This window comes from Paraclostridium bifermentans, assembly GCF_964259345.1.
GTDB lineage: Bacteria > Bacillota > Clostridia > Peptostreptococcales > Peptostreptococcaceae > Paraclostridium > Paraclostridium bifermentans_B.
In genome coordinates, this window is record NZ_CAXVJR010000003.1 from 288358 (window position 1) to 346028 (window position 57671).

The 57671-nt window shown below is 27.9% G+C and carries 50 protein-coding genes and 1 pseudogene (2 of these 51 only partly in view); 46 read left to right on the forward strand and 5 right to left on the reverse strand.

The window, feature by feature from the left end:
* From ACEXNK_RS07730 to ACEXNK_RS07795, 14 genes and pseudogenes are all read left to right on the forward strand, one after another.
* On the forward strand, positions 1-450 hold the 3' portion of the coding sequence (locus ACEXNK_RS07730) for a CpsD/CapB family tyrosine-protein kinase (protein ID WP_373598225.1). 297 nt of this gene lie to the left of the window's left edge; 450 of the gene's 747 nt are visible here — the last part of the coding sequence; its start codon lies off the left edge, out of view; it ends in the stop codon at positions 448-450.
* A 208-nt stretch (positions 451-658) separates the two neighbouring features.
* Complete coding sequence (locus ACEXNK_RS07735; RefSeq protein ID WP_373598224.1) at positions 659-2563, forward strand: polysaccharide biosynthesis protein; 1905 nt, start codon at positions 659-661, stop codon at positions 2561-2563.
* 25 nt (positions 2564-2588) lie between these two features.
* On the forward strand, positions 2589-3191 hold the full coding sequence (locus ACEXNK_RS07740) for a sugar transferase (protein ID WP_373598223.1): 603 nt from the start codon (positions 2589-2591) through the stop codon (positions 3189-3191).
* Positions 3192-3202: 11 nt separating this feature from the next.
* The gene (locus ACEXNK_RS07745; protein ID WP_373598222.1) at positions 3203-3829 is read left to right on the forward strand and encodes an acetyltransferase; all 627 of its coding nucleotides are present in this window, start codon (positions 3203-3205) and stop codon (positions 3827-3829) included.
* A gap of 11 nt (positions 3830-3840) precedes the next feature.
* Entirely contained in the window at positions 3841-4995 is a 1155-nt protein-coding gene (locus ACEXNK_RS07750; RefSeq protein ID WP_373598221.1) for an aminotransferase class I/II-fold pyridoxal phosphate-dependent enzyme, read from the forward strand.
* Between the two features lie 273 nt (positions 4996-5268).
* The gene (locus ACEXNK_RS07755; RefSeq protein ID WP_373598220.1) at positions 5269-6567 is read left to right on the forward strand and encodes a glycosyltransferase family 4 protein; all 1299 of its coding nucleotides are present in this window, start codon (positions 5269-5271) and stop codon (positions 6565-6567) included.
* Complete coding sequence (locus tag ACEXNK_RS07760; RefSeq protein ID WP_373598219.1) at positions 6560-8419, forward strand: heparinase II/III domain-containing protein; 1860 nt, start codon at positions 6560-6562, stop codon at positions 8417-8419. The genes ACEXNK_RS07755 and ACEXNK_RS07760 overlap by 8 nt, the downstream gene beginning before the upstream one ends.
* A 17-nt stretch (positions 8420-8436) precedes the next feature.
* On the forward strand, positions 8437-9657 hold the full coding sequence (locus ACEXNK_RS07765; RefSeq protein ID WP_373598218.1) for a nucleotide sugar dehydrogenase: 1221 nt from the start codon (positions 8437-8439) through the stop codon (positions 9655-9657).
* A 110-nt stretch (positions 9658-9767) separates the two neighbouring features.
* Positions 9768-10145, forward strand: a complete 378-nt coding sequence (locus ACEXNK_RS07770) for a hypothetical protein (protein ID WP_373598217.1) — start codon at positions 9768-9770, stop codon at positions 10143-10145.
* Positions 10146-10160: 15 nt separating this feature from the next.
* The gene (locus ACEXNK_RS07775; RefSeq protein ID WP_373598216.1) at positions 10161-11264 is read left to right on the forward strand and encodes a glycosyltransferase; all 1104 of its coding nucleotides are present in this window, start codon (positions 10161-10163) and stop codon (positions 11262-11264) included.
* Between the two features lie 113 nt (positions 11265-11377).
* A complete protein-coding gene (locus ACEXNK_RS07780; RefSeq protein ID WP_373598215.1) occupies positions 11378-12553 on the forward strand; it encodes an O-antigen ligase family protein in 1176 nt (391 codons plus the stop codon).
* Between the two features lie 71 nt (positions 12554-12624).
* Positions 12625-13626: pseudogene (wecB, locus tag ACEXNK_RS07785) on the forward strand (non-hydrolyzing UDP-N-acetylglucosamine 2-epimerase).
* Between the two features lie 85 nt (positions 13627-13711).
* Positions 13712-15253, forward strand: a complete 1542-nt coding sequence (gene murJ / locus ACEXNK_RS07790; RefSeq protein WP_373598214.1) for a murein biosynthesis integral membrane protein MurJ — start codon at positions 13712-13714, stop codon at positions 15251-15253.
* A 111-nt stretch (positions 15254-15364) separates the two neighbouring features.
* Positions 15365-16393, forward strand: coding sequence for a restriction endonuclease (locus ACEXNK_RS07795; RefSeq protein WP_373598213.1), 1029 nt, complete (start codon positions 15365-15367; stop codon positions 16391-16393).
* Between the two features lie 40 nt (positions 16394-16433).
* Here ACEXNK_RS07795 and ACEXNK_RS07800 read toward each other — a convergent pair whose 3' ends face one another.
* Entirely contained in the window at positions 16434-16973 is a 540-nt protein-coding gene (locus ACEXNK_RS07800; RefSeq protein ID WP_373598212.1) for a VanZ family protein, read from the reverse strand.
* 217 nt (positions 16974-17190) lie between these two features.
* Between ACEXNK_RS07800 and galU the strand changes: the two genes are divergently transcribed.
* The 9 genes from galU to ACEXNK_RS07845 all read left to right on the forward strand — a co-directional run bounded on the left by galU (position 17191) and on the right by ACEXNK_RS07845 (position 26202).
* Positions 17191-18117, forward strand: coding sequence for a UTP--glucose-1-phosphate uridylyltransferase GalU (gene galU, locus ACEXNK_RS07805; RefSeq protein ID WP_373598211.1), 927 nt, complete (start codon positions 17191-17193; stop codon positions 18115-18117).
* A gap of 126 nt (positions 18118-18243) precedes the next feature.
* Positions 18244-18705, forward strand: a complete 462-nt coding sequence (locus tag ACEXNK_RS07810; RefSeq protein ID WP_373598210.1) for a VanZ family protein — start codon at positions 18244-18246, stop codon at positions 18703-18705.
* Positions 18706-18896: 191 nt separating this feature from the next.
* On the forward strand, positions 18897-19505 hold the full coding sequence (locus ACEXNK_RS07815) for a hypothetical protein (protein WP_373598209.1): 609 nt from the start codon (positions 18897-18899) through the stop codon (positions 19503-19505).
* A gap of 312 nt (positions 19506-19817) precedes the next feature.
* Positions 19818-20051, forward strand: coding sequence for a hypothetical protein (locus ACEXNK_RS07820; protein WP_373598208.1), 234 nt, complete (start codon positions 19818-19820; stop codon positions 20049-20051).
* 13 nt (positions 20052-20064) lie between these two features.
* Positions 20065-20343, forward strand: coding sequence for a hypothetical protein (locus ACEXNK_RS07825; RefSeq protein ID WP_373598207.1), 279 nt, complete (start codon positions 20065-20067; stop codon positions 20341-20343).
* Between the two features lie 3 nt (positions 20344-20346).
* Complete coding sequence (locus tag ACEXNK_RS07830; protein ID WP_373598206.1) at positions 20347-20880, forward strand: DUF2815 family protein; 534 nt, start codon at positions 20347-20349, stop codon at positions 20878-20880.
* Complete coding sequence (locus tag ACEXNK_RS07835) at positions 20877-22787, forward strand: DNA polymerase (protein ID WP_373598205.1); 1911 nt, start codon at positions 20877-20879, stop codon at positions 22785-22787. Before ACEXNK_RS07830 ends, ACEXNK_RS07835 begins: the two co-directional genes overlap by 4 nt.
* A 12-nt stretch (positions 22788-22799) precedes the next feature.
* Complete coding sequence (locus ACEXNK_RS07840; protein WP_373598204.1) at positions 22800-25232, forward strand: VapE domain-containing protein; 2433 nt, start codon at positions 22800-22802, stop codon at positions 25230-25232.
* Between the two features lie 703 nt (positions 25233-25935).
* On the forward strand, positions 25936-26202 hold the full coding sequence (locus tag ACEXNK_RS07845) for a Mor transcription activator family protein (protein WP_373598203.1): 267 nt from the start codon (positions 25936-25938) through the stop codon (positions 26200-26202).
* On the opposite strand, the gene ACEXNK_RS07850 is transcribed toward ACEXNK_RS07845, so the two are convergent.
* A complete protein-coding gene (locus ACEXNK_RS07850; protein WP_373598202.1) occupies positions 26194-26790 on the reverse strand; it encodes a hypothetical protein in 597 nt (198 codons plus the stop codon). The two genes, ACEXNK_RS07845 and ACEXNK_RS07850, sit on opposite strands and share 9 nt — an antisense overlap.
* A 178-nt stretch (positions 26791-26968) precedes the next feature.
* On the opposite strand from ACEXNK_RS07850, the gene ACEXNK_RS07855 reads away from it, so the two are divergent.
* From ACEXNK_RS07855 to ACEXNK_RS07875, 5 genes are all read left to right on the forward strand, one after another.
* Positions 26969-27826 (forward strand): DUF4396 domain-containing protein, encoded by an 858-nt coding sequence (locus ACEXNK_RS07855; RefSeq protein WP_373598201.1) that lies wholly within the window; start codon positions 26969-26971, stop codon positions 27824-27826.
* A 246-nt stretch (positions 27827-28072) separates the two neighbouring features.
* Positions 28073-30349: a bifunctional diguanylate cyclase/phosphodiesterase gene (locus ACEXNK_RS07860; RefSeq protein ID WP_373598200.1), complete on the forward strand. Its 2277-nt coding sequence runs from the start codon at positions 28073-28075 to the stop codon at positions 30347-30349.
* A 101-nt stretch (positions 30350-30450) separates the two neighbouring features.
* Positions 30451-30780: a hypothetical protein gene (locus ACEXNK_RS07865; protein WP_373598199.1), complete on the forward strand. Its 330-nt coding sequence runs from the start codon at positions 30451-30453 to the stop codon at positions 30778-30780.
* Between the two features lie 204 nt (positions 30781-30984).
* Positions 30985-31482 (forward strand): HdeD family acid-resistance protein, encoded by a 498-nt coding sequence (locus ACEXNK_RS07870; RefSeq protein WP_373598198.1) that lies wholly within the window; start codon positions 30985-30987, stop codon positions 31480-31482.
* A gap of 668 nt (positions 31483-32150) precedes the next feature.
* Complete coding sequence (locus tag ACEXNK_RS07875; protein ID WP_373598197.1) at positions 32151-33548, forward strand: MFS transporter; 1398 nt, start codon at positions 32151-32153, stop codon at positions 33546-33548.
* Positions 33549-33800: 252 nt separating this feature from the next.
* On the opposite strand, the gene ACEXNK_RS07880 is transcribed toward ACEXNK_RS07875, so the two are convergent.
* Positions 33801-34028: a DUF2922 domain-containing protein gene (locus tag ACEXNK_RS07880; RefSeq protein ID WP_373598196.1), complete on the reverse strand. Its 228-nt coding sequence runs from the start codon at positions 34026-34028 to the stop codon at positions 33801-33803.
* Positions 34029-34055: 27 nt separating this feature from the next.
* A complete protein-coding gene (locus ACEXNK_RS07885) occupies positions 34056-34274 on the reverse strand; it encodes a DUF1659 domain-containing protein (protein ID WP_373598195.1) in 219 nt (72 codons plus the stop codon).
* A 223-nt stretch (positions 34275-34497) separates the two neighbouring features.
* Here ACEXNK_RS07885 and ACEXNK_RS07890 point away from each other — a divergent pair, with 223 nt between their 5' ends.
* The 4 genes from ACEXNK_RS07890 (at position 34498) to ACEXNK_RS07905 (ending at position 38683) form a co-directional block, all read left to right on the forward strand.
* The gene (locus ACEXNK_RS07890; RefSeq protein WP_373598194.1) at positions 34498-36513 is read left to right on the forward strand and encodes a BglG family transcription antiterminator; all 2016 of its coding nucleotides are present in this window, start codon (positions 34498-34500) and stop codon (positions 36511-36513) included.
* A 21-nt stretch (positions 36514-36534) separates the two neighbouring features.
* Positions 36535-36936, forward strand: coding sequence for a PTS sugar transporter subunit IIA (locus ACEXNK_RS07895; RefSeq protein ID WP_373598193.1), 402 nt, complete (start codon positions 36535-36537; stop codon positions 36934-36936).
* A 1-nt stretch (position 36937) separates the two neighbouring features.
* Positions 36938-37210: a PTS sugar transporter subunit IIB gene (locus ACEXNK_RS07900; protein ID WP_373598192.1), complete on the forward strand. Its 273-nt coding sequence runs from the start codon at positions 36938-36940 to the stop codon at positions 37208-37210.
* A 105-nt stretch (positions 37211-37315) separates the two neighbouring features.
* Positions 37316-38683 carry a PTS ascorbate transporter subunit IIC gene (locus tag ACEXNK_RS07905; protein ID WP_373598191.1) on the forward strand — a complete coding sequence of 456 codons (1368 nt, stop codon included), beginning with the start codon at positions 37316-37318 and terminating at the stop codon, positions 38681-38683.
* A gap of 180 nt (positions 38684-38863) precedes the next feature.
* Here the strand turns inward: ACEXNK_RS07905 and ACEXNK_RS07910 are convergent, their stop codons facing one another.
* Positions 38864-39886: a DmpA family aminopeptidase gene (locus tag ACEXNK_RS07910; RefSeq protein ID WP_373598190.1), complete on the reverse strand. Its 1023-nt coding sequence runs from the start codon at positions 39884-39886 to the stop codon at positions 38864-38866.
* A 212-nt stretch (positions 39887-40098) separates the two neighbouring features.
* Here ACEXNK_RS07910 and ACEXNK_RS07915 point away from each other — a divergent pair, with 212 nt between their 5' ends.
* The 14 genes from ACEXNK_RS07915 to ACEXNK_RS07980 all read left to right on the forward strand — a co-directional run.
* On the forward strand, positions 40099-41931 hold the full coding sequence (locus ACEXNK_RS07915) for a winged helix-turn-helix transcriptional regulator (RefSeq protein ID WP_373598189.1): 1833 nt from the start codon (positions 40099-40101) through the stop codon (positions 41929-41931).
* Between the two features lie 20 nt (positions 41932-41951).
* Entirely contained in the window at positions 41952-42878 is a 927-nt protein-coding gene (locus tag ACEXNK_RS07920; RefSeq protein ID WP_373598188.1) for a DMT family transporter, read from the forward strand.
* Between the two features lie 21 nt (positions 42879-42899).
* Positions 42900-43589 (forward strand): sugar phosphate nucleotidyltransferase, encoded by a 690-nt coding sequence (locus tag ACEXNK_RS07925; protein WP_373598187.1) that lies wholly within the window; start codon positions 42900-42902, stop codon positions 43587-43589.
* A gap of 343 nt (positions 43590-43932) precedes the next feature.
* The gene (locus tag ACEXNK_RS07930; RefSeq protein ID WP_373598186.1) at positions 43933-46104 is read left to right on the forward strand and encodes a bifunctional diguanylate cyclase/phosphodiesterase; all 2172 of its coding nucleotides are present in this window, start codon (positions 43933-43935) and stop codon (positions 46102-46104) included.
* A gap of 285 nt (positions 46105-46389) precedes the next feature.
* On the forward strand, positions 46390-48558 hold the full coding sequence (locus ACEXNK_RS07935; protein WP_373598185.1) for a bifunctional diguanylate cyclase/phosphodiesterase: 2169 nt from the start codon (positions 46390-46392) through the stop codon (positions 48556-48558).
* A 551-nt stretch (positions 48559-49109) separates the two neighbouring features.
* Positions 49110-50936 (forward strand): glutamine--fructose-6-phosphate transaminase (isomerizing), encoded by a 1827-nt coding sequence (gene glmS, locus ACEXNK_RS07940; RefSeq protein WP_373598184.1) that lies wholly within the window; start codon positions 49110-49112, stop codon positions 50934-50936.
* Between the two features lie 211 nt (positions 50937-51147).
* Positions 51148-51969: an SDR family oxidoreductase gene (locus ACEXNK_RS07945; protein ID WP_373598183.1), complete on the forward strand. Its 822-nt coding sequence runs from the start codon at positions 51148-51150 to the stop codon at positions 51967-51969.
* 30 nt (positions 51970-51999) lie between these two features.
* On the forward strand, positions 52000-53928 hold the full coding sequence (locus ACEXNK_RS07950) for a BglG family transcription antiterminator (protein ID WP_373598182.1): 1929 nt from the start codon (positions 52000-52002) through the stop codon (positions 53926-53928).
* Positions 53929-53942: 14 nt separating this feature from the next.
* A complete protein-coding gene (locus ACEXNK_RS07955) occupies positions 53943-54389 on the forward strand; it encodes a transcriptional regulator GutM (protein WP_373598181.1) in 447 nt (148 codons plus the stop codon).
* 24 nt (positions 54390-54413) lie between these two features.
* Positions 54414-54965, forward strand: coding sequence for a PTS glucitol/sorbitol transporter subunit IIC (gene srlA / locus ACEXNK_RS07960; RefSeq protein ID WP_373598180.1), 552 nt, complete (start codon positions 54414-54416; stop codon positions 54963-54965).
* Positions 54966-54977: 12 nt separating this feature from the next.
* Entirely contained in the window at positions 54978-56000 is a 1023-nt protein-coding gene (srlE, locus tag ACEXNK_RS07965) for a PTS glucitol/sorbitol transporter subunit IIB (RefSeq protein ID WP_373598179.1), read from the forward strand.
* 28 nt (positions 56001-56028) lie between these two features.
* Positions 56029-56391 carry a PTS glucitol/sorbitol transporter subunit IIA gene (locus tag ACEXNK_RS07970; RefSeq protein WP_373598178.1) on the forward strand — a complete coding sequence of 121 codons (363 nt, stop codon included), beginning with the start codon at positions 56029-56031 and terminating at the stop codon, positions 56389-56391.
* 60 nt (positions 56392-56451) lie between these two features.
* Positions 56452-57129, forward strand: coding sequence for a transaldolase family protein (locus ACEXNK_RS07975; protein WP_373598177.1), 678 nt, complete (start codon positions 56452-56454; stop codon positions 57127-57129).
* Positions 57130-57514: 385 nt separating this feature from the next.
* Positions 57515-57671: the start of a TraB/GumN family protein gene (locus ACEXNK_RS07980; protein WP_373598176.1), read on the forward strand. Its footprint extends 761 nt past the window's final position; the window shows 157 of its 918 coding nt (coding positions 1-157); its start codon is at positions 57515-57517; its stop codon lies beyond the right edge, outside the window.

Genomic DNA, 57671 nt, shown 5'->3' on the forward strand with positions numbered 1-57671 from the left:
GAACTAAAAGCTTGTGTACAAATGACAGAAATATCAAACTTACAGATACTAACAACTGGTAAGATGCCGCCAAATCCTGCCGAGATGTTAGCATCTAAAAAAATGAGAGAGTTTATAGACATATTAAAAGACTACTACGACTATATATTTATAGACGCGCCGCCAATAGGAGTCATAACAGATGCAGGAATATTAGCAAATTACTGCGATGGAACAATAATGGTTATTGGAGCAGGGGAAACAGAAATAGAAGCTACTAAAATAACTAAAGAAAGATTAGAAAAAGTAAAGGCAAATATAATGGGAGTGGTACTTAACAAGTATGTATCTGAAGGAAATTATTATGGATACTATAGTTATTACTATGAACAGGCCGATGGAAGCAGAAGTGCTAAACATAAAAAGAAAAAAAGAAAAAAATCTAAAAACAAAGAGAAAGCTTATGCATAAAAACCGCCAAGCTCTTAGCATAAGCCTTCTATAAAATGTGAGAATAAAGTTTTATATATACAAAGAACCGCCAAGCACTTTGTATATAAACTCTATTGAGGTATATGGTAATACCCTTGTGTTTATTATACGGATATTACCACTAAAACTCTATAGAAAAACTTTAAAAATTTTTAAAAATATTAAATTTTTTAAGGGGGAGTTTTGAGTGGATGCTAAAATACAAGCACCTCAAAAATCAAATGTGTTAGATACATTCCTAGGTAGATATAGAATAAGGCAACTTATATTAATAGGAACAGATATATCTTGTATATTTCTCTCGTTTATAGCATCAGTATGGATATTATACCCGAATAGGTTAGATAACAATAAAATAATAGGTATTGCAATAATATACATAAGTATAAATATAATACTTTTAACAGTTTGCAGATGCTACAACAGCTTATGGAGATATGCAGGAGAAGAAGAACTTATATCAATTGTACTTGCATGCACAATCACAATAATACCAACATATTTAATACATATATTTATTAATGTTGATTTTTCTTTAATATTTTATATTATGAGCTTGATATTAACAATAACTCTGACAGGAGGAACAAGACTTTTATACAGAATAGGAAGAAGAATATCTATACGATTCAACTTAAAAGACAAAGCATCTAATGTACTTATAGTAGGAGCAGGAAGTGCAGGAGATATGGTAATACAAGAACTAAAAAATAATCCTCAAATATTAAAAAAACCTGTAGTAATAGTAGATGATGACATAAACAAAAAAGGAAGAAGAATACACAATATACCTATAGAAGGAAGTACTAAAGATATAAATAACCTAGTAGAGAAGTATAAAGTAGATGAAATTATAATAGCCATTGCTAACATAAGTAAATATGAGAAGAAAAACATAATGGATATATGTAAAGAAACTAAATGTAAATTAAAAACTATACCAGGAGTATTTGAAATAATTGATGGTAAAGTTGATATAAAAAATATAAGAGATGTTCAAATTGAAGACTTATTAGGAAGAGAACCTATAAAAACTAATTTAGCTGAGATGAGTGAATATATAGAAAGTAAAGTAGTATTGGTAACTGGTGGAGGAGGAAGTATAGGAAGCGAGTTATGTAGACAGGTAGCAAACTTTAATCCAAAACAACTTGTAATAGTGGATAATTATGAAAATAATGCATATGCAATTCAACAAGAACTAATAAGAAAGTATAAAGATAAACTTAATTTAAGTACTGTTATTGCTTCTGTTAGAGAAGAAAAGCGTATGGATGAGATTTTTAATAAATATAAGCCAGAAGTTGTGTTTCATGCAGCAGCACATAAACATGTTCCACTTATGGAGAAAAGTCCTAGTGAGGCTATAAAAAACAATATTTTTGGAACAAGAAATGTTGCACAAATGGCAGATAAGTATAAAGCAAAGAGATTTGTACTTATATCTACTGATAAAGCAGTTAATCCAACTAATATAATGGGAGCTACTAAAAGAGCTGCCGAGATGATTATTCAAACTATGAATGAAAGCAGTGATACGGAGTTTGTTGCTGTTAGGTTTGGAAATGTGCTTGGAAGTAATGGTAGTGTTATTCCGTTATTTAAGAAGCAAATTGAAGAAGGTGGACCAGTAACGATTACCCATCCGGATATTATTAGGTATTTTATGACTATACCGGAAGCTGTGCAGCTTGTTATTCAGGCAGGAGCTATGGCAAAGGGTGGAGAGATTTTTGTGCTTGATATGGGAGATCCGGTTAAGATTGTTGATCTTGCTAATAATTTGATTAGGCTTAGTGGGTTTGAGCCAAATATTGATATACAGATTAAGTTTACTGGATTAAGACCTGGAGAGAAGCTTTATGAGGAGTTACTTATGAGCGAGGAAGGATTAAGTAATACGATTCATGAGAAAATTTTTATTGGTAAGCCAATTGATTTTGATGCTGATAGATGTAAGAAACATTTAGAGGTATTACATACTATTGTTGAAAATGAAGCTGTAGATCTAATTGACATTGCGATGAGAAAGTTGGTTGATACTTACATTAAACCGGAAGAGGCTAATAAGAGTAAGGTTTTTGCTAAGTAAAGTTTGTTATTTGGGGGGATAGAAAATGCAAAAGTTTATAAAGAGAAGTATTGATGTATTAGCATCATCGGTTGGACTTTTAGTACTTTCTCCTGTTTTATTGATTGTAGCAGTTTTAATAAGGGTTAAGTTAGGATCGCCTATTTTCTTTACTCAAGATAGAGTTGGGAAAGATGGGGAGATTTTTAAAATGATAAAGTTTAGAACTATGCTTGATGCTACTGATAAGTGGGGAGAGCAACTTCCTGATGAGGAGAGATTAACTTCTTTTGGAAGATTACTTAGAAGTACTAGTTTGGATGAACTTCCAGAACTGATAAATGTTTTAAAGGGTGATATGAGTTTAGTTGGACCAAGACCGCTTTTAGTTGAGTATAAGGAACTATACTCAAAAGAACAGTTTAGAAGACATGAAGTTAGACCAGGTGTAACTGGGTGGGCACAAGTTAATGGAAGAAATACATTGGCTTGGGATGAAAGGTTTAAGATGGATATTGATTATGTTGATAATTTCAATATAGTTATGGATATTAAAATATTATTTATGACTGTAATTAAGGTATTGAAAAGGGATGGTATAAGCCAAGACGGACATGTAACAATGGAAAAATTTAATGGGAATAATTAGCAGGTGATTATATGAAGAATATAGTTATCATAGGTGCTGGGGGGCATTCAGCGGTAATTATAGATATTATAGAAAATATGATTGATAGTGGATATGAAATTCAAATAAAAGGATTATTAGATGATAATCTTGATAGAAAAGAGTTTATGAAATATAAGGTGTTAGATAAAGTTGAAAATGCTAATTTGTATAATACAGAAAATACTGAATATGTGATAGCTATAGGAAGCAATAACATTAGAAATAAAATAGCAGAACAGTATAAAAATCTAAAGTACTTTACAGCAATACACCAGACTGCAACTATAAGTAAAAACGTATATATAAATGAAGGAACTGTTATTATGCCTAGAGCAGTAATAAACTCAAACTCCGAAATAGGAAGTCATGTGATTATAAATACTGGGGCAATTATAGAACACGATAGTAAAATTGGGGATTTTGCTCACATATCACCAGGAGCAACACTTTGTGGAGGCGTTGAAGTAGGAGAGAAAGTTCATATAGGAGCTAACGCTACAATTATACAATATAAAAAAATAGGAGCTAAAACTACTATAGGAGCAGGATCAACAGTAATAAAAGACATATGTACGGATGTGGTGGCTGTTGGAAGTCCTGCAAGAATTATAAAATAGGGGGAAATAAAATGAATAAAAGAATATACCTTGCTTCACCTCATATGGGTGGAGAAGAGATAAATTATATAAATGAAGCATTTGATACAAATTGGGTTGCACCACTTGGACCAAATGTTAATAATTTTGAAAAAGAAATATGTGAATACACTGGAGTAAAATCTGGGACAGCTTTAGTTAGTGGAACAAGTGCAATACACTTAGCACTTAAATGTCTAGGAGTTGGACAAGGAGATGTTGTATTTTGCTCAACGTTAACTTTTTCAGCTACTGCTAATCCAATAATATATCAAGGAGCAGAACCTGTATTTATAGATTCAGAGTATGAATCTTGGAACATGTGTCCTATAGCTTTACAAAAGGCTTTTAATGATGCGGTTGAAAATAACAAGATACCAAAGGCTGTTATAATAGTTAATTTATATGGACAAAGTGCTGATTATGATAAATTAAAAGCTATATGTGATAAGTACAATGTACCAATTATAGAAGATGCAGCAGAGTCTTTGGGGGCTACATATAAAGGGAAACAAACTGGAACTATTGGAGAGATAGGTATTTATTCCTTCAATGGAAATAAGATAATTACTACTTCTGGTGGTGGAATGATGATTTCAGACAATGAAGAATATACAAAAAAAGCATTATTTTTAGCAACTCAATCAAGAGAGTCAGAAAGGCACTATGAACATAAAGAGTTAGGTTTTAACTATAGAATGAGTAATGTTGTTGCTGGAATTGGACGAGGTCAAATAAAAGTTTTAAATTCGCGTATAGCTAAGAAAAAAGAAATATATGAAGCTTACAAAAAAGGTTTTAGGGATATTGAAGATATAGAGATGATGAACATATGTGATTTTGGAGAAGCAAACTATTGGCTATCAGCAGCTACTATAAAGAAAGAATCTAAAATTAAGCCTATAGATATAATGTTGGCTTTGGAAAAAGAAAACATAGAGAGTAGACCAGTATGGAAACCAATGCACATGCAACCATTTTTTAAGGAATATAAGTTTTTTGCTTCATTAGAAGAAGGAAGTGTATCAGAAGATTTATTTAATAGAGGGATATGCTTACCATCTGACAGTAAGATGGAAGAAGAAGATATCGAAAAAATTATAGATATAATAAACGAAAAATTTAAATATATTTTAAGCAAAGTATAAGTTGAGTAGTTGGTGAAGATATGGATAAAAAAATTAAAATTAGAGAGATTTAACATACACAATATAAATATAGATAGAAAAATAAGTTAAGGTGTTTAGTTCATTGGAAGAGAAAAGTGTATCAGAAGATTTATTTAATAGAGGTGTATGTTTAACATTTGATACAAAAATGGCCGAAAAAGGTATGAAAAATATTACAAAAATAATCAAGTCTCTATTTTAATGATTATATTAACTGTACATTAAAATTTTTAAATAAGGAGGTTGATTAAGTTGAGTAAAAACATATGGTTATGGAATCATTATGCTTCAGATATGTATAAAAATGAAGGTGGAAGACACTATTGGTTTGCAGAAAATTTAATAAAAAAAGGATATGAAACTACTATATTTTGTGCAAATACATTTCATAATAAAGAAGAATGTATAGATACAAAAGGAAAAAAATATACAATAAATATACTAAACAATATACCTTTTGTATTTGTTAAAACAACACCAGCATTAGGAAATGGTATAGATAGAGTTAAGAACATGGTTTTATTTTATAAAAATATATTATATATAGGTAAAAAATATGCAAAGATTAATAAAAAACCAGATGTAATAATTGCATCTAGTGTTCATCCATTAACAATGGTAGCAGGAATACAAGTAGCAAGAAAATTAAAAGTTCCATGTATATGTGAAATAAGAGATCTATGGCCAGAGGCAATATTTGCATTTAAGAAATCTAGAGAAAATAGTATTTTAGGTAAATTATTAGTTGCAGGAGAACATTGGATATACAAAAAAGCAGATGCACTTATATTTACAAAAGAGGGAGATACAGATTATATAAAAGAGAAAAAATGGGACTTAGATCAAGGTGGAGATATAGATTTAAATAAATGCCATTATATTAATAATGGTATAGATTTAGAAGATTTTATTAAAAAGTCGATAGAAAATATTATACATGATGAAGATTTAGATTCAGGAAAGTTTAATATAATATATGCTGGTGCTATTAGACCGGTTAATAATGTAGGAAATTTATTAGATACCGCTAAAATATTAAAAGATAAAACTGATATACAGTTTTTAATATATGGAGATGGAAATCAAAAATATATGATAGAAAAGCGTATCAAAGATGAAAATATAAGTAATGTAAAACTAAAAGGATATGTAAATAAAACTAATATACCTTATATCCTTAGCAAGTCATCGGTTAATATATTAAATTACTCACAAACACAATATAATTGGTCTAGAGGAAATAGCTCAAATAAACTTTTTGAATATATGGCATCTAAAAAGCCTATTATATCAACTATAAAAATGGGATATTGTATTTTAGAAAAGTATAACTGTGGGATTTCTATAGAAGAAAGTACACCTGAGGAACTAGCAAAATCTATATTAAAAATAAAAAATATGGATCAGATAGAATATGATAGTATGTCAAAAAATGCTAGAGAAGGTGCGAAAAATTTTGATTTTGATGTATTAACAGAAAAATTAATAAATGTAATTTACACTGTAGATAAATCAGAATTAAATAAGGAAAGTGTGGTATCAAATGATTAAAAGCATTATAACTGAGTATGGATTACCATGGGTTGTTAATAGGTCATTATATTCAACAAAAATAAAATCTATGAAAATAATACCTAAAATAGAAAATATATTTGAAAAAGATGTAAATATTAAAAAAATTGATATATTTGATACTAATACGACTGAGATTCAACAATTTCTAAAGAATCTTAATCTAAAGGATCAAGAAGAAATAATAAAACAGGCAGATAGAGCAATAAATGGTAGTATAAATGGATTTTCATCTATAGAACTAAACTATGGAAAACCTATAGATTGGCACTATAATCCATTAACAGAAAAAGTAGTTGACAAAAATATAAAATGGTATAAGATACCTGACTTTGACTCTGAAAGAGGAGACATAAAGGTTATATGGGAAATATCTAGATTTACACATCTTTATCATATGACCAGAGCGTTTCTTATAACAGAAAACACAAAATACTATGAAGCTTTTTCAGAACAAATACAGTCATGGTTAAGTAATAATGACTATTCATATGGAAGTAATTATAAATGTGGACAAGAATCAGCACTTAGAATGATAAATATTTTAATGGCATATTCGATATTTAAAAAGTATGATTTAATTACAAATAAAGATAAGTTTAACATAAAAAAGATAATAGAAGGTGGATATAAAAAGATAGTATCTAATTTTTTTTATGCACATAAATGTATAAAAAACAACCATACTTTTTCTGAACTTTGTGGATTAATAATAGGTGCTTGGTGTTGTGAGGATTATAAGTCTTTAGAAAAAGCATACAATCTTTTAGACGATGAAATAGATAAACAGTTTATGATAGATGGTGGATATGTTCAGTTTTCATTTAACTATCAAAGATTTTCGTTACAAATTATAGAGTGTATATTAAAAATAAGTGAAACGATAGGAATTCATATATCTGATAAAAGTAAGAAAAGAATATCAGATAGTACATATTTAATGTATCAGGTACAAGATGAGAGTGGAGATGTTCCTAATTATGGATCAAATGATGGAGCTTTAATATTTCCTGTGACAGTATGTGGATATAGAGATTTTACACCAGTAATAAATACTATTTATACTTTAATTAACAATAAGCGTTTATATAATAAAGGCAAATATGATGAAGAGTTATTATGGTTTGGTAAAAAAGATATTTTAAATTATGAATTAACTAATATAAAAAGAGAATCAAAAGCATTTCATAAAGCTGGGATTTATACTTTAAGAAATGAAAATAGTTTTATAATGACTAGTTTAGTAGATTATAAAACTAGACCGGCACAAATGGATGGACTTCATATAGATTTGTGGTATAAAGGCAAAAATATCTTTTGTGATAGTGGAACATATTCATACGCAACAGAAATAGGTAAGAGATTATCTCTAACAGCTGCTCATAACACAGTACAAATTGAAGATAAAGAACAAATGGGTAAACATGGACCATTTCTAATTTATAATTGGACAAAATCTGAAAATATTAGCTTTAATGAAAGCATGTTTAAAGGCACAATGATATCTAAAAATGGATATAAACATACTAGGCAAATTGAATGTACTAAAAATAAATTTACTATTGTTGATAGTATAGAATCAAATGAAAAACAATGTAATTTTTATTTTCATACACCCTTTGATGTTGATATAAACGAGCAAGAGATAAAAATACTAGAGAATAAATGTGAAATATGTTCTATGAAAATAAGCAAAGGTGAAATTACTTTAAAGAAAGAATATAGAAGTTTGTATTATTTGAAAAAGGAAGAAGTCAATTGTGTTAATATTAAATGTTCTATACTTGAAGGCAAGTGTGATCTTGAACTAAATATAAAATTTAAAAACTAGTTAAGGGGGATAAGCAAATGATAAATATAGTAGGGTTAGGATACATTGGATTACCAACAGCATTAATGTTTGCAAAGAGTGGAGTTGAAGTTGTTGGAACGGATTACAACAAAGAATTAGTAGAAAATTTGAATGCTGGTAAATTAACTTTTGAAGAAGCTGGTTTAAATAAATTATTTAATGAAGCATTAAATAACAATATAGAGTTTAAAACTGAGTATGTTAGGTCTGACATTTATATACTTGCAGTACCAACACCATATGTAAGTGAAAGTAAGAAAATAGATCCTAAGTATGTAATATCATCTTTAAATAGTGTGCTTGATGTATGTGAAAAAGGATCAATAATTGTTATAGAATCTACTATATCTCCAGGAACAATAGATAGATTTGTAAGGCCGGAAATAAATAAAAGAGGTTTTATAATAGGAAAAGATGTTCATATAGTACATGCACCAGAACGAATAATTCCTGGAAATATGATTTATGAACTTGAAAACAACTCAAGAACGATAGGTGTAGACGATAAAGAAATAGGTGAAAAAGTTAAGGAATTATACGAAAGTTTCTGCTCTGGAGAGATAGTAGTAACAGATATAAGATCTGCTGAAATGTCTAAGGTAGTTGAAAATACTTATAGAGATATAAATATAGCATTTGCTAATGAACTAGCTAAAATATGTAGAACTGACGGTATGGATGTATATGAAATAATAAAAATTGCAAATAAACATCCAAGAGTAAATATACTGCAGCCAGGACCTGGCGTAGGTGGACACTGTATATCGGTAGACCCATGGTTTTTAGTAGGAGATTATCCGGATTTAACTAATATAATATTAACAGCTAGAAAAATAAATGATTCAATGCCAAACCATGTCCTATCTAGAATTAGGGATATTATGAGAGAACATAATATTAAGGATATAGGCAAAATAGGTCTTTATGGATTAACATATAAAGAAGATGTAGATGATGTAAGAGAAAGTCCTACATTACAACTTTTAGAAAAAATGGATGAACATTTGGCATTTGGAGTTAAGGTATATGATCCTTTTGTAAAAGAAAGAATTGTAGAACATCAATTTATTAATTTTGAAGATTTTTTAAATGAAATAGAGGTAGTAGTTATATTAGTAGGACATACTCATATAAAAGAAAATATAGAGTTAATAAAAGGTAAACTAATATTAGATACTAAGAATATATCTAATATAAAAGATGCATATAGACTTTAGTATTAGGTAAGTCTTATGGAATAATTAAATTATATGTTGTAATAGATATATACATGGTTAAATATTAAGATAGCTAGTACAACATATATTAAAGTATAAGGAGTTAAACAATGGTAAATACAATAGATTTATATAGGTTACCTAGTAAGTTATACAAAAATAAGTTGAGTATATTGGCTAAAATCGTAAAAAATATCAAATTTCTTATATTTAATAGTATTATACCGTATACATCTGAAATAGGAAATGGAAGCAAATGTGCATATGGTTGTATTGGTGTGGTTATTCACAGCAAGACAAAAATAGGAAAAAATATTTTAATAGGACAAAGTGTTACGATTGGTAGCAAATATAAAATGGAACCTGGAGCGAGAGTATTAGGTAATATTATTATAGGAGATAATAGTAGCGTATCAAATGATATACCAGCTAAAGTTATCAAGCAAAATATTAAAGTACAAGAATATACTAGTTTTTGGGAGAACTAATAAGGAGGGAATAATTTGAGTATAGTTTTTTTAGTGCCATATGTACCCATTCCAAGAATGATTAAAAGAATAAATACAGCATATGAAATAGATGAAACGAGTGTAATATATTGGAATAGAGGTACAGAAGTAATGGAAAATATGAAGTTACCTCAAGATGTAAAAAAGTATGAGATATATCAAAAGTCAAATGAAGGCAAACCTTTAAAAAGAGTAGGAGCTACATTAAAGTTTTGTAAAGAAGCGTTCAGTATACTAAAAAAAGAAAATCCTAGTTGCATACATGTAACTAAAACAGATATGCTTTTTTTAGTATGGATATATTGCATAATAAAAAAAAATAAACCTAAAGTTATATATGAAGTAAGTGATTTACATGGATTTGCATTAAATGCCAGTAAAAATCCTTTAAAAATAATATTGAGAAATGTATTAAAGATTATTGAAAAAATAGGATGTAAAGTTATTGATAAATTAATAGTTACTTCTGAATCATTTTGGAGTGTTTATTATAAAAACTGGATAAAAAAAGAAGATGTTATATTTTTACCTAACACACCACAAGAAGAAGTATTTAAAGAATATAAGAAAAAAAATGATGGTAAATTTACTATAGGATTTATAGGTAAAGTTAGGTATAAAGAGCAAATTAAAATGATGATAGATGTAGCAAATGATTGTAATATAAATGTTTTTATAGCAGGAAATGGTGTGGATCTAGATGAAATAAAAGATTATTCTCAAAATATGAGCAATGTAGAGATATATGGAGCATACAACTATTCGGAGGAAATTGCAAAGTTATATGGAAAGGTAGACTGTATTTATTCTGTATATGATACAAATGTTAGTAATGTTAATATAGCATTACCAAATCGCTTATATGAAGCTGCAATTTGTAATATTCCTATAATTGCAGCAAGAGGTACAAAGTTAGGAAATATAATAAAAAGCGAAAATTTAGGTATAGTTGTAGAAGATTCAAATATGAAGGAACTAAAAGAAGCTATTGAAATATTAAAAAATAAAAGCTATATTGATGGTGAAAAATTTTATAATAAATGGAAATACAATGTAGTGAATGAAAATTTAAAAAAAGCTTATAGTAGCTTGTCTTAATAAAATGATATGTATTTTATATATACGCTAATAATTTTAATAGGATAATGCTTAGGGTATAATTCATATGATGTATATTTTATATATTTATACTTTGATAGAAGAGGATTAATATGAATACACAAAATAAATTAGAAAATATAAATATGGATAAACGAATATCAATAGCTATTTCTTCGATATTTATAACATTAATGGGACAGTATTTTGTACTTATCGTATTTAATTTACTTGATAGTAGTAAGGGAAGTATAGTCCAATTAACATCAAAAATGCTAGTAGCATTAGCATTTTGTTATGCATTACCCTCTGTTTTAAAAAAGAGTAAGTTAAAATTTATAATATTATATTTTATTTCAATTTTCATAATATTAGTCAATATGCTATTATTTAGTGAAAATATTGAGTATATAAAAGAAATTTTGTTTCCTATGTTTTTCATGTGTATACCATCATACATATATATTTCTAGTATAAAGGATATTAAAATATTTGAACGATATATACGTATATCTTCTAATATTATATGTATAATGGGAACTATTATAAGTATTATGGTATTTACAGGTAATGTTTTCATAGGTCCATATAGTATGTCTCTATCATACTATATGTTATTTCCAGCTATAATATATATAAGTAATACAATTGAAAATCGTAAATTTTCAGATTTTATATGCTTTATAATCTCTCTTGTTTCTATAATATCATTAGGGTCAAGAGGAGCTTTAATGTGCATAATATCTTTTATAGTATTAAAATTAATTAAAATAAGAAAAAAATATACATTTAAAGAAATTACATTTGTTACTATAGTGATATTAAGTATCATTCCATGTATCATCTCTTATAAAAATATAATTATTTTTATAAGAGATGCATTTTACAAATTAGGGATACAGAGTAGAACAATAGAATTAATATTGAGAGAAGATATATATCTAAGTGGTAGAGATAGTATATATAACGAACTTCTTAGAGAATTATACGAAAAACCTATATTAGGATTAGGGATAGGTGCAGATAGAAAAATAGAAAGTGGATATGCGCATAATATTTTTATAGAAATACTATGTAACTATGGATCTATAATAGGTTTAATAATAATAATAAGTTTGATAATAATTATTATTAGGAGCTTAATTGTATCTAATGGAAATGATTATAATGTAGTTATATTTTGGATAAGTGTAGGATTTATACATCTACTTGTAAGTGGATCTTACTTAATTGAGATTAAATTTTGGATAATGTTAGGTATTATAACCAGGAAATTTAAAAAAATATAGATGCAAATCTATAAATCTATATTTTTTATGAAGTATTAAATATAACATAGGGAAATTAAAATGAAAAAATAATGGTTGTATTTGAAACTAGACCGGAATCTATAAAAATGTGTCCTCTAGTTAAGGAACTTAGAAATAGAAAAGATTTAGAAATAACAGTTTGTGTTACAGGTCAACATAGACAGATGTTAGATTAAGTATTACAAGCTTTTGATGTTAGACCTGATTATGATCTAAGTGTAATGAAAGATAAACAAACTTTATTTGATGGTACACAAAATATATTAGGTAAGATGAAAGAAGTATTAGAAGAAGTTAATCCAAATGCAGTATTAGTACATGGAGATACATCTACTACATTTGTTACAGCACTTGCTGCATTCTATTTACAAATACCTGTAGGTCATGTAGAAGCTAAGTATCATTTTGCTCCAACAGAAGTATCTAAGTAAAATTTATTAAATGAATGTAAGAAAGAGTCAGATATATATAACTGAAAATACTGACATAGATGCTTTAAAAACGACTATAAGAGATGACTAATACTAGATTGGGTAGAAAATAGTAAACTTATAATGCTTACGACACATAGAAGAGCAAATTTAGGAGAACCTCTAAAGCATATGTTTAGGGTTATAAAGCGAATAGTTGATGAAAATGAAGATATAAAGGTTATATATCCTATACATATGAATCAGATAGTAAGGAAAACTGCTAATGAAATACTAGGAAATAATGAACGTATTCGGATAATAGAACCATTAGAAGCTCTAGATTTCTAAAATTTCCTAGATAAAGCATACATTATACTTACTGATAGTGGAGGTATACAAGAAGAAGCACCCTAATTAGGAAAACCGGTGTTAGTTATGAGAGATACTACAGAAAGGACGGAAGGAGTTAAAGCTGGAACACTTAAGTTGGTTGGAACTAACGAAGAGGTAATATATGAGAGTTTTAAGTTATTACTAAATAATAAAGATGAGTATGATAAAATGAGCAAAGCATCGAATCCATATGGAGATGGATTTGCATCAAAAAAAAGAGCGGATATATTAGAAGATACACTATAGATTACAGAAACAAACTATTTTAAGGATAATATTTAAGGAATGCTCAATAACTAGTATTCCTTTAATATTATATAGGGGGGGTTTAATGAGTAAGGTAGCTAAAGCAACTATAGGACTTATGATAGTTACTATGATATCTAAAGTTCTAGGATTTGGAAGAGAACTTGCTTTAACATATGTATATGGAGCAAGTAGCATAGCAGATGCATACATAACATCTGTAAGCATACCCACGATTTTATTTGCATCAGTAGGGACTGCACTTGCGACAACATTCATTCCATTATTTTATGAAATTGACAAAAGTAAAGGAATGAATAAGTCTATTGATTTTGCTAACAATGTATTTAATATAGTTATATTGATAAGTGGAATATTAGCAATAGTTGGATTTATATTTGCAGGACCATTAGTTAAAATATTTGCTATGGATTTTATAGGAGAGAAATTACAATTGGCAACTAATTTTACTAGGATAATGATATTTGGAGTCATATTTATAGGACTTAGCAATATAATGACATCATGGTTACAGATTAATGGAGATTTTGCAATACCTGGAATGATAGGATTTCCTTTTAATATATTTATTATAATAGGTATTTTTTTTAGTAGTAAAGGTAACGTAGAAATTATGGCTATTGGAACATTAATTGGGATAGCAAGTCAATTTTTGTTTCAACTACCATTTGCAATAAAAAAAGGATATAGGTATAAGCTATATATAAATTTAAAAGATGAATATATAAAGAAAATGATATGGTTAATAGTTCCTGTTTTTATAGGAGTTGGAGTTAATCAAATAAATGCAATTGTAGATAGAAGTTTGGCATCTACGTTAGGGGATGGGGTTATAACTGTATTAAATAGTGCAAACAGATTAAATGGATTTGTATTAGGGTTATTTATATCAACTATTGCATCGGTAATATATCCTACTTTATCAAAATTATCTACTAATGATAATAAAGATAAATTTGCAGAATCGGTAGCACAAAGTGTAAATACAGTTATGATTTTAATAATGCCTATCTCAGTAGGAGCAATAGTACTTGCTGAGCCAGTAGTTAGAATTGTATTTGAAAGAGGTGCTTTTAACTCAGAGGCAACTAATATGACAGCTATAGCTTTAGCATGTTATTCTATTGGAATGATAGGATTTGGACTTAGAGATATACTAAGTAAAGTATTTTATTCATTAAAAGATACTAAAACACCTATGGTAAATGGAGCATTAGCTATGGGGATGAATATAGTATTAAATCTTATATTTATAAAGTTTTTAGGCTATGCAGGACTTGCTTTAGCAACTAGCTTATCAGCCCTTATATGTATAATTCTATTATTTATAAGTCTAAAGAAAAAGATCGGATATTTTGGACAAGATAAAATACTAAAAACAGGAATGAAATCTTTAATAGCAGCTTTTGTAATGGGGGGAATTACTATAATAGCATATGACTTTATAGCTAATATGATCGGTATAGGATTTATAAAAGAAGCTATAACATTAGTATTAGCCGTTGGAATAGGAGCTTTAACCTATGGAATTTTAATAGTATTACTAAAAGTTGAAGAGGTAAACGTAGTAATTAATATGTTAAAAAGAAAGTTAAGTAAGGTTTAACAGTTAAAATAAGTTTAGTTGTCAAAATTGGCGGCTAAACTTATTTTAGTTGTATAATTAATATAAAGGGTTAAAAACTTTAACAAAATATTGAAAAAGGGGGAAATAAGTATGAAAGTATGGTTACATAGAATATCTCATTGTGGGAATATAGCATATGATTTATTGGAGAATAATTATTTATCAATAGGATTTTCCGATTTTTCAAATAAAGACTTTTTAGAAAAAACTATAGCTGGAGATATAGAGTTTTTTAACAATCAAATTATAGAAAAATGGAATGATTTAAAAAGAAGTAGACATAGCTTATGGAGATTTATAAATGAATTTAAAGAATGGGATTTGGTATTAGTTCCTCTGTGGGGAGCATTTTCTATATATAAACTAGAAGGAAGTCCAAATATAATAAACAAAGATTTGCTAGATAATAAATTTATAGAAAAAGGTTTTAAAATAAATGAAGATGGAAAGTTATATGAAAATAACACACCTATAGACATTGGATTTGTATGGAAGGTTACACCTATAGCAACAAATATTCCTCGTAAGGATATCTTTGAAAGAGCCTTGATATCAAGGATGAAAATACGAAATACTAATGCAGATATAACAGATTTAAAAGATATTATAGAAAATAAGATAAATCAGTGGGAAAATAATGACCTATCAACATTCTATTCAACTTTATTAGATAGTATTTTGGGGAAGGTAGAGAATAATATCAGAGAAAACTTAACACCTGATAAGTTTGAACAATTAGTTAAATGGTATTTTAATAAAATAGGTGCTAGTGATGTATACATTCCTGCTAAAAATGAAGCTAATAAAGAAAATGGAGCAGATGCAGACGTTATTGCTACCTTTGAACCTATAAAAGTTATAATATATGTACAAGTTAAACATCATTTAGGATGTACTTCTGATTGGGCAATAAATCAAATTAAAGAGTATAAGATGCAAAAAGAAAGTATGAATGATGAGTATACATACATATCTTGGGTGATTACATCTGGAGATAGTTTTTCTTCTTTAGCTATTAAAAAAGCTAAAGAAGAAGAAGTTAGATTAATAGATAAAACTGAATTTAGCAAGATGTTAATTGATGTTGGATTTAGTGATATTAATTCAGCATTTAATTAAGTAACAATTATTAAAGTAAAAAAGTTCGTAAAATTATAACCTACGAACTTTTTTGTATTAGCAAATCATATTTATTTTTAATCTTTAAACATACATAATAAAAATAAGCTCCAATAGTTCCCCCTAACGTATTTAACCATATATCATCTATTTCACAAAATCTATAAGGAATAAACCCTTGGGTAATCTCTACAAACAATGTCAATGACAAACAAGCTAATATAGCTCTTTTCATATTAAAACCAGTCTTATTATAAACAAAAAATCCAAAAGGAACAAATAACAATATATTACCTAATATTTGATACAGAAAATACCCTAAACCATACTTATTATAAAGCATTATAGGTACCTTAAATGGGATAAGGTTATATACTTCAAAACCTTCAAACTCTAAACCTAATCTTATCGGAAATAATGTAGCTGCAAATACTGCAACTACAGACATATATAATCCAAAGTTAATAATTTCATTTTTAAACTTTATATCCTTATTCTCAATAAATAGACATAAGCCTCTAAAAAAAGCATAAATAGCTACAAAAGCTATTAGTACAACTAAATTAAATTCTATTATCAAAACAAACCTCCTAAAATATACTTCGAATTAAAGTATAAACATATTATACAATGTTTAATCCTTAATTAATAACAAAGTATATAATCAATGATAAATTAAAACTGTTAAATATACATATTTATTATATTAAGTTTATAATTTTATTAAATTATAGTAATATAAAAGATAAGACTAATATAAAATCAAAGTTTGATACTTTATATACGGAGGATTAAAAATGAAACAAAGAATAAGAAAAGCAATTATACCAGCGGCTGGGCTTGGTACAAGATTTTTACCAGCAACTAAAGCTCAACCAAAGGAAATGCTTCCAATAGTAGATAAACCAACATTACAATACATAATAGAAGAAGCTGTTGCATCAGGAATAGAAGAAATACTAATAGTAACAGGAAGAAGTAAAAAATCTATAGAAGACCATTTCGATAGAAGCGTAGAGTTAGAAATGGAATTAGAGCAAAAAGGTAAAATGGAAATGTTAAAGATTGTACAAGATATATCTAATATGGTAGATATATATTTTATTCGTCAAAAGGAACCAAAAGGACTAGGACATGCAATATATTGTGCTAAAAGTTTCGTAGGGGACGAGCCTTTTGCAGTACTTTTAGGAGATGACATAGTAGATACGAAAAATCCTTGTTTAAAGCAACTTATAGGGGCATATGATGAATATAGAACTTCTATATTAGGAGTACAAGAAGTAGCAAAAGAAGATACTGATAAATATGGAATATTAGATGTAAAACATATAGAAGATAGAGTATATAAAGTAAAAGATATGGTAGAAAAACCAAAGGTAGAGGAAGCTCCATCAAATATAGCAATACTTGGAAGATATATAATAACACCAACTATATTTGATATACTTGCAAATCAAGCTCCAGGAAAAGGTGGAGAGATACAATTAACAGATGCTCTTAGAACTTTAGTAGAGCATGAAGCAATATATGCATATAACTTTGAAGGAAAAAGATATGATGTAGGAGATAAGTTAGGATTTTTAAAAGCAACAGTTGATTTTGCTTTAAAGAGAGATGAACTAAAAGATGAATTTATGGAATTCTTAAAAGCGAAAGTTCAAGATAACAAAGAAGATAAGCAGGTAAAGGTAGTAACTAAAGCAGATTTAACTGAAGAATAAATACTAGAAATATCTTAAGAAAATTATAAAAATACCTAAGTTCTACATTAGAGAGACTTAGGTATTTTTATTGTTATAAGTATAGAGTATAATTAGACAAAGTGAAAAATAGAAAGAGGAGTAGCTATGAAGAAAAAATATTTAGTTTTAACAATACTATGGATGATATTTATATTCTATATGTCGCATCAACCAGCAACAGCATCAGATGCACAATCAGGTGGGTTTATGGAGATGCTAAGCAACCTTCCAATAATAGGAGGGGTTCTAGCAGATTTTATGAAACTGGATATAGCAGTATTTGTAGTGAGAAAAAGTGCGCATATGTTTTTATACTTTATACTATCAATACTTATATATCTAGCTATACATAATAAATACAATGTAAAAGCATATATAATATCATTTATATTAACAGCATTATATGCATGCACAGATGAAGTACATCAATTATTTATTCAAGGTAGAAGTGGAGAAATAAGAGATGTATTAATAGATTCTAGTGGAGCACTAATAGGGTTAATATTAGTATATATAATAAACAAGATAATAATTAAGAAAAAAACTACTATTTATAACAGTAAATAAGAATTTTTAGCAAGAAAAATACAAGAAATATAACTATTAATATGTATAGAATTTTATAATTAAATAAATCTATACATATTCATAGAAAATATGATTATAAATAGAAAAAATATGAAAGAATTTAATTAAAGGAAAAATATGAAAACAAATTGAATAACTACTATAAATAATATATAGTAAGGAGTAAACCAATGAAAAATGAAACTAAGATTGTAGTAGCTTCAACCATAATAACTACAGTTGTAGTATCTGGATTTACTTTATCACAAGGGCCTTTAGTTCTTGCTAAAGAAGATTATAGTAGATTGAGGTCTAAAGCACCTGTAAATCATGTTAAAGGTACTATAGAAGAAGTTAAAAAGGTTGATGAAAATGAGGTAAATGAAGAAATTAATGAAACTGAAGAAGTAAAAGAAGAAGTTAAATTAGAAAAAGAAAAGTCGTCAAGTCAATCATCAAGACCGGAAGTATCAAATACAAAACCAATAAAACGACCAACACCACAAGTGAAACCAGAAACACCAAAACCAATACCACCGACACCACCACCAATAGAACCGGAAACACCAGAGCCAATACCACCGACACCACCAATAGAACCGGAAACACCAGAGCCAATACCACCGACACAACCACCAGTAGAACCAGAAACACCAGAACCAATACCACCAACACAACCACCTGTAACTCCAGAAACTCCAGAAGCAATACTACCGACAGATCCATCGGTAAGTCCGGAAACATCAGATCCATCAGTAACTCCAGAAGTACCAGAGAAAACAACTTATATACAAAAATAATAATCAAAAAAGTATTATTTAATATATTAAATAATACTTTTTTTGCGATTATGGAAACTATACTTAACGAATATTTAGATAATTTTGTTCAAAAACTATAAATAAATTATGAAATAGAGCTACTCAAATACACTTTTATAATATGCATTAATTATCTAAAAATTTGAAAATAAATAAAAACTTGCACGCATGCATAGATTGAACTTGAACTATACACAAACACATACAAACATGTTACTATTTAAATAAGTTTAGAAAACAAACTAAATAAATTAAATTGGTAAGCCGATGGGGGTATTATAGGAGATAGAGATGTCATTAAAATTTAAAAACGGGATAACAATCCACTTTAATACACTGGATGAACTAAGAAGAGAAATAGTGAAAATACTGAATAAAGCAAGGTGGAGCGATGCAAAATTAGCTAGAGAAAGCCAAATAGAACAATCTACAGTAACCAGGATATTAACAGGAAAAACAAAGAATCCTAAGATACTAACAATAGGTGATATATTTAATACTATAAATGAAATAGATATAAACTAAGGGGGATAAAAAAATGCAAATAAGCTTGAACTTTGACAGCAACAGAGACAAGCACGAAGACATATTAGAGGTAATATCTAAATTACTAGGAAAACAAAATGTAGAAGTTAAAAAAGCAACTAGTATAAATGATGCAAGAAATGCAGTGAAAAAATTAGCACAACAAGGAAATATAAAACTAGCACAAGAGCTTGTACAAAAACACTGTGGGGGCAGTATTGAACAAGCACCAGAAAATGCCTATCAAAATCTAGTAAAAGAAATAGAAAGTATAACAAACAAAGGGGAATAAAAAATGGGAAAAACAAAGGTTATAACAGGGAAACTAAGATTAAATTATGTCCATGTATTTAAGCCAAAAGCAATAGATTTAGAAAGTGATCCAAAATACTCATCAACATTAATCATACCTAAAACAGATATCAAAACAGTAAATCAAATACTAAAAGCACTAGAAGTAGCAACAGAACATATAAGAGAAAATTATAAAGAACATAACATACAAGACACAGTGATATGTGTAAAAGATGGAGACAAAGAAAAACCAACAGAAAAACATTACAACAATAGCTACTTCATAAATGCAAATTCAAAATACAAACCAGGAATAGTAGACACAAACCTAAATGAAATCAATGACGAAACACAAATATACTCAGGATGTTACGCTAGATGCTCAATAACTTTTTACCCATACAACCAAGAAGGAAAAATAGGAATAGGATGCTCACTAGAAAATCTACAAAAACTATCTGATGGTGAATTACTGGGAAGAAGTAGTGCAACAGACGACTTTAGTACTCCTTATGAAGAGGAGTTTTTAATATGAAAATTCTATCAATAGACATAGAAACCTACTGCGAAAAAGACCTGGCTAAAAGCTCGGTCTATTCTTATGTAGAACATGAAAGCTTTGAAATAACATTATTTGCCTATGCTTATGATGATGAAGAAGTAAAAATAATAGACTTAAAACATGGTGAGAAAATACCTAAGAGTATAGAAAAAGACTTATACGATGAAAACATAATAAAATCAGCTTTTAATGCAAACTTTGAAAGGATATGTTTAAGCAAATACTTTAAAAAGCTAATACCACCATCAAACTTTAGATGCACTATGGTAAATGCTATGTACATAGGACTTCCTCAAAGTTTAGACAAAGTTGCAAAGATATTAAATTTAGAAAATCAAAAAATGAGTGAGGGTAAAAAGTTAATAAAGATATTTTCAACCAATAAGTATATAAATGAAAGAAAAGATAAACTATGGGAAGATTTTAAAAACTATTGTAAAAAAGATGTAGAGGTAGAAAAAGAGATTCGTAAAAAACTACAAAACTATCAACTTCCTCAAATAGAGCAAAAGTTATGGGAAGTAGATCAAAATATAAATGATAGAGGAGTACTAGTAGATAATGAACTTTCAAAGAAATGTCTAATTATAAATGATGAAAATAATAAAATACTTAAACATAAATTAAATGGGATAAGTAATATATCCAATCCTAAAAGTGTTAAAGCTGTAAAAGAATATTTAAAAGAGAAATATAACTTTACTATAGAATCTTTAAATGCTACAAATGTAGAAAAAATACTAGAAAGTGATGTGCATGAAGATATAAAAGAATTGCTTAGAATAAGAAAGCAAATATGTAAAACTTCTTTAAAAAAACTAGATGCCATAGATAATAGTAAGTGTTTTGATAATAGGATAAGAGGGTTGTTTCAATTTTATGGAGCAAATAGAACTGGTAGGTGGGCAGGGAGGTTGGTACAAGTTCATAACTTACCACAAAATAGGATTGAGAACTTACATGAACTAAGAAATCTTGTTAAATATGAAGAAAATAATATAGCTACGATAGAAAAGAAATTTGGAAAAGTAAGTGAAGTTTTACCACAGCTTATTACAACTATATTTATTCCTAAAAGCAATCACAAGTTTATAATATCGGATTTTAGTGCAATAGAAGCAAGGGTTATAGCATGGCTAAGCGGTGAAACTTGGCGTAATGAAGTATTTAAAAGTCATGGCAAGATATATGAAGCAAGTGCTGCTATTATGTTTAACATACCTATTGAGGAAATAACAAAAGACAGTATCTATAGACAAAAAGGAAAAATAGCAGAACTAGCACTAGGATACCAAGGAGGTATAGGTGCATTAAAAGCTATGGGAGCAGATAAAATGGGGTTAAGTGATGATGACTTAAAGGAACTTGTCATAGGGTGGAGGAACAATAATAAAAATATAGTTAGACTTTGGAAGGTAGTTGAGAAAAGTGCTATATATGCAGTAGAAAACAAAACTTATGTGGATCTTGGGAAGATAAAATTCATATATGAAAAAGGGATACTATTTATAAAACTTCCTAGTGGTCGCTCAATATCTTATATTAGACCTATTGTAAGAATAGATAACTATGGCAAGAAACTAAGTTATGAAGGAGTTAATCAAAGTATTAAAAAATGGGAAAGAATAGATACTTATGGAGGAAAGCTAGTAGAAAATATAGTACAAGCAATTGCGAGAGATTGTTTAGCATATTCTATGATGAATTTAGAAAAAAACAATCTAGACATAGTTATGCATATACACGATGAAGTTGTTGTAGAAACTGAAAATGCTAGTGTCGACAAAGTGAAAAATATCATGGAAGAAAGTATTTCCTGGGCAATTGGGTTGTATTTAAAGGCAGATGCTTTTGAATGTGAATATTATAAAAAGGGTTAATTGGGGGATAAAATGAGTTTAGACAAAAGAATTAATATAAGTACATGTAAAAATAGAAAAACTACAGTTTATAAAAATGAAAGTTTACTATGGTCGGAGTTTGTTAAAAGGTTGGAGAAAACTACTTATACCAAAGAAAGTTTAGAAGAATATTTTAAAATGGAAAAATCTAAACAAGATACTATAAAAGATGTAGGTGGATTTGTTGGAGGAACTTTAAAAGAAGGCAAACGAAGAAAAGGACATGTTGAAAGTAGAAGTTTGATAACCTTGGATGCAGATTATGCTTATGATGGTATGGAACATATTGTTAGTTTGATTTATGGTTATGCTTGTTGTGTGTATTCTACACATAAACATATAAAGGAAAATCCAAGACTACGATTTGTAATACCTTTAAATAGAGATGTTGATACCTGTGAATACCAAGCTATATCTCGCATGATTGCTAGTGATATGGGTATAGAAAATTTTGACGACACAACTTATGAACCAGAGCGTATGATGTATTATCCTTCTACTTGCAGTGATGGAGAATATATTTTTGTTGTAAGTGAAGGGGATTTTTTAGATGCTGATGAAGTGCTTAGTAGATATAGAAATTACAAAGATGCTAGCAAGTGGCCAGTATCTAGAAGGTGTAGCAAAAGAATAGTTAGTGAATGTGAAAAACAACAAAACCCTAGAGAAAAAGAAGGTATGATAGGAGCATTTTGTAGGGTTTATGACATACATGAGGTTATAGAAAAATTTCTAAGTGATGTCTATGAAAATACAGATTCATTTGATAGATATACATACATAAAAGGAAGTAGTTCTTGTGGGGTAGTTGTATATAATGATGGAGATTTTGCATATTCACATCATAGCACAGATCCTGCTTGTAATAAGCTTTGCAATTCTTTTGATTTAGTTAGGCTACATAAGTTTTATAAAGGTGATGAAGAAAGTTCTTTAAAAGACATGATAGAGTTTTGTAGTAAAGATGAAAAAGTGGTTAAAGAGTTTGGAATAATGAAATTAGAAAAAGCAAGAAGTGATTTTGATGTACAAAGTTATAAAGTTAGTGAAGATTTAGATATAGATATTAATAATATGAAAGAAAATGAAACAGATGATAGTTGGCTTGGAAGTCTTGAAGTAGACAAGAAAGGATTTTATAAAGCTAATGTGAAAAATATTGCAACAATACTTGATAACGATATAAATCTAAAAGGCCATATAAGATATGATGAGTTTTTTAGTAGTATTATGAAAAGCAATAAAATCTATTGGTTAAAAGATAAGGAAGACTTAAAAAATAAAGAAGAATATAGTATGTGGGATGATTATGACGACTCACTTTTAAGATATTATTTAGAAAAAAACTATGGAATATACACACCAACTAAAACTGATGATGCAATATCTAGTATTGCTAAAAATTATGCTTATCACCCTATAAAAGATTATATAAACTCTTTAAAATGGGATGAAAAATGTAGGTTGGATAATTTACTTATAGATTATTTAGGAGCAGAGGATTGTGATTATACAAAAGCAGTTATAAGAAAAACACTAGTAGCGGCAGTTAGCAGAGTGTTCGAACCAGGTATAAAGTTTGATTATATGCCTGTATTTGTTGGGCCACAAGGAGTTGGTAAAAGTCATATTTTAAGTTTGATAGGGAAAGCATGGTATTCAGATTCTTTTAATACAGTACTTGGAAAAGAGGCTTATGAACAGTTGCAAGGATGTTGGATTGTTGAGATGGCAGAACTTTCGGCTATTAGAAAGGTCGAAGCAGAAGCGGTTAAGCACTTTATTTCTAAGCGTGATGATGTATATAGACAAGCTTATGGTAGAAGAGTTACAAAACATCCAAGGCAGTGTGTTTTCTTTGGTACTACTAATGATGTTGAGTTTTTAAAGGATAGAACTGGTAATAGAAGGTATTGGCCTGTGGTGGTTAATAAGAATAGACCTGTTAAAAACATGTGGGAAGAGTTAAATGGATATGAGGTGAATCAGATATGGGCCGAAGCTAAGGTTTTGTATGATAATAAGGAGCCGTTGATATTTGATAGGGAGCTTGATAAGGAAGTTGTTGATAGGCAAAATTCTCATATGGAGTCTAATAGTAAGGAAGGTATGATTGTAGAGTATTTGGATAAGTTGTTGCCAAGTAATTGGGATGATATGGATATTGGAGGGCGTAGAAGATATATTAATGGATGTGATTTTAGTGATGAACCTGGGGTTAAAAAGCGTGATCGGGTATGTGCTATGGAGATTTGGTGTGAGCTATTTGGAGGTGATCCTAAGAATATGAATGCACCTCAAAGTAGAGAAATTATTGGTATTTTAAGAAATCTTGATGGATGGGTTGAGTATACCAAGGGAAGTGGAAGACTTAGGTTTAAATATTATGGGATTCAAAAACTATTTATGAGGAAGGATAAGTAAGTTTCGCTGTACCCCGGTCTGAAGCAATTGAATGATTGTTCATCCAGACAAAGTCCTAAAAAGAGCGGACTTTAAGTCTTACTTCACAATTCATTCAATCACTTCAGACCTCTTAATCTTAGCCGAAGGCTCTTAAAAATGGTGTATCAAATAGCGTATCAGATGAAGTTTTTAATGATACAGTGATACACTGAATTTAAGAAAATGAAAATTAATTTAAGTTATAGCTGTATCAGATACATTTAGTGATACAGCATTTGATACAATATCTGATACGGCTTAAAGTAAGCAGTTACAAAGCTTATGCCTAAGTGTATCAAATGTATCATTAAAATCGTACATAATAAAAAAATTAAAAAAGTATAGTAAAAATACTATATATACACACATATATATTCAGAGTACATATGATACACCTGATTTGATACACATAAAAATTAAAGCATAAATATATAGACTAAGATAAAATGGCTTTGCCCGATTAGAGCTTTGGAATAACAAGGCACTATATCTTGTAGGGCTTCGCCCCTGAGGAAGATTTTAAATTCTTAGTTCAACGAAATAAAATATAAAAATTCGGTAAGGGATAGAAGGGTTTATAGTCAACTGACGTAAGACTTAAAAGCTGCTCTTTTCAAGGCTTTTGTCTGGAGGAAGTGACTATCAACCCTTCTATCCCGCCCAATACACAGGAGGATAAAATATGCTTCAACAAAACTTACTAACACAAGTGAAAATCGACGACCTACCAGAAGGATGCCAAGACATAGCACAAGTAATAGGCCTAGAAATAGTAATAGACCTAATAGACTATGCCGGAGGATCTAGCTTATACTTTCCAAGCAAAAGCTCAGTAGTAAAAAATGCAAGAAACAGAATGATAAAACAAAACTTTGATGGAACAAACTACAAACAACTAAGCAAAAAATTTGGAATGAGTGACGTACAAATAAGAAAAATACTAAATTAAAGCTATATGTAAAAGCATTAATATTATAAAAGGTATACCTAAAAATTTATGTATATGAATACCTTTATTAAATATTCTTAAATAACCTGAAAATAGCAATACTACTAAGTTCAAAAGTGCTAAAACTCCTAATATATATCCTAATGACCACTTAAACCCTAATTGTAAAAAAATATATCCATGAATAGTTATAACTGCAATTGCGACCATAGCTATAAGTACATGAAATTTACTTAAAATCTTATTAACATAAAGTAAAAATTTTCTTATATTAATTGTCAATTGACTATCTAATATTTTTACTTGAGTACTTTCAGATATTTCAAGTTTGAAAATATTTAATATTTTATTAATGCGAGAAATACCTTTTTTATTAAAATTTTTAATTATCAATCTTAAAACAAATAAAGCGATAACTATGAAAAAACAAACTTCTGAAAATGAACCTAAGTTTTTACCAAAATGCTTAAAAAAATCACTATTAGTAGTATTAATATAATTGTTTGTAAACGAATAATAAATAAAAATACAACTTAAAATTACTAGTAAAAATGAGATAAAGAATGAAAATAGATTTTTATTCTTCATATAAGGACCTTCTTTCTAATTTAATATACTATATAGATTTCCTAAAATAATTTTATATAAACAAATATATTTGATGAAAGTAAACTTGCAAAGAGAAAATATTTTGAAAGAGATTTGTTAGTTTGTAAAAATTTGGGTAATTATTATTTTAGAAAATATATTTCAGGAGATGATTTAATTGTTTAGTATTATTTCTAAAATTTGTATAGGTATAGGTATTATATCAGCATTAATTATTACAGTTGATATTATAAAACATCCTCAAAAAGAAATGCCTATAATGAACGTAGTTTGGCCTATAAATGGTTTATGGGCTGGGGTATTTGGACTTTGGGCATATTTTACTATTGGTAAACATAGAAAAATGGATATGTCTAACATGGATGGCATGGACATGAAGGATATGGACATGTCAAACATGAAAGGCATGAACATGAAGGATATGGACATGTCAAATATGAAAGGCATGGACATGAAGGATATGGATATGTCTAACATGAAAGGCATGGATATGAAAGATATGGACATGTCTAACATGGATGGTACGAAAATGAAACATATGGATATGAAATCTAAAGATAAAGATAAATATTCTAGTTTCTGGCAAGGGGTTGTAGCTGATACACTACATTGCGGGGCAGGATGTTCTTTAGCAGACTTAATTGGACCTTGGATATTCATGGCTTTTCCATTTGCACTTTTTGGAAACCTTACATTTGGAGAATGGACACTAGATTATTTCTTAGCTTTATTAACTGGAGTAACTTTCCAATATGCAGCTATTTCTCCTATGATGAATGAAAAAGGATTAAAAGTTTGGTTAAGAGCCTTAAAAATTGACTTTCTTTCTCTTACATCTTGGCAAATAGGAATGTATGGCTGGATGGCTATAGTTATATTTGGTTTATTTGGACGTTTATCTCCATATACACCAGAGTTTTGGTTTATGATGCAAATAGCTATGTGTTGTGGATTTATAACTGCTTATCCTGTAAATTGGTGGTTAGTTAAAGCTAAAATTAAAATGGGAATGTAATTATAATTAAGTACCCTTAAGATCTATATCGAGACATAGATTTTAAGGGTATTTAATTTTAAAATTATTTTTAAATATCTAATCTATGATAATTTTTATCCTAAAATGTAAAAGATAAATAAAAGGAAACTATAAAATTAAAATTACACATGTTTACACATACTATATTAACGGTAGAAAAGAAATAAAGGGAAGTATTTAAATTTAATATAAATACATTAGATAAAAATCAAGGAGTAGGTCGAGTTGAAAATATTTAGGGCGTTAAAATTATTCTTTTTTACAAATTTGATGTTGGTAACACTTGTATTATTGGGTATGTATGTTTCTTCGACGGTAATATTGAATAATATAGGTGAAAAATCAAATTTAAATTATAGCAATAGCATAATCAAATTATCAGATGGTACATTCAAAGGATTAGAAGAACTTGTTGGAAGTTTTGCAGAAGATAAAACGATAGTTAGGCTTATTAAATCTCCTGATAATTATGGAGAAAAAGAAAATGAAATTTTAGCTAGCTTAAAATATGCTAAAGGATTACTAACAGCAACAAGTTTTGCTGAATCAATAGATGTAGTAGATGCACAAAAAAATCAAATATATAGTTCTAAGGGATATCATAAAACTTATGATATGAAAAAAAGACCTTGGTACAAAGAAGCATATGAAAAAGATTTAAAAGGAGAAAAAGTTATATTAACACCTTTGCATAAAGATTATTTCAATGATAGATATGCAATGTCGATAATTTCTTTTATAAAAGAGGACAATGAAATAATAGGTTGTGTAATATTAAATACATATATGGATACATTTACAAAATATATGAGTGAACTATATGGCGACGATGGAGCTGTGGAAATATATGTAAAAATAGATGGGGATAAATATTATGAATACTCAAATGGAGTAGTATCATTGTCAGATATAAAAAGTCAAAAAGACATTTATTTAGTAGATAAAGATGATTTTGTTTTTGTATTTGATAAAAAAGTTATTCCACTTAATACAACTATAGATAAAATAAATGCTATTAACTTAGGAATGTTTTTTGTGTTTTTAATAATTACAATAATTTCTTTTTTTATAGTAAAGAAAAAAATATTAAATTTATTACTTGCAAATATACATAAGCTTAAAAGCATTTTAAAGCAATTAAATAAATATGATGAAGGGGAATTAGAGAATAAAAAAGGATTTGATCAACTTGATTTTATAGTGAATGCATTTGATGATGCAATTAATGAGAAAACAAAGGAATATTTGCTATATGATGCTTTAACAGGAATGTTAAACAGAAGAGGATTAGAAGAATTATATAAAGCTGAAGTTGATAGTAAAGCTCCATTTGCAATTATATTCATTGATTTAAATAACTTTAAAAATATTAATGATGAATATGGGCATATAGTTGGAGATGAATACCTTATAGAATTTTCTAAAAAGTTATCTAAAGCTATAGAGAAAAGAGGAGCTGTAGCTAGAATTGCAGGGGATGAATTCATAGTTTTATTAAGAAATTTTAAAAATAAAATTGAATTAGAAGAATATTTTAAAAGAAAAGTTATTAACTTATTTAAAAAAGAAAGAATTGTAAACAATAAATTTTATGCTAGTTTTTCTTCTGGAGTTGCTATTTATCCAAGTGATGGAGAAGGCTTAACAGAATTAATTAAAAAAAGTGATTATATGATGTATGAAAATAAGAATAAAGGAAGAAAAAATGAACTGGCTTTTTTTGATAAAGATATATTTAAGAAATTAGAAGAAAAAGAAAAACTTTCAGTAGACATATGTACGGCTATAAAGAAAAAAGAATTGTTTTTGAGATATCAACCTATTGTAGATTATAATGGGAAAATAAAAAAAGTTGAGGCTCTTTTAAGATGGAATAACAAAGAATTAGGAATGGTTTCACCAGGTAAGTTTATAGAAATTGCAGAAAAAAATGGTGAAATTATAAAAATTGGATATTGGGCAATAAATAAAGTATGTAAGGATATTAATCGATTAAAAGAAATAGGAGTTAATGATTTAGTTGTAAATGTAAATGTTTCTGCAATACAACTTTTAGAAGAAAATTTCGCTAAAAATGTTAAAAGTATTTTAGATAGAAATAATATAGAATTTAATAAAATTTGTATTGAAATAACTGAATCTATAGTTATAGAAGAAGACAAGACTTCATTTAAAAATATAGAAAGGTTAAAGAGCTATGGAATTCAAATTTCATTAGATGATTTTGGAACAGGATATACATCATTTTCATACTTAGAAAAATTTGCGGGTAATTCTTTAAAGATAGATAAAACCATTTTAGATAGTGCCGATGATAATGAATACCATATTATCGGTAGCATAAAAGAAATAGGAGAAGAATTAAACTTTGATATCGTAATAGAAGGAGTTGAAACTAAGGAACAGTTTGAAAAATTATGTGAAATAGGATTTAGATATTTCCAAGGATTTTATTTTTCAAGACCTATAGGTATAGAAGAACTAGAGCAAATTTATAAATAGTATAAAAATATTTTTATACTATTTAATGTTTAAAATTGGAAAATAAGTATATATATATAATACATATTGCTTAATTAATAATAATTTAGGAGGGGTTTATCATGAGTATAAAAGAAAACATAAAAGAAACAATAGAGGGATTAGAAGCAAGACACGAGGAACACAAAGAAGAAAGACATGAAAGACATGAAGAAAAGAAATTTGAAAGAGAGTTAAAACATCAAATGAAAGAAGAAGTAAGAGAAGAAAATAAAGAAGAGAGAAAAGAAGAAAGAGCAGAAGAAAAAGAAGAGAGAAAAGAAGAAAAAGAAGCTAGAAAAGAAGAAAAATCAAAAGAAAAAGAATATAAAAAAGAAGAGAGAGCAGAAGAAAAAGAAGAGAAAAAAGAAGAAAAAGAAGCTAGAAAAGAAGAAAAAGCAGAAGAAAAATAGACTTTATGTAGGAAAATGGGAATTAATTAAAAAAACTTAATTAATTCCCATTTTTTTACGCTTAAGAAAATTAAACTTTTAAAATTTATTGGAATTTTAAAAACTAACGAATTTTTATAAATAATTAGAAAATATAAACTTTATTTTATCTCGTTAATTTAAGAAAAATATGGGAATATATCTATCATAAGGAGATGAAGTAAAATGAATAAATCAAATGTAGAAGCAACACTAATATTAGAAGGGATTTTATTTGGGATTATAGGAATATTATTTTTTACAAACCCAATAGAATCATATTTTAACTTTACGGCAGTAGCAGGAATACTAATAGTAGTAATAGGTATCTTTGAAATCTTTAGAGCTTTTAAAACTAGTGAAAAAGGTTATTACATATTTATGGGGATTATAAATATAATCTTTGGGTTAATAGTTTGGTTAACACCTATAGCTACAACTGAAACATTAATATTATTCTATGGAGTTTGGGCTATCATAAGAGGTATATATCTATTTATAGTTTCAATTAAAAGAAAAGAAATCGGGTTTAATCTTAAAACTTTATACTATATATTACTAGTTATATTAGGATTATTTATCTTAGCAAATCCTATATTAACTTTATTAGCAACACCATATATAATAGGTATATACTTTATAGTATCAGCTATATTTGAAATATACTTAGCATTTCAAGTTTAATTAAGAAAATAAAAATAGTGCATTCTATAATTAGAATGCACTATTACAGTATTTATAGCAAAACTCAGAGGAATTACACATTCTAAAAATAAGGGCGTTATCAAGAATGTATATATGAAATTATACCATTTCATATATATAGAATGTATATGATACATGTGAAGTATAAGTGAAAATTACTGATGCATTAATAGTAAATATTTAACTAGATAGATATTAAGGATATCTTGCAAAATTTAAACTTAGTTTGATACAAAACAAGTTGCAAAATTTAAATATATAAAATTGAATTTGATAAGATTTGTCATTTGATATTTAATAACATTTTAATATATAATATAATGATTAAAGAGATAGAATGAAAATAATTAATGAACTTACCTTACTTTATAAAATTAGTTTAAAATCTAAGTTTGTATACTTCATACTTGTATTTTGCATATTTTTGATTAATAAAAAAGTCAAAAAGTGAAAAATACCATATCATTTTTAAGTAAAATCAATACATTAAAAAAATGGAAATTTATTCCTTTGTTAAAATTCATTATTTTAAAAATAAATTATATTGTGTTTTCGTAAGAATATTGTAAAGGTTTTTTTGTTTTATTTTGTCAAAAAATATATACAATTTAAGTTAGATAAGAAAAACAAGGGAGATGGAAGCCTATATGGAAAACACATTAGTAAACGCTATAACAAGTAAGGACTCTGCTTGGGAGAAAAGACCCAAGTATAACTGTGCAGTATTTATAATCAGTTACATTTTTATGGGAGCTGCAACGGGTATAACCAATGACTCTTTCGTATCGTATTTAAATTTAACTGTTCCAAATGTTGTTAAAGGACTTGCGATGTATGGATCAATAGCAACTTTAGCAATGGCAGCGATATTATTAACTGTACATAAAATTGGTTATAAAAAAATAATAATAGTAGCACCTTTAGTAGGTATAGCAGCACTTTTAACATGTATATTTAGTGAAAGTAAAGGATTAATACTTATATCAAACATAGCATTAACTATAGGGGTAGGTATGTTTGACTATATGTACCCTATAATGTTTACATCATATGTTCCAAAAGATAAAAGGGTAACTATGTTTTCAAGGGTAATGTATTGCAACTTAATAAGCCAGACTTTACTTACGTTTTTAAATGGTAAAATAGTAGTTTGGAAATTTGCAAAATCATTAGGAATAGATTATAATCAAGCAGCTTTATTATCAGAACATCCAGAGAAATTAACGGCAGATCAGTTACATTTATACGCAGGTTCATATAAATTTGTATTATACTTAGCTATAGTATTTATTGCATGTGGTCTTTTCTGTGTACTATTCTTAAAAGAAAATCCAGCAGATTATAGAGAAACAGAAGAAGAAATTAAACAAAGAAAAGAAAAAGGAAAATTCGATTTTAAAATTCTATTAAATAAACATGTAGTAGCATGGGTTTTAATATTCTCAATGTCTAGATTCGGGGCATCATTAGTAATGCCATATTTCCCAATATATTTAAACAATTTCTTACATATAAGTAGAGGTACAGTATCAACTATACTAACAATGCAGACATTTGCAATGTTACTTGCTTATTTTGCTACTCCACATCTAGAAAAGAAATTTGGTTCTATAGTTACAATTGCTATAGCACTTATATCATGTATGCCACTAATGCTTTTAATGGCAAATGGAGCAATGTTTGGTTCAAATGTAGCTTGGGCAGTAGGTGTAATTTTATTCTTAAGATCAGGAATTGCGAATATGTCTGGTCCAATACAAGGAGCACTACCACTTACTTTTGTACCTAAGACTTTGGTACCAACACTTAGTTCATTCATGATGCTTGTATATGCAACTGTAGGTATTTTATCAGGGTTATTTACAAGATATTTCCTATTTAGAACAGATGCTGGTTATGGATATGCATACTACATAGCAGCCGTGCTTTATGTATGTACGGCAGTTGGGGCATTGATAGTATTTAAGAAAGATTTCAATAGAGGCTTATCAGAAAAACAAATGAAAGAAAATGAAACAAAAGAGGAGTTTGATGAAGCAAACTAGACTCTAATATATAATAAAAAATAGTGCATTCTCTTAGAGAACGCACTATTTTATTTGTTGCAATAAATAAGAGGTCCTATGTATTTACATTTAGGGGTGTCACACATAGGTTAAAACATTGAATGCTTCAAATTACTTATTTTAAAAATATGGATATCGTAATAACATTAATCTAGTAATTATTATATATTTGACATGTGGAAAATATATAAAAATTTCATGAATTATATATGAAATATTTAGATTATATTATTATAAAACCAAGTCATATTCTGAAGTATCAGTAACAACTATTTTAGCTTCTACACCAGCGTCTATATCAGAACCATAAGGTGCAAATATATTTTTACTAACAATAGTATCCATAACATTTTTTATATCAGCTTCTGTTATATTTTCTCTAGGATCATCAACTGATATAGACATCTTTCTACCAACCTTAGTCATAAAAGTCATAAGTAATTTCTTTTTAGTTTCCATAATAAAGCCTCCTTTTTAATTTTTAAATTAGTTAAATATAGTATTATCTTGCTTTAAAACTTCAAGTGAAGAATGGATTTGCAAACCTATTAAAGCATTTGCAACATCTAGTACATCTTGAGTAGCCGCATCATGCTTTAGTTTAGAGTAAGTACGAGATTTTGTTATAGTTTTTCCTTCCTCATTAAGACCACAGTCAAACTTGATTTTTAAAGCAGATGGATTATTAGTTTCATAAACAGCCATAAAAAAGTACCTCCTTAAATTTTTTAAGAGATGTTTCTCTTATTAACTAAATTGTATAAAAAGGAAAAGTTATAAGATATTAAAGAAGTTTAGAAAATTAATTAAACAATATTAGCGTATATAAAAGTACAGTACAATTTATTGCACTAAAGTAGTGCCTTAATTTTGACTTTTGTGCAATAATTATAATATGTATAATGAAATCAAGAAGGGGATACAAAAGATGCAACTCAACAAAAGGCTACAAAAAATTTTAGACATACTACTAAATGATGATTACATAAAACTTGAAAAAATAATGAAATCATTAAATGTGTCTAAAAGAACAGCATACTATGATATCTCTAAAATAAATGAATACTTACAAAAAAGTGGACTAGAAATTCACAACATAAGAAGCTTAGGATATCACATAAACCCAAGTGACAAAGATGAAATTAGAAAACTATTAAAATACTCAGATGATGATTATATACTATCGCCACAAGAAAGAAGTATAAAAATAATGATAGATTTACTAATGGGATTGTCAAAATCAACTATAGAAAAATACTGTGACATGCTATATGTAAGTAGAAACACTATTTTAGGAGATATAAAAGAAGTAAAAAAATATATAAAAAAATATAACTTAAAACTAAATACCCAAGGTGGATATGAATTAGAAGGAAAAGAAAAAGAAAAAAGATATCTATTTATAAATCTATATAATGATTATGGATATTTATTTAATGAATATAAGCAAATTGAAGAATACAAAATCATTAAAGCAGAACTTGAAAAACTAAACCTAGACATTTTAAAAAATGCTAACATAACATATATCCTAATGTATCTAAGTATTTTTTATAAATACTACTATAAGAAAAACATGGACTGCTTTTACGAAGAAGATCTTCAATTTCTAAAAAACCTACCTTCTAACCAAGAAGCCAAGGAATTATTAAGTATCATAAAAAATACTATGAAAAAAGACATAGACGATATAGAAACTTACTACATACAAACTTTTTTAGTAAGTGACAGTGATATTAGAAAATATTTCAAAAACCAAACACCAAAAGCTAATTACAATCATGCAGTGAAGCTAATGGTAAAAGAATTTGAAAAAATATCATGTATATCAATTGATGATTATGAAACCTTAGAAAAAGATATACTTAATCATCTAATGCCTTCACTTTTTAGGACAAGGTATGGAGTCTATTATCCTAACATAGTAAAAAATGAAATAAAGCAAAAATATAAATCTGTATATCAATTTACTAAGCAAGCTATAAAACATGTAGATAACTTGTTAGATACATTTTTAAATGAAGATGAAATTGCATATGTAGCAATGTATTTTGGAGGATATACATCCAAGATGGGGGTTGAAATAAAAACCCCTAAAATAGTTATAGTATGTAACTTTGGTATGGCAACTTCTCAACTTTTAAAAAATCAAATAGAAGAATTGTTTGATCTTATTGAAATAGAAGATGTATTGTCTTTGGAAAACTTTAAAAAATATGATAAGTATTATGACTTTGCAATAAGTACAGTAGATATTGATAAAGATCCATCTAAATTTATAAAAGTAAGTCCTGTACTTACAGATTTGGATAAGAAAAACTTGGTATCTCAAATATCAAATGCACAGTCAACTTTTAACAAAGAACAAGAAATGATAGATAAAATTATGAGAAGTGTTGAAAGACATGCAACTATTTCTGACAAAGAAAAATTAAGAGAAGAAATAAAAACTATAATGATTAATAGTAGAGAAAAGTCAAAGCTTAATAAAGCTACATTAAAAGAACTTTTATATGAAGAAACTATAAGTTTAAATCAAGAGGCTAAAGATTGGAAAGAAGCTATAGATATATCTTGTGAAAATCTTGTGAAACTTGGATATATTAATAAGACCTATGTAAACGCTTGTATAGAAAATGTAGCACAATTAGGACCATATACAGTTATAGCTGAAAAGGTTGCTATGCCTCATGCTAATCCTGAAAATGGAGTTAATACTTTAGGAATGAGTATTACTACTTTTAAAAATGAAATTAAGTTTTCTGATAATGAAAAACATAATGTAAGTATGATAGTAACTCTAGCTCCTAAAGATAAGCAGTCACATATAAAAGCTCTTGCTTGTTTAACGCAGATGCTTAGAGATAAAGATAATATAGAAACAATTATAAATACAGATGATAAAAATGTAGTTTTAAAGTTAATAGATAAATATTCAAGGTAAACAGTAGTAAGGGGGAGTAGTATGATAGTTAAAATTGTTGACAAGGTAGATGATTATAAAAAGGCTATCGAAATGTCATGCAATATTTTAGAAGATAGGGGTTCTATAGAGAAATCTTATTTTGATGCAATAATGAAAAAGATAGATGATTATGGAGCTTACTTTTGTATAGCACCAAAGCTTGCAATGCCACATGCAAGACCAGAAGATGGTGCGATAAAAACTGATTTATGTGTTTTAAAGTTAAATGAGCCAGTAGATTTTTTAGGAAAAGAGACAAGTTTATTTTTAACTTTAAGTTCAATAGATAATAATTCACATTTAGCACTTATGCAAAAAGTAGCTAGTATATGTATGGATGAATGTAAATTAAATAAAATACTAAATTCTAATAAAGAAGAAGAGATTATGGAGGTAATGTAATATGAAAAGAATAATGGCAGTTTGTGGATCAGGATTAGGGTCAAGTTTTATGGTAGAGATGAATGTAAATGAGATATTAGGAGAACTTGGGTTAAGTGGATATGAGGTTTCTCATAGTTCTTTAGCAGATGCTACACCAGAGCAAGCAGATATATTTATCACTGCTAGTGATTTAGAGGCTAGTGCTTCTCATTTACCAAATTTAATTACTTTAGATGCTTTATTTGATAAGGATGAGTTAAAAGGTAAGTTACAAGCAGCCTTAAATATATAGTTTGCTGAGTTTGGGCGAGGGCGGTTATATATAAGTATATATAACCACCCTTCGCCTCTTAGCAAAGTAGTGGGAAGAGAGAAGAGAAAAAAGGAGGGATTTGTGATGAACGGTTTTTTAAAGGTTATTGTGGATTTTATGTCAGAACCGTCTGTTCTGATTGGTATTATAGTTATCGTTGGTTTGGTTCTTCAGAAGAAACCTATAGAGGATGTTATTAAGGGTACTATTAAGGCTATGGTTGGGTTTGTTGTTATTGCAGCCGCTGCTGGGGTTATTGTTGGTTCTCTTGAGCCTTTTGGTAAGATGTTTGAGTATGGGTTTAAGGTGAGTGGGGTTATTCCTAATAATGAGGCTGTTGTTGCTATGGCTATGGATGAGTATGGTACTTATACGGCTCTTATTATGACTTTCGGTATGATTATGAATATCCTTATTGCGAGATTTACTAAGTTTAAGTATATATTCTTAACTGGTCATCATACTTTGTTTATGGCTTGTATGATCGCTGTTATTTTAGTTTCAAGTGGTATGAGTGGCGCTCATTTAGTGTTTACAGGTTCACTTGCATTAGGGCTTATAATGGTTATTTCTCCTGCTATATGCCAACCTTTTATGAAGGGAATTACTAAGAATGATTCGGTTGCTTTAGGTCATTTTTCTTCAGTAGGTTATTTTTTAGCAGCAGGTGTTGGTAAGGTTGTAGGTAAAGGGTCTAAGTCTACTGAGGAGATGAAGGTTCCTAAGTCTTTAAGTTTCTTAAGAGATTCAGCAGTTTCAATTTCTATAACTATGTTAGTTTTATATATTGTGGTTGCGTTAGTTGCAGGTCCTGAGTATGTGGAGAAAAATTTATCAGATGGTAAGAACTTTATAGTTTATGCTATGATACAAGCTTTAACTTTCGCAGCAGGTTTTATATTAATCCAAAATGGTGTTAGATTAGTTTTAAATGAGATAGTTCCTGCGTTTAAGGGAATTGCAACTAAGTTAGTTCCAAATTCAAAGCCAGCATTAGATTGTCCTATAGTTTTCCCATATGCACCAAATGCAGTGCTTATAGGTTTTTTAAGTTCATTTATAGGTGGTATAGCATCTATGTTAGTGTTAGGTGTTTTAGGGCTTACAATAATAATACCAGGGGTTGTTCCTCATTTCTTTACAGGAGCAGCATCAGCAGTGTTTGGTAATTCAACTGGAGGTAGAAGAGGTGCTATAATAGGTTCATTTATAAATGGAGTTGTTATATCATTACTACCAGTAGCGTTACTTCCTGTACTTGGTAATTTAGGAATAGCTAATTCTACTTTCTCTGATGGGGATTTCGGAGTAGTTGGAATATTCTTAGGTAAGGTACAACAGTTTGTAGGTGGATACGGACTTACAGCAGTACTTTTAGGAATATTAGTAGTATTAGTTGCTATGAGTTTTGATTTTAAGAAAAATAAAGAGGAAGTTAGTGAAGCGGCTTAATAAAAAAAGTGCATTCTAATATTAGAATGCACTTTTCTTTTTAAAAAACTGTTTTAATACGTAATGTGAAACTTAGAATGTTTTTTAATTAAAATGTATTTTAAGATTAATTAAAAGTATATTACTACATGTATATGTAATGTATGTGAAATGTTAGATGTTTAATTAAAATTATAAAGTTTATAAATAATTTAGTATACTTTCTCGTTTATTAGAATCTCTTCCTATCGTATCTTTAGAATGAATCATAGAACTTAAAATAGATTCCTCAACAGATTCTACCAAAGCTCTAAATATAGTATCTATTTTATTTTCATTTATACAACCAATATTTATTAAATCATTTTCTTCATAGTGTTTTATTTTATTAGCGGTAGTAAAGGCTATAGATATATCTCCACTTCCATTACCTAAAAAAGATCCTGTTCTTCCAAGGGATATACTAGCTCTTTTAGAAACTCTTTTAAGTTGTCTTTCGCTTAAAGGTATATCTGTAGCGATAATAATTATTATAGAGCCTTTTTCAAGAAGTTCATTTTCTTTTATTTTTATTTCTTTACCAAGTTTTCTACCATCAACTATCAAATCAGGTTTAAGTCCAAAGTTAGATAAAACTAATGAACCTATTGTATATTCTTTATTATCTAAAGGTATAACTCTAGAAGAAGAACCTATACCACCTTTAAGTTGATAGCAGCTCATTCCAGTTCCTGCTCCAACAGAACCTTCTTCAAAGATATCGCTAGCATTTTCTATAGCTTCAAATACATGCTCTTCTTTAACGTGAAGACCTCTTATATCATTTAAAAATCCATCGTTACACTCAACAACAGTACAGTTTACAGTTCCTGTAGTAGTACCTATATCTTCATTTTGAGATAACATATATTTTATAAGTCCAGTTGTACAAGTTCCTACGCTTAAGGTGTTGGTCATTATAATCGGAGTTTCTATATTACCAAGTTCTTCTATTTGAACAAGGCCAATGCTTTTTCCAAAGCCATTTATAACAGTAGAAGATGCCATAACTTTTTCTTTGAAAATATTTTCTTCATGAGGAAGTATAGCTGTTACTCCTGTTTTAATTTTTCCATTATCTAAAGTAACATGACCAACAGCTACACCAGGAACATCAGTTATTAAGTTTTTAATTCCTTTTTTAGTATTTCCTATGTTTATATTAAATTTTTTATCTATACCCATGATAAATTCTCCCCCTTTTAAAATATATACTTTAAATGGTATACAATTTACTTGCTAAATTGAAGTAAAATTCATTAAATGGTTAAAAATAAAGAAGTGCATTTTAAATATAGAACTATATTCATATAAGTTTTTGAATATAAATGTTGGAAATACATAAAAATTGTGCTACTATATTAATATGTTCAAAAAATGAACAAGAGGAGGGGCTTATGAAAGAATACAAAATATTAAAATATATAAGTGAAAATAAAAACATAACTCAAAGAGATATAAGTAAAAATACAGGGTTATCTATAGGAAATGTTAATTCAATAATAAAGAAAATGGAAAAAGAAGAACTGATAGAAATTGTAAAAAATTCAAGTAAACAAGAATATAGACTAACTAAAATAGGATTTGAAGAATTAGAAAAACATATAAAAGAAAACAAGTTAGAAAAAATATCTATACATAATGATGAAAATAAAAAAATAAAACAAGCTGTAATACTAGCAGCGGGTGAAAAGAAGATATTTGAAAAACCAGTAGCTTTCTTAGATTTAGAAGATGGAAAGATAATAGATAGATTTATAAATATATTAAATTTAAACGGAATAGAAAAAATAGTTATAGTAACAGGATATAAAAGTGAATACTTTGAAAAATATGCAAAAGATAAAAACATAGTACTTGTGAAAAATGATAAGTATAAATGGACTGGAACAATGAACTCTCTAGCTAGGGTAAAAGATGTTATAGATGATGATTTTATATTACTTGAAAATGACATGATATTTGAAGAAAGAGCGATAGAACAAATATTAAAAGATAAAAATAGAGATTGTATGATTATAACTAGTGAAAGTGGATCTGGAGATGAAGCATTAGTAGAAATAAGAGATGGATATATTTATAAAATGGCGAAAGATATTCATCAATTTAATAAGATAGATGGTGAAATGATAGGTATAAGTAAAATATCTTATGAAGTCTTTAATAAAATGTTAGATTTATTTAAAGACAATAAAAATCCATATTTAAATTATGAATATGCATTAATGGATATCGCAAGAGATTATAAAATCGGATATATAAAACCAGATAACTTAGTTTGGACAGAAATAGATGATAAAGATCATTATGAAAGAGCAATAAAGTATGTATATCCGAAATTAAAAAGAAAAGAGCAAGAAATAAAAGTTAATAATATAAAGAATCTTTTATCTAAGGCGCTTAATATAAGTAGTGAAGATATTAATACAGTAGAACCTGTTGGGGGTATGACAAATAAAAACTTTAAGGTTAATATGAACAATGAAGACTATATATTAAGAATACCAGGTAGTGGAACTGAAGAAATGATAAGTAGATACAGTGAAAGAAATAATAGTTTAGTAGCTAACAAATTGAATCTAGATACGGATATTTTATATTTTGATGAAGAAACTGGAGTAAAACTAGCTAAGTATATAAATAATGCGGAAACAATAACTCCTCAAAGTGCAAAAAGAGAAAGTAATATGATAGAAATTACTGATATATTAAGAAAGCTTCATACATCTGACTCTATGTTTGTAAACAAATTTGATGTATTTGAAAAAATAGAAGAATATGAAGAACTATTAAAAGAAGCAAATGGAAGTAATTTTAAAGATTATGATGATACAAAGAAAAAAGTACTAAGCTTAAAAAATATACTTAATGATATTGGAATTGAAAATGTAGCTTGTCATAATGATACTGTTCCAGAAAACTTTGTAAAAGATGATGAAAGAATATACTTAATAGACTGGGAATATTCAGGAATGAACGATCCTATGTGGGATTTAGCGGCACATGCATTAGAGTGTGAGTTTAGCGAAGATGAAGAAGAATTATTCTTGAATTTATATTTTAATAATAATGTAGAAGAAAAATATAGAACAAAAATTCTTATATATAAAATTTGTCAGGACTTCTTATGGAGTATATGGACAAATATAAAGGAAGCAAAAGGCGACAATTTTGGAACTTATGGAGAAGATAGATACAATAGAGCAAAAGAGAATTTGAAAAAAATATAAAATAGTATGGGAGAGTAAGTATGGTTAATAAAAATACAGGTTTGTTTTCAGGCGTAATGTCGGGAGCTTTATGGGGATTAGATACGGCTTTAACAGGTATAATCCTTAGTAGTAGTCCGTTTATAGAAACACCAAAAGCAATATTATTAGCACCGTTTGTCAGTGCATTTTTACATGATATGTTCTCTAGTTTATGGATGTTTTTATATATGATAGTAACAAAGCAGTTAAAACAAGTTATAAAAGCACTAAAAACAAGAAGTGGAAAATATATTTGTATAGCGGCCTTATTTGGGGGACCAATAGGAATGGCATCCTATTTATTAGCCATAAAGTATATAGGAGCAGGATACACTGCTAGTATATCTGCTATATATCCTGCAGTAGGCGCATTCTGGGCATATCTGTTTTTAAAAGAAAAATTAAGCAAAAGAGCTTTTTTAGGACTTATAATTAGTATTACGTCAGTAATAATACTAGGATACTCTCCTGATAAAATAGAAAATAGTAATTATTTATTAGGATTTGGTTTAGCTTTAGTATGTGTATTAGGATGGTCATTAGAAAGTGTTATATGTGCTTATGGAATGAAGGAAGATGAAGTTGGTCCAACTCAAGCACTACAAATAAGACAACTAGTATCGGCTTTATTTTATGGGATTATTATAATACCTATGATAGGTGGTATAGGATTATCTGGAGAAGCTATTACTTCTAATCTATCTATTTTAATATGTATTACAGCATTAGTAGGAACAGCATCTTATATATTTTATTATACAGCAATTGATTCAATAGGACCTGTTAAAGCAACAGGGTTAAATATAACTTATTGTATATGGGCTATAATATTTGATATAGTTATTTTAGGTAGTGATATTACATTAAAATTAATATTATGTAGTATTCTTATAATAATAGGATCTATCATGGTTTCTAAAAATTAATTTTATTAAAGGAGTATATTTATGAGAGCAATACTTTTAGCAGCAGGAATGGGGACAAGATTAAGACCTTTAACTCTAACAACACCAAAGTCTTTAGTAGAAGTTAATGGACGTCCAATGCTAGAGAAACAAGTTGAATTTTTAAATGAAATAGGTGTTAATGAAATAATAGTTGTAACTGGATATTTAAATGAAAAATTTGAATATCTTAAAGAAAAATATGGAGTTAAACTTATTCATAATGATAAGTTTGATATATATAATAATATATATACTATGTATTTAGTTAGAGAATATTTAGGCGATAGTTATGTAATAGATGCAGATGTTTATTTACATAAAAACTTCTTAGATAAAAATATAGAAAAATCTACGTATTTTAGTGGATATAAAACAGGATTTAAAAATGAATGGAAATTATTATTTGATGAAAATAATAAAGTTAATGATATAGTAGTATCGGATGGAGAAGGATATATTTTATCAGGAATATCATATTGGAGTAAAGATGATGCTATAACTATAGTTAAAGAATTAGAAAAATGTGTAGAAGATGGGAATTTTAAAGATTTATACTGGGATGATATTGTGAAAGATAACTTAGATAAACTAGATGTTTATGTAAATAAAATAGGTGATAAGGATTCCTTTGAAATAGATTCTCTAGAAGATTTAGATAAATTAAATGACTTATTAAAAGACATGATGTAATAAATTAAAAATTAAATCAATGGTATAAATGATGTTATAAAAAGTAAAAAAATAACTGTATCTATATAGATACAGTTATTTTTTTATGAAATATATTAGGATCAATAGATTGTGATTAGTCATAAAATGTTTATGAAAATGTACTAAGTTATGGTAGACGTGATATAAATAACTTTTAAATAATTACTTTTCTAACTATTCTTAAAATAAATAATTTATAAAAAAAAATATTTTAAATAAAAATAATTTGATTTGATCCAGGATTCAATATATACTATTAGCATGTGAACAAAATAACATTAAATTAAAAAGCAATAAAGTATAAAAGAGGGGATTTGTTTATATGGAGAATTTCAGGAAACACTTAGTTTTAAAAAGATTACGAGGAATAATGGTCATATCTATAATAAGCATAATTTTTATAACAGTAGTAAGAACAAATCTATATTCTGAAATAAAAGAAACAATAGAAGGAATAAATAAACAAATATCTGACAAAATTTCAAATGACATAAAAACTAATATAGAAAAACTAGATTATATAAATGAATATATAAATTATAATTTTAATAAAGAAAAAGATAGTTATGATGAAGAAGAATTTCTAAGTGATATAAACAATATAAATAAAGGTAGTTTATTTAAATATATAGGAGTAGTAAATAAGGATGGATACTTAAGTATTGGAAACAATAAACAAGTATATGTAGGAGATAGAGAATATTTCAAAAAAGCTATTAATGGAGAATATTATATAAGTAAAATAGATGAAAATAGGTTAAACCTTGAAGAAGATATCGTGTATTCAAGACCTTTGATTATAGATAACAATGTACAAGGTGCAATAATAGGGTTTGAAAGCAAACAGAAACTACAAAATAACCTTATTAATAATGTATTCTCAGGGAATATAAATGTAGATGTTTTTGACAATGAAGGAAATGTCGTATTAGAATCAAAAGGCTTAGAAAAAATATACAGAGAATATATAGATAAAGAAAATATAGAAAATGATTCTCATAATGTTCAGATTTTTAAAGTGGAAAAAGAACCATACATAACAGTATATGATGAAATAAATGATAGTAATTGGTATGTAGTATCAGCAGCTCCATTAAATGAAGTGTTTAAAGGAACTCAAAAGGCTATACAGATATTTAATATAGCGATATTATTAATTTTAATATTATATGTAATTATAGCATCAATAAAAGATATAAGAGAAAGAAAAAAATTAAAAACTATGAGTGAAATAGATAATTTAACTAATCTTAGAAACTTATCTAAATTTAAAAAAGATTGCAAAGAAATTATTTCTAAAAAGGCTAAAGATGAAAATTATGTAGTTTTAGTATTTGATATTAAAAACTTTAACATAATAAATGATATGTTAGGTCATGATAACGGAGATAAGGTATTACAAGACATAGCTGATAACATAAGAGATATAGAATTTGAAAATATAAGTGGAAGAATAGGAGAAGATATATTTACACTATTCTTTAAAGAAAAGTGCAAAAACGATTTAGATGAAAAAGTAAGATATTTAAATAAGTATATTGTAAAATATAGATGTATTGAAAGTAATTTAGAAATAAGATTAAACATAGGTGTATTTGAGTTAAAAGGTGAGGATAATGAAATAGGAAAAGCTATCGAAAATGCAAATGCAGCTAGATTAGAATCTAAATTAAACAGTGATTATTCATATTATTTATATGATGATAAATTGGCATGTAAAATAAAACAAAAAATCATTGTGGAAAAAGATTTGAAAAATGCAATAAAAAATAATGAAATACAATTAGTATATCAACCTAAAGTTAGTTTAGAAAACAAAAAAATTGTTTCAGCAGAGGCTTTAATAAGATGGAAACATGAAAAGTTTGGATATATTTCTCCAGCTATATTTATACCAATAGCAGAAAAAAATGGAGATATAAATTTAATTGGTAGATGGGTAATTGAAGAAGTTTGTAAAGAAATAAAATTATGTATAGAAACTAATGAAAAGATAGTACCAATTTCAGTAAATCTTTCGAAGGAAGAATTATATCAAACAGATATTTCTAATTTTATAAAAGAAACTATAGAGAAATATGATATACCAGCACAATTATTAGAAATTGAAGTCACAGAAACATCAGCATTAAATGATGTAGAACATATAAATAAAGTTATAAAAGAAATAAAAAACTTTGGAGTGAAAATATCTATGGATGACTTTGGCACAGGGACATCTACTTTATGTAATTTAAAAACCATAGAAATAGATACTTTAAAAATAGATAGAAGTATGTCAACAGATTTAGAAACTAATAAAAAAACAAAATCACTTTTAAAAGCTATAATAAATTTAGCAAAAGAGTATAATTTTGATGTTGTATGTGAAGGAATTGAAAATACAAATCAAGTTGAAATTTTAGAACTTTTAAATTGTGATATGATACAAGGATATGTATATTACAAACCGCTGGAATTAAAGGAGTTTAAAAAAATTCTTAAGGAAAATTAAATAAAGTTAAAGGGCTATATCAAAATAATAAAATTAATTTTGATATAGCCCTTTTTACGCTTAAGGAATGTATGTTCAACGAATATCTTTTGATAACTTATAGAGTATAGTTATATCAACATCTTGCTGAAAGTAAAAAAGGATATTTTTAAAAAAATTTTAAATAAGATAAGACTTATGATTTGGGGATTAAAATTTATAGGGATTTTTTGAATAAAAAAATATTACTATCAAAAAATAGATTTGTACAATTAAAATTATGTAGGGGAAAAGAGGACTTATTTTATGAAAATATTTGAACGGAAATTAGTAAAAGAAAGAGTCAGAGGAATAATGTTCATTTCTATAATAAGTATGGTATTTTTAATAACTATAGCTATAAATTTATATTCAGAATCAGAAAAGACTGTTATAGAAGTAAATAATCAATTTGCAAATAAGGTATCGCTAGATTTGGAAAATAACATGGAAAAGCTATACTATGTAAATAGATATATAGAGGATATGAAAAATTTATATAAAGATGATTATAATGAAGACAAAGAGCTTAGTCATATAAATAAAGTTAGTAATAATAGCTTATTTAGCTATATAGGAGTAGTAAGCAAAGATGGATATTTAAATATAGGTAGCGGTGAAAAAATATATGTTGGAGATAGAAATTACTTTAAAAAATCAATTAAAGGAAACAAGTTTGTAAGTGATATAGTAGAAGGTAGATTGAAAACTGAGCAAAATATAGTATATTCAAGACCTCTGATTATAGACAATAAAATAGAAGGGGTAATAGTAGGACTTGAGAATGAGAAAATTTTACAAAAAAGCTTAGTAAACAATATATTTTCAGATAAGATAAAAGTAGATATTGTAAATGAAGATGGAGAAATTGTTATAGCATCTAAGGGAGAAGAAAAATTATATAGTGAAGATATCGACCAAATAATAGTTAAATATAAAGATGATAAAATAGCTAAATTTCACGAGGGTGGAAAAAACTATACTATGGCATATAAAAAAATTGAAAATACTAATTTATATGCGGTATCAGTAGCACCTCTTAGAGAAGTTTTTTTAGGAACTCAAAACACGATAGCTATAGCTATTGTAGGCATAATACTTATATTAATTTCATATGCAATTTTAGCTACTAATAAAGATATAAAAAAAGCTAGAGAGATAAAAGAGACTAGTGAGATTGATACACTTACAAAGCTAAGAAATTTAGTGAAATTCAAATTGGATTGCAAAGAAATAATTTCTAAAAAGAAAGAGGAAGATACATATATTCTAACTACATTTGATATCAAAAACTTCAAGTTAATAAATGAATTATTTGGATATGACAGTGGAGATGAGTTATTAAAATTAGTTGCAAATAATATATTAACAATAGATTTTGAAAATGTAAGTGCAAGGATAGGAGAAGATATATTTACTGTACTTTTTAAGTTGAAAAATAATGAAGAACTTGATGAAAAAATAAATTATCTAATTAATCATATAACTAAATACAATTATACTAAAAACAAAATAGATCTAAGGATAAATATGGGAATATTTAAATTAGAGAATAAAGTTCATATAGGAAAAGCAATTGATAATGCAAATTCAGCAAGAATGGAAGCTAAAAAAATTTGTAGTAAAAATTCATCTTATTATTTATACAATTGTGAACTTGGATATAAAATTCATCAAAAACTTATAGTAGAAAGAGATCTAAAAGATGCGCTTAAAAATGATGAAATCAGTGTGGTATATCAACCAAAAGTAAATTTAAAAACAGAAAAAATAGTTTCTGCAGAAGCGTTAATACGATGGAAACATAAAGATGTTGGATATATTCCCCCGGATATATTTATCTCTATAGCAGAAAAAAATGGAGATATACATCTAATTGGAAAATGGGTAGTAGAAAAAGTTTGTAGTGAAATTAAAAAGTGCAATGAAAATAATGAAAGGATAGTTCCTATTTCAATCAATCTTTCAAGAGAGGAATTATATCAAACAGACTTAACTGATTATATAGTAAAAACTATAAATAAATATGAAATTAATCCTAATTTATTAGAATTTGAAATAACAGAAACAGCAGCTTTAAATGATATTGAGTTTATAAATGAAAAGATAAAAGAGATTAGAGCGTTTGGAGTTAAAATATCTATGGATGATTTTGGAACAGGAATGTCTACTTTATGTAACTTAAAAAAATTAGATATAGATACATTGAAAATAGATAGGAGTATGGCTATAGATGTTGAGACCAATGAAAGAACTAGGGCTTTATTAAAATCTATAATTAATTTAGCGAAAGAATATAATACTGATGTAGTATGCGAAGGTATTGAAAATGTAAAACAAGTAGAAATATTAAAAAGTTTTAATTGTGATATGATACAAGGTTATGTATATTATAAGCCGCTTAATATTGAAATTTTAAAAAAATACTTATTTTAGTGCTAAAATAAATGATTTTAATCCATTTTATGGAAAAATAAAATATAAAGTTGTATAATTAATTTGTTATAATTTTCATACGCAAAAGTTTTGCGTATACATCTTTAAGCGCTCTTACTCCATAGAGCGCTCTTTTTTTACACAAAAATATACCCACAAAATTCAACAAAATAAAATGAAATTTTGCTAAATAAAAAATATTAATATTGAAAAATTATCATATAAGTATTAAAATGATGTTGTACTTTCAATTTGAATTTTAGTAGTAATTAACTTTTTTTAATAAAAAAGAAAACGTTTCTAAAATTAGATTTATTTTTAAGTACAATTAGAGTAAAGTCAGTTATAACTAAAAGCGCCAGGACTTAGATATATCTAAGTAGACGAGGACAGAGTTAATCGAATTATCGGCGGATGCTCTGCGGTGTGTTTACCATCGAAGAATTTCTTGAAAAAATAAAAGTGATTTTATGAACAAAGGGAAATTTAAGTAAATTTTGACTAAGCTCTAAAAATATAAAATTTAATAATATTTTTAGGAGGACATGAATATGTGCGGAATAGTAGGTTATTTAGGAAAGAGACAAGCAACGGAAGTTCTTATAGAAGGATTATCTAAGCTAGAGTACAGAGGTTATGACTCAGCAGGGGTTGCTGTAAACACAGGAAACGAATTAGAGATAAGAAAGGCTAAAGGGAAGCTTGCTATTCTAGAAGGAGAACTAGAGAAAAATCCTATATCAGGGGGACTTGGAATCGGACACACTAGATGGGCTACACATGGGGAGCCATCAAATATAAACTCACACCCTCACTTTAACAGTGATGAAACTATAGCTGTAGTTCACAACGGGATAATAGAGAACTACATGGAGATAAAAGAAGAGTTACAAAAAGAAGGGGTTAAGTTTATATCACAAACAGATACAGAAGTTATAGCTCACTTAGTAGATAAGTATTACGAAGGAAACTTATTAGAAGCTGTTTATAAAACAACTGAAAGATTAAGAGGAGCTTATGCACTTGGTGTTATATGCAAAGATAACAACAATGAATTAGTAGCTGTTAGAAAAGACAGTCCATTAATAGTTGGACTTGGAGAAGGAGAAAACTTTGTAGCATCAGATATACCTGCAATATTAAAATATACAAGAAACGTTTATTTCTTAGAAAATGATGAGTATGTACATATAGTAGGAGATAAAGTAGAAGTATTAAATAAAGATAAAGAAGTCGTTAACAAAAAAGTAAATGAAATAACTTGGGATGTAGAAGCTGCATCTAAAGGTGGATATGATTACTTCATGCTAAAAGAAATCCATGAACAACCAAATGGAGTAAAAGAGACTTTAGAAAGAAGATTAAATGAAGATGGACAAATTCATTTAGATGATATAAAAATAACTAAAGAAGATTTAGAAAAAATAAATAGGGTGTACATTGTAGCATGTGGAACTGCATATCATGCAGGACTTATAGGTAAATATGCAATAGAAAAATTTGCAAAAATACCAGTTATAACTGATATAGCATCTGAATTTAGATACAACGATCCGTTTATAGATGAAAATACATTATTAATAATAGCTAGTCAATCGGGAGAAACTGCAGATACACTAGCAGCTTTAAGAGAAGCAAAATCAAAAGGAGCTAGAGTATTATCTATAACTAATGTTGTAGGTTCATCAATAGCAAGAGAATCTCATGATGTATTTTATACTTGGGCAGGACCTGAAGTAGCAGTAGCATCAACTAAAGCATATACTACACAACTTATAGCATTTTACATGATCGCACTAGATTTTGCTATGAAGAAAAATAGTATAACTAAAGAGTACTACTTTAATACAGTAGAAAAATTAAAAGAAATGCCAGAAAAAATAGAATCAATATTTAAAGATGATAGTCATATATTAAATATAGCTAAGCATCTAGAAAATACTAAAGATATATTCTATTTAGGAAGAGGTCTAGATTATTCAACAGCAATAGAAGGGGCACTAAAAATAAAAGAAATAGCATATGTACATGCAGAAGCATTTGCAGCAGGAGAATTAAAGCATGGAACAATAGCTTTAATAGACAAAGGAACTCCGGTAGTTGCAATAGCTACTCAAGGAGCTTTATTTGAAAAGATGGTTTCAAATATACAAGAAGTTAAAGCAAGAGGAGCATATGTTATAGCTATAACTCAAAACCATAATGATGAAGTTGAAAAAGCAGCAGATGAGGTTATATATATACCAGAGGCTGATGATATACTAGTTAGTATATTAAGTGTTGTACCACTTCAATTATTAGCTTACTATGTTGCTAAGCTAAGAGGCTGTGACGTAGATAAACCAAGAAACTTAGCGAAATCAGTTACAGTTGAATAATTAAAAATAAGGAGCTGTCTATTTATAGACAGCTCTTTCTTACTATATAGATGTTAATATTTTTTTAACAATAATCATGTAATTTCTACAAAAAGCTACAAATTATACATATAATTTCCATACAACGTGAAAAAAGTTGTATTAATTAAAAATTACCCCTTTGATAAACTTAAATTAACAAAATGATAAAACTTATTAGGGGTGAATGCAAATGAAAAAATCATGGTTAGATTTAGAAAATAAAACAGTAATAGTAACAGGTGGAGCTTCAGGCATAGGGAAAGCGGTATCGCAAGAGTTTTTAAATCTTGGAGCTAACGTAGTAGTTTGTGATTTAAGCAAAGAAGAACCTAAATTTGAAATAAATGAAGACAGCGGAAAAATGCTATACCAAAGAATGGATGTAACAAGTAGAGAAGAAGTTACAGAGATGGTAAATAAAGCTAAGGAGACTTTTGGAAGTATAGATGTATTAGTAAACAATGCAGGAATAAACATACCTTGTTTACTAATAGATGATAAAGAAGAAGGTAGTAAATATGAATTAAATGAAGGTATATATACTAAAGTAGTAGATGTAAATATAAAAGGAGTTTACCTATGTGCTCAAATAGCAGGTAGAGAAATGGTTAAACAAGGTTCTGGAGTAATAATAAATATGTCATCAGAAAGTGGACTTGAAGGTTCTGAAGGACAAGGAATATATGCAGCGACTAAAAATGCAGTTAACTCATTAACTAGATCTTGGTCAAAAGAATTAGGTAAAAAAGGAGTAAGAGTTATAGGGGTGGCGCCAGGAATACTTGAAGCGACAGGACTTAGAACTCTAGCTTACGAAGAAGCTTTATCATACACAAGAGGAATAACAATAGACGATTTAAGAGCAGGTTACAGCAAAACATCAACAACACCATTAGGAAGATCAGGAAAACTATCAGAGGTAGCCAACTTAGTTTGTTTCTTAGCCTCTAAAAGATCAGATTATGTTCATGGTGTAACTATAAACATAGCTGGTGGAAAAACAAGAGGATAAATTCAAACTTGTGGCAGATAGGAGGATTTAATGAGTTATTTTAATAATGAAAATCGCTTAGCTAAAATATTAAAAATAATAGAGCGAAGCAATTCTGCCACATCTAGCTCTATTGCAAGTAAACTAGATGTAAGCACAAAGACGGTAAAAAATGACATCAAAGAAATAAATGAATTGCTTAAAGGATACGGATTAATTGAATTAAAACAAGGTAAATATAGACTATATATTATAGATCAGAAAAACTTTGAAAAAGAGAAATTAAACATTAACAGTCAAGATTATATGTTTAACTCTCCGAAAAAAAGAGTAGCATACATTTTAAATAAGCTTATGAACAGTGAAATACCGTACTTAATTGATGACCTTGCAGAAGAAATGAACATCGGAAGAACTACACTTGTAGGAGATTTAAAAAAATTAAGGACAGAACTTAAAAAGCATGATATAGATATAAAAGGAAAAACCAATAATGGACTTATCTTAAAGGGAAGTGAATTAAGTTTAAGAATATTTATATTAGATAATATGTACGACTTAATCTACATGGATTACAACATAGATAAAGACATTATAGATTCTATAAGAGAAATCGCCAAGAAAAATCATTTAGGACCTAGTACGATAGAATATTTCATAAAGACCTTTACTTTAATGATAGACAGATTATTAAATGGATACGAAATAAAAGATATAGATCCTAAATACAAAGAATTAGCTAATACAAAGGCTTATAAACTTATAGAGTTGTTTACAGAAGAAATTGAGAAAAAAATTCATACAAAGATTCCTCAAAATGAAAAACTCTTTGTTACATTACCTATAGTTGGTATGCGTACACCAATGAACATAGATGGAGCAAAACATATTCAAGTATCAGAGGAAGCTATTGAGCTTGTAGATGAGATTGTAGAGTTTATAAATAAGGAAATGAACATAAAAATAATACCAGGAGATTTATTTGATGAATTTTTATATCATATTACTTTTATGATAAACAGATTAAAATTTAATATAAAACTTAAAAACCCAGTTATAGAAGATATAAAAGAAAAGTATTCGGTGGCTTATAAAATGGCAGAACTTTCAAAATATTTGATTGAAAAAAAATTTAATCTTAAATTATCTAAAGATGAAGTAGGATTTTTAGCTATATACTTTGGAGTATTTATATCTGAGAATAATTATGAAAACAATAAAATTTACAAAATAGCAATAATGTGCGGAACAGGAAGAGTAACGGCAAGACTTATAAAAAGTCAGTTAAAAAAGATAATAGACTACCAAGCACAAATAGATTTATATTCAACAAACGAAGTCACAGATGAGTTACTAGACGATTATGATTTAGTGCTTTCAACAATAAACATAAAGTCTAGAAGTTTAACTCCAATAATATACTTAGATGCAATATTTGATGAATCTAAGTTAAGACAAAAAATAGAACAAGTTAAGTTTACTAAAAAGTTAGAAGTACCTTTATTACAAGGAATGGACTCGGTTTTACTGAGTTTATTAGATGAAGATAAATTTTTCATACTAGATAAAAACTTAAGCTACGAAGAAAATATAGATTTAATGATTGATAATCTTTATGAAAATGAATATGTAGACTTTGGTTTCAAAGAAAGAATGAAAATAAGAGAAGCTAACTCAACAATGGTATTTGATAAAAACATAGCTTTTCCACATGTAATAAACTATGAAAGTGATAAAGTTGTACTAGCACTAGGAGTATTTGATGAAAAAATAAATTCAAAAGACAACAAAGGCGTAAAATTGGTATTTTTACTAGGAATACCAGAAGACGTTGGAGTAGATGAAACTATACTAATTAAAATTTATAATGAGATTATTTCAATTTCTAATAATGATAAGGTAATAGAGGATATCTCTAAATTTAAAAATTATAGAGATGTATTACTTTACTTCATTAGGGAAAACGATATTTTAAATTGAGGAGGGAAATTCTAATGAACTTTTGGTTTTTAATTATTTGTTTTGGATTGGCATTTGTATTACAGTACATTTTAACTATGATGCAGATGAAAAGTTTTACACAGCATTATGGCAAATTAAGAAGAATAGGAAGAGTTGCCATTGGGAAACAAAAAGGTGGATTTAAGTCAGGAGCCATTGCAATGTTTGCCATAGACGATAAAGGAGATATAATACAAGGTTCATACTTAACAGGTGTTACAGTTTTAGCAAGATTTAAAACTATCTCTGGTTTTGAAGGTAAAAATATAGCTTCGTTATGCGAAGAAGATGCAAAAGATTATCCAAAACAAGTAAGAAAAGCTGTAGTGGAAGCCTCTTCAAATTACATAACAATTATGGCAGGTGGAGTGATAGATGAATCTAAAAGCCCTCTTGCAAGTATAACAGGTTCATTTAAAAAAGTAGTAGGACAAAAATAAAATCAAACAGGAGGAATAGGTATTATGGAATTTATAATTAAGTTTGCAGAAGGCTTTATGGGATTGTTCCAAACAGGAGCAGATGTATTTTCAGGATGGGTTACAGGAATAATTCCACAAGTATTACTTTTATTAATAGCAATGAACACACTTATAAGATTAATAGGTGAAGATAAGATAAATAGATTTGCAAAATTCTCAGCAAAAAGCCCTATATTAAGATACATGGTTGTACCATTTTTAGGAGCATTTATGCTAGGAAACCCAATGGCACTATCTTTAGGTAGATTCATGCCAGAAAGAATGAAACCAAGTTATTATGCATCAGCAAGTTATTTCTGCCACACAAGTAGTGGAGTTTTCCCTCATATAAATCCAGGTGAAGTGTTTATATACTTAGGAGTTGCAAGTGGTATAGAAACATTAGGATACAGCACAATGCCTCTTGCAGTACGTTATTTATTAGTAGGACTTGTATGTAACTTCATAAGTGGTTGGGCAACTGACTTTACAACAAAGATGGTTATGAAACAACAAGGAATTAACTTAAGTAACGAACTTAAAAGTGCACAATAGGGGGAATTAAAGATGACAAAATACAATGCTATAGAGATAAAAAAAGGTACTGGAGGATTTGGTGGACCACTTACAGTAAAGCCAACAGATGAAAAAAATATACTATTATATATAACAGGTGGAGGAGCTAAGCCTGACATAGTAGATAAAATAGTTGCATTAACAGGGTGCGAAGCTGTTAATGGGTTTAAAACATCAGTACCAGAAGAAAGTATATTCTTAGTAATAATAGACTGTGGAGGAACTCTTAGATGTGGTATATATCCACAAAAGAGAATACCTACAATAAATGTAATGCCAGTTGGTAAAAGTGGACCACTAGCAAAATTCATAACAGAAGATATATATGTATCAGCAGTAGGCGTAGATCAAATATCTTCAGCTAGTTCAGATGGAGAAATTGAAGTAGGAGAAGGAACACAAGCTGTAGAAAAAGAAGAAACTCAAAGACAATTTAAATATAGTGCAGATAAAAAAGTATCACAAACATTAGCAGAAGGAAATAATCAAAGCTTAATAACTAAAATAGGTATGGGAGCTGGTAAGGTTATAAATACATTTAACCAAGCTGCTCGTGATGCAGTTCAAACAGTAATAAATACTATACTACCTTTCATGGGATTTGTTGCCTTACTAATAGGTATAATACAAGGTTCTGGAATAGGTGATTGGTTTGCTAAAATAATGGTGCCACTAGCTGGAAATGGAATAGGGCTTGTAATACTAGGATTTATATGTTCGCTACCATTCTTATCAGCTTTACTTGGACCAGGAGCAGTTATAGCACAGGTAATAGGTACCTTAATAGGGGTTGAAATAGGTCTTGGACATATAGCTCCAAACTTAGCACTACCAGCATTATTTGCAATAAACACTCAATGTGCATGTGACTTTATACCAGTAGGACTTGGATTAGCAGAAGCTGATGCAGAAACAGTTGAAGTTGGTGTTCCATCAGTTTTATACTCTCGTTTCTTAACAGGAGTACCTCGTGTATTAATAGCATGGGCAGCAAGTATAGGATTATATCAATAGAATAAAAAGATTAAAGGAGAATATTATTATGAGCACAATATATAAAAATAACATAAAAAGCATAGGAAGCGCAGTAGAATCATTTGAAGATCAAGAAATGTTTATATTATTTGGAGATAATGCACCAGATACATTAAAAGACTTTTGTTACTGCATAGATGTATTACCAGTAAATGAAACTATAAAAGTAGGACAAAACTTAGTAATCGATAATAATGAATATAAAATAACAGCAGTAGGTGATGTAGCTGAGAAAAATCTTGTTAACTTAGGACATATAACTATAGTATTTGATGGAGCTACAGAAGCTAGTTTACCAGGAAGTATATATGTAGAGAAAAAAGAAGTACCTAAATTAGTAATAGGTAGCGAAATATCAATAATAGCTTAAATTAAAGATAGCCTTAAGGATAATAACCTTAAGGCTATTTTAAAATAAAGGAGAATATAAATGAAACTTATAATTGATACTGCAAATATAAACATAATAAAAGAAATGTGTAAATACTATCCAATAGACGGAGTCACAACTAATCCATCTATATTAGCTAAAGAAAATAAAAATCCATATGAGGTTTTAAAGGAAATAAGAGAATTTTTAGGAAATGACTTAGAACTTCACGTTCAAGTTATATCAAGTAAGAGTGAAGATATGATAAAAGAAGCTCATAAAATTTTAAAAGAATTAGGAGATAATACATACATAAAAATACCTGCAAATAAAGAAGGTATAAAAGCTATGAAAGATTTAGTAAAAGATAAAATAAATATAACAGCAACAACAGTATATACTCCTATGCAAGCATATTTAGCAGGTAAAGCTGGTGCCAAATATGTAGCGCCTTATGTAAATAGAATAGACAATTTAGGTGCCAATGGAGTAAATACTACAAAAGATATAAATGATATATTAATAAATAACAATATGGATACAGAAGTTTTAGCTGCTAGCTTTAAAAATAGTCAACAAGTATTAGAACTTACTAAATACGGTATAGGAGCGGCAACATTAGCCCCCAGTGTATTAGAAGGATTAATAAATCTAGATAGTGTAAATTGTGCACTAGATAAGTTTATTTATGAATTTGAAGAAACTTTTGGAAAAGAAAAAACAATGAAAAATATATAAAAAATATACCCACTAATTTCTTAGTGGGTATATTTATAGGATAATATGTAGATAAGATTTATAATATACAATTGTGAGAGCAATTTGGCTCGCCTCATTATATATTATACGGTCCCTAACGATCAAACTTTATGATAAAAATCAAAAAAATTTAAAAATTAAAAAAATAACCTTATAAAGTCAATATGATATAAAAAACATGAATAGCATGAAGTATGTTACGAAATGAATTAAACGATCAAAAATATGATAATTGATAACTTATTTAAGAGGTTTCTTTGATTAATATATGAAATTTAAAAAAATTGAAATTGGAATAAATTGGGATGAAATGTAGAAGTATGTTATAATAATAACAAAAGGGCAGTAATTAGGGGGAGAGAAAATGAAATTTACAAAAAAAATAATAGTAACGCTAGTAGCTATTATGATACCAATATTAATTTTAGGATGCCAAGCATCTGCTCAAAATAAATTAGTTCAAAAACCAATAAAAGCAAAAGGTTTTTTTTGGAAAGCTGAAAAAGGAAACGATTCAATAT

Coding starts and splice junctions, on each gene's coding strand:
- ACEXNK_RS07975 (WP_373598177.1), top strand. CDS start 56,452: ATGAAACTTATAATTGATACTGCAAATATAAACATAATAAAAGAAATG.
- ACEXNK_RS07835 (WP_373598205.1), top strand. CDS start 20,877: ATGAAAATTCTATCAATAGACATAGAAACCTACTGCGAAAAAGACCTG.
- ACEXNK_RS07890 (WP_373598194.1), top strand. CDS start 34,498: ATGCAACTCAACAAAAGGCTACAAAAAATTTTAGACATACTACTAAAT.
- ACEXNK_RS07905 (WP_373598191.1), top strand. CDS start 37,316: ATGAACGGTTTTTTAAAGGTTATTGTGGATTTTATGTCAGAACCGTCT.
- ACEXNK_RS07935 (WP_373598185.1), top strand. CDS start 46,390: ATGAAAATATTTGAACGGAAATTAGTAAAAGAAAGAGTCAGAGGAATA.
- srlA (WP_373598180.1), top strand. CDS start 54,414: ATGGAATTTATAATTAAGTTTGCAGAAGGCTTTATGGGATTGTTCCAA.
- ACEXNK_RS07885 (WP_373598195.1), bottom strand. CDS start 34,274: ATGGCTGTTTATGAAACTAATAATCCATCTGCTTTAAAAATCAAGTTT.
- ACEXNK_RS07920 (WP_373598188.1), top strand. CDS start 41,952: ATGGTTAATAAAAATACAGGTTTGTTTTCAGGCGTAATGTCGGGAGCT.
- ACEXNK_RS07955 (WP_373598181.1), top strand. CDS start 53,943: ATGAACTTTTGGTTTTTAATTATTTGTTTTGGATTGGCATTTGTATTA.
- ACEXNK_RS07750 (WP_373598221.1), top strand. CDS start 3,841: ATGAATAAAAGAATATACCTTGCTTCACCTCATATGGGTGGAGAAGAG.
- ACEXNK_RS07770 (WP_373598217.1), top strand. CDS start 9,768: ATGGTAAATACAATAGATTTATATAGGTTACCTAGTAAGTTATACAAA.
- ACEXNK_RS07900 (WP_373598192.1), top strand. CDS start 36,938: ATGAAAAGAATAATGGCAGTTTGTGGATCAGGATTAGGGTCAAGTTTT.
- ACEXNK_RS07840 (WP_373598204.1), top strand. CDS start 22,800: ATGAGTTTAGACAAAAGAATTAATATAAGTACATGTAAAAATAGAAAA.
- ACEXNK_RS07870 (WP_373598198.1), top strand. CDS start 30,985: ATGAATAAATCAAATGTAGAAGCAACACTAATATTAGAAGGGATTTTA.
- ACEXNK_RS07915 (WP_373598189.1), top strand. CDS start 40,099: ATGAAAGAATACAAAATATTAAAATATATAAGTGAAAATAAAAACATA.
- ACEXNK_RS07865 (WP_373598199.1), top strand. CDS start 30,451: ATGAGTATAAAAGAAAACATAAAAGAAACAATAGAGGGATTAGAAGCA.
- ACEXNK_RS07845 (WP_373598203.1), top strand. CDS start 25,936: ATGCTTCAACAAAACTTACTAACACAAGTGAAAATCGACGACCTACCA.
- galU (WP_373598211.1), top strand. CDS start 17,191: ATGAAACAAAGAATAAGAAAAGCAATTATACCAGCGGCTGGGCTTGGT.
- srlE (WP_373598179.1), top strand. CDS start 54,978: ATGACAAAATACAATGCTATAGAGATAAAAAAAGGTACTGGAGGATTT.
- ACEXNK_RS07945 (WP_373598183.1), top strand. CDS start 51,148: ATGAAAAAATCATGGTTAGATTTAGAAAATAAAACAGTAATAGTAACA.
- ACEXNK_RS07950 (WP_373598182.1), top strand. CDS start 52,000: ATGAGTTATTTTAATAATGAAAATCGCTTAGCTAAAATATTAAAAATA.
- ACEXNK_RS07925 (WP_373598187.1), top strand. CDS start 42,900: ATGAGAGCAATACTTTTAGCAGCAGGAATGGGGACAAGATTAAGACCT.
- ACEXNK_RS07825 (WP_373598207.1), top strand. CDS start 20,065: ATGCAAATAAGCTTGAACTTTGACAGCAACAGAGACAAGCACGAAGAC.
- ACEXNK_RS07910 (WP_373598190.1), bottom strand. CDS start 39,886: ATGGGTATAGATAAAAAATTTAATATAAACATAGGAAATACTAAAAAA.
- ACEXNK_RS07760 (WP_373598219.1), top strand. CDS start 6,560: ATGATTAAAAGCATTATAACTGAGTATGGATTACCATGGGTTGTTAAT.
- ACEXNK_RS07745 (WP_373598222.1), top strand. CDS start 3,203: ATGAAGAATATAGTTATCATAGGTGCTGGGGGGCATTCAGCGGTAATT.
- murJ (WP_373598214.1), top strand. CDS start 13,712: ATGAGTAAGGTAGCTAAAGCAACTATAGGACTTATGATAGTTACTATG.
- ACEXNK_RS07820 (WP_373598208.1), top strand. CDS start 19,818: ATGTCATTAAAATTTAAAAACGGGATAACAATCCACTTTAATACACTG.
- ACEXNK_RS07875 (WP_373598197.1), top strand. CDS start 32,151: ATGGAAAACACATTAGTAAACGCTATAACAAGTAAGGACTCTGCTTGG.
- ACEXNK_RS07780 (WP_373598215.1), top strand. CDS start 11,378: ATGAATACACAAAATAAATTAGAAAATATAAATATGGATAAACGAATA.
- ACEXNK_RS07810 (WP_373598210.1), top strand. CDS start 18,244: ATGAAGAAAAAATATTTAGTTTTAACAATACTATGGATGATATTTATA.
- ACEXNK_RS07850 (WP_373598202.1), bottom strand. CDS start 26,790: ATGAAGAATAAAAATCTATTTTCATTCTTTATCTCATTTTTACTAGTA.
- ACEXNK_RS07930 (WP_373598186.1), top strand. CDS start 43,933: ATGGAGAATTTCAGGAAACACTTAGTTTTAAAAAGATTACGAGGAATA.
- ACEXNK_RS07765 (WP_373598218.1), top strand. CDS start 8,437: ATGATAAATATAGTAGGGTTAGGATACATTGGATTACCAACAGCATTA.
- glmS (WP_373598184.1), top strand. CDS start 49,110: ATGTGCGGAATAGTAGGTTATTTAGGAAAGAGACAAGCAACGGAAGTT.
- ACEXNK_RS07970 (WP_373598178.1), top strand. CDS start 56,029: ATGAGCACAATATATAAAAATAACATAAAAAGCATAGGAAGCGCAGTA.
- ACEXNK_RS07880 (WP_373598196.1), bottom strand. CDS start 34,028: ATGGAAACTAAAAAGAAATTACTTATGACTTTTATGACTAAGGTTGGT.
- ACEXNK_RS07895 (WP_373598193.1), top strand. CDS start 36,535: ATGATAGTTAAAATTGTTGACAAGGTAGATGATTATAAAAAGGCTATC.
- ACEXNK_RS07815 (WP_373598209.1), top strand. CDS start 18,897: ATGAAAAATGAAACTAAGATTGTAGTAGCTTCAACCATAATAACTACA.
- ACEXNK_RS07795 (WP_373598213.1), top strand. CDS start 15,365: ATGAAAGTATGGTTACATAGAATATCTCATTGTGGGAATATAGCATAT.
- ACEXNK_RS07740 (WP_373598223.1), top strand. CDS start 2,589: ATGCAAAAGTTTATAAAGAGAAGTATTGATGTATTAGCATCATCGGTT.
- ACEXNK_RS07830 (WP_373598206.1), top strand. CDS start 20,347: ATGGGAAAAACAAAGGTTATAACAGGGAAACTAAGATTAAATTATGTC.